Source organism: Kerstersia gyiorum (assembly GCF_048595715.1).
GTDB lineage: Bacteria > Pseudomonadota > Gammaproteobacteria > Burkholderiales > Burkholderiaceae_B > Kerstersia > Kerstersia gyiorum.
The window spans coordinates 978,244-1,034,548 of record NZ_CP169556.1 but is presented as its reverse complement, the minus strand read 5'-3'; the positions used below and the strand labels follow the sequence as shown (position 1 = coordinate 1,034,548).

General features: G+C 63.9%; 57 protein-coding genes and 1 pseudogene (2 of these 58 running past the window's edge). 21 read left to right on the top strand and 37 right to left on the bottom strand.

Features of this window, described 5'->3' with window-relative positions:
- On the top strand, positions 1–387 hold the 3' end of the coding sequence (locus ACEW7X_RS04535; RefSeq protein WP_420177670.1) for an ABC transporter ATP-binding protein. It extends 1,383 nt beyond the left edge of the window; only the last 387 of its 1,770 coding nucleotides appear in the window; the start codon falls outside the window, past its left edge; it ends in the stop codon at positions 385–387.
- A complete protein-coding gene (locus tag ACEW7X_RS04530) occupies positions 384–2,204 on the top strand; it encodes an ABC transporter ATP-binding protein (RefSeq protein ID WP_420177669.1) in 1,821 nt (606 codons plus the stop codon). Before ACEW7X_RS04535 ends, ACEW7X_RS04530 begins: the two co-directional genes overlap by 4 nt.
- Here the strand turns inward: ACEW7X_RS04530 and ACEW7X_RS04525 are convergent.
- Genes ACEW7X_RS04525 through ACEW7X_RS04500 form a run of 6 tightly spaced genes read right to left on the bottom strand, consistent with a single transcriptional unit; the run spans position 2,194 to position 8,271 of the window.
- A complete protein-coding gene (locus tag ACEW7X_RS04525) occupies positions 2,194–3,417 on the bottom strand; it encodes an MFS transporter (protein ID WP_420177668.1) in 1,224 nt (407 codons plus the stop codon). The genes ACEW7X_RS04530 and ACEW7X_RS04525 overlap by 11 nt on opposite strands.
- A gap of 9 nt (positions 3,418–3,426) precedes the next feature.
- Complete coding sequence (locus ACEW7X_RS04520) at positions 3,427–3,624, bottom strand: hypothetical protein (RefSeq protein ID WP_420177667.1); 198 nt, start codon at positions 3,622–3,624, stop codon at positions 3,427–3,429.
- The gene (locus ACEW7X_RS04515; protein ID WP_420177666.1) at positions 3,612–3,896 is read right to left on the bottom strand and encodes a hypothetical protein; all 285 of its coding nucleotides are present in this window, start codon (positions 3,894–3,896) and stop codon (positions 3,612–3,614) included. The genes ACEW7X_RS04520 and ACEW7X_RS04515 overlap by 13 nt, the downstream gene beginning before the upstream one ends.
- A gap of 10 nt (positions 3,897–3,906) precedes the next feature.
- Positions 3,907–5,184 carry an MFS transporter gene (locus ACEW7X_RS04510; protein ID WP_420177665.1) on the bottom strand — a complete coding sequence of 426 codons (1,278 nt, stop codon included), beginning with the start codon at positions 5,182–5,184 and terminating at the stop codon, positions 3,907–3,909.
- Positions 5,181–6,236: a class I SAM-dependent methyltransferase gene (locus tag ACEW7X_RS04505; protein WP_420177664.1), complete on the bottom strand. Its 1,056-nt coding sequence runs from the start codon at positions 6,234–6,236 to the stop codon at positions 5,181–5,183. The genes ACEW7X_RS04510 and ACEW7X_RS04505 overlap by 4 nt, the downstream gene beginning before the upstream one ends.
- Positions 6,237–6,246: 10 nt before the next feature.
- Entirely contained in the window at positions 6,247–8,271 is a 2,025-nt protein-coding gene (locus ACEW7X_RS04500) for a TonB-dependent receptor (protein WP_420177663.1), read from the bottom strand.
- 177 nt (positions 8,272–8,448) lie between these two features.
- On the opposite strand from ACEW7X_RS04500, the gene ACEW7X_RS04495 reads away from it, so the two are divergent.
- Positions 8,449–9,396: a helix-turn-helix transcriptional regulator gene (locus ACEW7X_RS04495; protein WP_420177662.1), complete on the top strand. Its 948-nt coding sequence runs from the start codon at positions 8,449–8,451 to the stop codon at positions 9,394–9,396.
- A gap of 28 nt (positions 9,397–9,424) precedes the next feature.
- Here the strand turns inward: ACEW7X_RS04495 and ACEW7X_RS04490 are convergent, their stop codons facing one another.
- Both ACEW7X_RS04490 and fliE read right to left on the bottom strand, forming a co-directional pair.
- A complete protein-coding gene (locus ACEW7X_RS04490; RefSeq protein WP_257740721.1) occupies positions 9,425–10,165 on the bottom strand; it encodes an RNA polymerase sigma factor FliA in 741 nt (246 codons plus the stop codon).
- A gap of 80 nt (positions 10,166–10,245) precedes the next feature.
- Complete coding sequence (gene fliE, locus ACEW7X_RS04485) at positions 10,246–10,584, bottom strand: flagellar hook-basal body complex protein FliE (protein WP_420177661.1); 339 nt, start codon at positions 10,582–10,584, stop codon at positions 10,246–10,248.
- 137 nt (positions 10,585–10,721) lie between these two features.
- Between fliE and ACEW7X_RS04480 the strand changes: the two genes are divergently transcribed.
- The 14 genes from ACEW7X_RS04480 (at position 10,722) to fliR (ending at position 22,349) form a co-directional block, all read left to right on the top strand.
- The gene (locus ACEW7X_RS04480) at positions 10,722–10,979 is read left to right on the top strand and encodes a hypothetical protein (RefSeq protein ID WP_420177660.1); all 258 of its coding nucleotides are present in this window, start codon (positions 10,722–10,724) and stop codon (positions 10,977–10,979) included.
- Complete coding sequence (gene fliF / locus ACEW7X_RS04475) at positions 10,976–12,655, top strand: flagellar basal-body MS-ring/collar protein FliF (RefSeq protein ID WP_420177659.1); 1,680 nt, start codon at positions 10,976–10,978, stop codon at positions 12,653–12,655. Before ACEW7X_RS04480 ends, fliF begins: the two co-directional genes overlap by 4 nt.
- Positions 12,648–13,670, top strand: coding sequence for a flagellar motor switch protein FliG (fliG, locus tag ACEW7X_RS04470; protein ID WP_420177658.1), 1,023 nt, complete (start codon positions 12,648–12,650; stop codon positions 13,668–13,670). Before fliF ends, fliG begins: the two co-directional genes overlap by 8 nt.
- Positions 13,663–14,469, top strand: coding sequence for a flagellar assembly protein FliH (locus ACEW7X_RS04465; protein ID WP_420177657.1), 807 nt, complete (start codon positions 13,663–13,665; stop codon positions 14,467–14,469). Before fliG ends, ACEW7X_RS04465 begins: the two co-directional genes overlap by 8 nt.
- Entirely contained in the window at positions 14,453–15,892 is a 1,440-nt protein-coding gene (gene fliI / locus ACEW7X_RS04460) for a flagellar protein export ATPase FliI (RefSeq protein ID WP_420177656.1), read from the top strand. Before ACEW7X_RS04465 ends, fliI begins: the two co-directional genes overlap by 17 nt.
- Complete coding sequence (gene fliJ / locus ACEW7X_RS04455) at positions 15,885–16,337, top strand: flagellar export protein FliJ (protein ID WP_130487213.1); 453 nt, start codon at positions 15,885–15,887, stop codon at positions 16,335–16,337. Before fliI ends, fliJ begins: the two co-directional genes overlap by 8 nt.
- 33 nt (positions 16,338–16,370) lie before the next feature.
- The gene (locus ACEW7X_RS04450) at positions 16,371–17,801 is read left to right on the top strand and encodes a flagellar hook-length control protein FliK (protein ID WP_415358805.1); all 1,431 of its coding nucleotides are present in this window, start codon (positions 16,371–16,373) and stop codon (positions 17,799–17,801) included.
- Positions 17,802–17,954: 153 nt separating this feature from the next.
- A complete protein-coding gene (locus ACEW7X_RS04445) occupies positions 17,955–18,497 on the top strand; it encodes a flagellar basal body-associated FliL family protein (RefSeq protein ID WP_127773363.1) in 543 nt (180 codons plus the stop codon).
- Between the two features lie 6 nt (positions 18,498–18,503).
- Entirely contained in the window at positions 18,504–19,514 is a 1,011-nt protein-coding gene (gene fliM / locus ACEW7X_RS04440) for a flagellar motor switch protein FliM (protein ID WP_253596089.1), read from the top strand.
- A complete protein-coding gene (gene fliN / locus ACEW7X_RS04435; protein ID WP_415358806.1) occupies positions 19,511–20,059 on the top strand; it encodes a flagellar motor switch protein FliN in 549 nt (182 codons plus the stop codon). Before fliM ends, fliN begins: the two co-directional genes overlap by 4 nt.
- Positions 20,060–20,061: 2 nt before the next feature.
- Complete coding sequence (locus ACEW7X_RS04430) at positions 20,062–20,430, top strand: FliO/MopB family protein (RefSeq protein WP_253104383.1); 369 nt, start codon at positions 20,062–20,064, stop codon at positions 20,428–20,430.
- An 11-nt stretch (positions 20,431–20,441) separates the two neighbouring features.
- Positions 20,442–21,218, top strand: a complete 777-nt coding sequence (fliP, locus tag ACEW7X_RS04425) for a flagellar type III secretion system pore protein FliP (RefSeq protein WP_253596088.1) — start codon at positions 20,442–20,444, stop codon at positions 21,216–21,218.
- Positions 21,219–21,274: 56 nt separating this feature from the next.
- Positions 21,275–21,544, top strand: a complete 270-nt coding sequence (gene fliQ / locus ACEW7X_RS04420; RefSeq protein ID WP_068371961.1) for a flagellar biosynthesis protein FliQ — start codon at positions 21,275–21,277, stop codon at positions 21,542–21,544.
- Between the two features lie 19 nt (positions 21,545–21,563).
- Positions 21,564–22,349, top strand: a complete 786-nt coding sequence (gene fliR / locus ACEW7X_RS04415; protein ID WP_420177655.1) for a flagellar biosynthetic protein FliR — start codon at positions 21,564–21,566, stop codon at positions 22,347–22,349.
- A 43-nt stretch (positions 22,350–22,392) separates the two neighbouring features.
- On the opposite strand, the gene ACEW7X_RS04410 is transcribed toward fliR, so the two are convergent.
- From ACEW7X_RS04410 to flgB, 13 genes are all read right to left on the bottom strand, one after another.
- On the bottom strand, positions 22,393–24,042 hold the full coding sequence (locus tag ACEW7X_RS04410; RefSeq protein ID WP_127773357.1) for a methyl-accepting chemotaxis protein: 1,650 nt from the start codon (positions 24,040–24,042) through the stop codon (positions 22,393–22,395).
- A 67-nt stretch (positions 24,043–24,109) separates the two neighbouring features.
- Positions 24,110–25,879 carry a methyl-accepting chemotaxis protein gene (locus tag ACEW7X_RS04405; RefSeq protein WP_134838152.1) on the bottom strand — a complete coding sequence of 590 codons (1,770 nt, stop codon included), beginning with the start codon at positions 25,877–25,879 and terminating at the stop codon, positions 24,110–24,112.
- A 38-nt stretch (positions 25,880–25,917) separates the two neighbouring features.
- Positions 25,918–27,156: a flagellar hook-associated protein FlgL gene (gene flgL, locus ACEW7X_RS04400; RefSeq protein ID WP_253596085.1), complete on the bottom strand. Its 1,239-nt coding sequence runs from the start codon at positions 27,154–27,156 to the stop codon at positions 25,918–25,920.
- A 30-nt stretch (positions 27,157–27,186) separates the two neighbouring features.
- Positions 27,187–28,872, bottom strand: coding sequence for a flagellar hook-associated protein FlgK (gene flgK, locus ACEW7X_RS04395; RefSeq protein WP_420177654.1), 1,686 nt, complete (start codon positions 28,870–28,872; stop codon positions 27,187–27,189).
- Positions 28,873–28,984: 112 nt separating this feature from the next.
- Positions 28,985–29,995, bottom strand: coding sequence for a flagellar assembly peptidoglycan hydrolase FlgJ (gene flgJ / locus ACEW7X_RS04390; RefSeq protein ID WP_130487339.1), 1,011 nt, complete (start codon positions 29,993–29,995; stop codon positions 28,985–28,987).
- Positions 29,996–30,004: 9 nt separating this feature from the next.
- Entirely contained in the window at positions 30,005–31,057 is a 1,053-nt protein-coding gene (locus ACEW7X_RS04385) for a flagellar basal body P-ring protein FlgI (protein WP_238591394.1), read from the bottom strand.
- Between the two features lie 86 nt (positions 31,058–31,143).
- A complete protein-coding gene (locus tag ACEW7X_RS04380) occupies positions 31,144–31,860 on the bottom strand; it encodes a flagellar basal body L-ring protein FlgH (protein ID WP_083969642.1) in 717 nt (238 codons plus the stop codon).
- Positions 31,861–31,862: 2 nt separating this feature from the next.
- Positions 31,863–32,648: a flagellar basal-body rod protein FlgG gene (gene flgG, locus ACEW7X_RS04375; RefSeq protein ID WP_068371945.1), complete on the bottom strand. Its 786-nt coding sequence runs from the start codon at positions 32,646–32,648 to the stop codon at positions 31,863–31,865.
- Positions 32,649–32,732: 84 nt separating this feature from the next.
- The gene (locus ACEW7X_RS04370; protein ID WP_420177653.1) at positions 32,733–33,491 is read right to left on the bottom strand and encodes a flagellar basal body rod protein FlgF; all 759 of its coding nucleotides are present in this window, start codon (positions 33,489–33,491) and stop codon (positions 32,733–32,735) included.
- Between the two features lie 12 nt (positions 33,492–33,503).
- On the bottom strand, positions 33,504–34,718 hold the full coding sequence (gene flgE / locus ACEW7X_RS04365) for a flagellar hook protein FlgE (RefSeq protein ID WP_068371937.1): 1,215 nt from the start codon (positions 34,716–34,718) through the stop codon (positions 33,504–33,506).
- 62 nt (positions 34,719–34,780) lie between these two features.
- Positions 34,781–35,488: a flagellar hook capping FlgD N-terminal domain-containing protein gene (locus tag ACEW7X_RS04360; protein ID WP_068371934.1), complete on the bottom strand. Its 708-nt coding sequence runs from the start codon at positions 35,486–35,488 to the stop codon at positions 34,781–34,783.
- A 43-nt stretch (positions 35,489–35,531) separates the two neighbouring features.
- The gene (gene flgC, locus ACEW7X_RS04355) at positions 35,532–35,951 is read right to left on the bottom strand and encodes a flagellar basal body rod protein FlgC (protein ID WP_068371930.1); all 420 of its coding nucleotides are present in this window, start codon (positions 35,949–35,951) and stop codon (positions 35,532–35,534) included.
- Between the two features lie 17 nt (positions 35,952–35,968).
- Positions 35,969–36,370: a flagellar basal body rod protein FlgB gene (flgB, locus tag ACEW7X_RS04350; protein ID WP_068372106.1), complete on the bottom strand. Its 402-nt coding sequence runs from the start codon at positions 36,368–36,370 to the stop codon at positions 35,969–35,971.
- Between the two features lie 372 nt (positions 36,371–36,742).
- On the opposite strand from flgB, the gene flgA reads away from it, so the two are divergent.
- The 3 genes from flgA (at position 36,743) to ACEW7X_RS04335 (ending at position 38,575) form a co-directional block, all read left to right on the top strand.
- The gene (gene flgA / locus ACEW7X_RS04345; RefSeq protein WP_068371927.1) at positions 36,743–37,489 is read left to right on the top strand and encodes a flagellar basal body P-ring formation chaperone FlgA; all 747 of its coding nucleotides are present in this window, start codon (positions 36,743–36,745) and stop codon (positions 37,487–37,489) included.
- 155 nt (positions 37,490–37,644) lie between these two features.
- Positions 37,645–37,974 carry a flagellar biosynthesis anti-sigma factor FlgM gene (gene flgM / locus ACEW7X_RS04340; protein ID WP_238591392.1) on the top strand — a complete coding sequence of 110 codons (330 nt, stop codon included), beginning with the start codon at positions 37,645–37,647 and terminating at the stop codon, positions 37,972–37,974.
- A 97-nt stretch (positions 37,975–38,071) separates the two neighbouring features.
- Positions 38,072–38,575, top strand: a complete 504-nt coding sequence (locus tag ACEW7X_RS04335) for a flagella synthesis protein FlgN (protein WP_165390036.1) — start codon at positions 38,072–38,074, stop codon at positions 38,573–38,575.
- A 72-nt stretch (positions 38,576–38,647) separates the two neighbouring features.
- On the opposite strand, the gene flhF is transcribed toward ACEW7X_RS04335, so the two are convergent.
- From flhF to flhD, 16 genes and pseudogenes are all read right to left on the bottom strand, one after another.
- Positions 38,648–41,416 (bottom strand): flagellar biosynthesis protein FlhF, encoded by a 2,769-nt coding sequence (gene flhF / locus ACEW7X_RS04330; RefSeq protein ID WP_420177652.1) that lies wholly within the window; start codon positions 41,414–41,416, stop codon positions 38,648–38,650.
- Complete coding sequence (gene flhA / locus ACEW7X_RS04325; RefSeq protein WP_420177651.1) at positions 41,413–43,521, bottom strand: flagellar biosynthesis protein FlhA; 2,109 nt, start codon at positions 43,519–43,521, stop codon at positions 41,413–41,415. The genes flhF and flhA overlap by 4 nt, the downstream gene beginning before the upstream one ends.
- Positions 43,518–44,669: a flagellar biosynthesis protein FlhB gene (gene flhB / locus ACEW7X_RS04320; protein WP_420177650.1), complete on the bottom strand. Its 1,152-nt coding sequence runs from the start codon at positions 44,667–44,669 to the stop codon at positions 43,518–43,520. The genes flhA and flhB overlap by 4 nt, the downstream gene beginning before the upstream one ends.
- A 62-nt stretch (positions 44,670–44,731) precedes the next feature.
- Positions 44,732–45,367 carry a protein phosphatase CheZ gene (cheZ, locus tag ACEW7X_RS04315; RefSeq protein ID WP_134838148.1) on the bottom strand — a complete coding sequence of 212 codons (636 nt, stop codon included), beginning with the start codon at positions 45,365–45,367 and terminating at the stop codon, positions 44,732–44,734.
- A gap of 19 nt (positions 45,368–45,386) precedes the next feature.
- The gene (gene cheY, locus ACEW7X_RS04310; RefSeq protein ID WP_068371907.1) at positions 45,387–45,773 is read right to left on the bottom strand and encodes a chemotaxis response regulator CheY; all 387 of its coding nucleotides are present in this window, start codon (positions 45,771–45,773) and stop codon (positions 45,387–45,389) included.
- Positions 45,774–45,828: 55 nt separating this feature from the next.
- Positions 45,829–46,992, bottom strand: coding sequence for a protein-glutamate methylesterase/protein-glutamine glutaminase (locus tag ACEW7X_RS04305; RefSeq protein WP_420177649.1), 1,164 nt, complete (start codon positions 46,990–46,992; stop codon positions 45,829–45,831).
- Entirely contained in the window at positions 46,989–47,681 is a 693-nt protein-coding gene (locus ACEW7X_RS04300) for a chemoreceptor glutamine deamidase CheD (protein ID WP_339137883.1), read from the bottom strand. The genes ACEW7X_RS04305 and ACEW7X_RS04300 overlap by 4 nt, the downstream gene beginning before the upstream one ends.
- Positions 47,678–48,544, bottom strand: coding sequence for a CheR family methyltransferase (locus ACEW7X_RS04295; RefSeq protein ID WP_420177648.1), 867 nt, complete (start codon positions 48,542–48,544; stop codon positions 47,678–47,680). Before ACEW7X_RS04295 ends, ACEW7X_RS04300 begins: the two co-directional genes overlap by 4 nt.
- A 47-nt stretch (positions 48,545–48,591) precedes the next feature.
- Positions 48,592–49,164: a methyl-accepting chemotaxis protein gene (locus ACEW7X_RS04290; protein WP_420177909.1), complete on the bottom strand. Its 573-nt coding sequence runs from the start codon at positions 49,162–49,164 to the stop codon at positions 48,592–48,594.
- A gap of 297 nt (positions 49,165–49,461) precedes the next feature.
- A pseudogene (locus tag ACEW7X_RS04285) lies at positions 49,462–49,824 on the bottom strand (hypothetical protein); the annotation flags it as partial.
- A 115-nt stretch (positions 49,825–49,939) separates the two neighbouring features.
- On the bottom strand, positions 49,940–50,446 hold the full coding sequence (locus ACEW7X_RS04280; RefSeq protein WP_068371893.1) for a chemotaxis protein CheW: 507 nt from the start codon (positions 50,444–50,446) through the stop codon (positions 49,940–49,942).
- 38 nt (positions 50,447–50,484) lie between these two features.
- Positions 50,485–52,677: a chemotaxis protein CheA gene (gene cheA, locus ACEW7X_RS04275; RefSeq protein ID WP_420177647.1), complete on the bottom strand. Its 2,193-nt coding sequence runs from the start codon at positions 52,675–52,677 to the stop codon at positions 50,485–50,487.
- 34 nt (positions 52,678–52,711) lie between these two features.
- The gene (motB, locus tag ACEW7X_RS04270; RefSeq protein WP_130487231.1) at positions 52,712–53,677 is read right to left on the bottom strand and encodes a flagellar motor protein MotB; all 966 of its coding nucleotides are present in this window, start codon (positions 53,675–53,677) and stop codon (positions 52,712–52,714) included.
- Between the two features lie 14 nt (positions 53,678–53,691).
- The gene (gene motA, locus ACEW7X_RS04265; RefSeq protein WP_130487232.1) at positions 53,692–54,570 is read right to left on the bottom strand and encodes a flagellar motor stator protein MotA; all 879 of its coding nucleotides are present in this window, start codon (positions 54,568–54,570) and stop codon (positions 53,692–53,694) included.
- Positions 54,571–54,720: 150 nt separating this feature from the next.
- On the bottom strand, positions 54,721–55,278 hold the full coding sequence (gene flhC, locus ACEW7X_RS04260) for a flagellar transcriptional regulator FlhC (RefSeq protein WP_130487340.1): 558 nt from the start codon (positions 55,276–55,278) through the stop codon (positions 54,721–54,723).
- 89 nt (positions 55,279–55,367) lie between these two features.
- Positions 55,368–55,688 carry a flagellar transcriptional regulator FlhD gene (flhD, locus tag ACEW7X_RS04255; RefSeq protein WP_068371880.1) on the bottom strand — a complete coding sequence of 107 codons (321 nt, stop codon included), beginning with the start codon at positions 55,686–55,688 and terminating at the stop codon, positions 55,368–55,370.
- 616 nt (positions 55,689–56,304) lie between these two features.
- Here flhD and ACEW7X_RS04250 point away from each other — a divergent pair.
- Position 56,305: a 1-nt sliver of a flagellar protein FlaG gene (locus tag ACEW7X_RS04250; protein WP_420177646.1), read on the top strand. The gene runs 392 nt beyond the window's last position; a 1-nt sliver of its 393-nt coding sequence is all that appears in the window; only part of the start codon is in view: it crosses the right edge, with 1 base visible at position 56,305; its stop codon lies beyond the right edge, outside the window.

Sequence of the window (56,305 nt, the reverse complement as noted above, 5' to 3'; positions counted from 1 at the left end):
GCGCTGCCGCAGGGCTATGACACCCCCGCAGGGGAGCGTGGCGTCTTTCTGTCCGGCGGACAGCGCCAACGCATCACCATTGCCCGGGCCATTCTGCAAAACCGGCCAATCCTCATCCTGGACGAAGCCACTGCCTTTGCCGACCCTGAAAACGAAGCCGCCCTGGTGACTGCGCTCTCCCACCTGATGCGGGGAAAAACCGTGTTGATGATCGCGCACAGGCTATCGACCATCCGCGATGCAGACCAGATATTGGTTTTCGACCAAGGCCGCCTGGCCGAAAGCGGGCGGCACGAAACCCTGTTGCAGCAGGCAGGGGTATACGCCAGGCTATGGCGCGGCTACGAAGCCGCCCAGAACTGGTCGCTGACAGGAACACTGGCATGAAAAAACCGGCCTCCGGCCCACGCATTACCTCGCTGCGCGAGACCTGGCAACTATTGCTGCGCAATGCCCGCAGCCGTGCCCCCCGGCTGCGGGCCAGCCTGATCGGGTTGGGCGTGGCCGCCGCCATGCAAGGCCTGGCACTGGCCTGTCTGATGCCGGCTTTCCAGGCACTGATCCCTGTGCCGGACTGGCAGGCCGCCTTGCCCTGGCTGCTGGCCATGACAATCCTGCTGTTGGCCAGCAGCGCCATCCGCTGGCATGCGCAAGGCTTCGACTACGACGGCGACATGGTATGCAATACGCACGAACTGCGCACGGAGCTGGGCGCACAGTTGCGCCGCATTCCGCTTGAATTGCTGCAGGACAAGCGTACTGGCGGCGTCAACGCAGCCTTGCTGGGCAACGTGGACGAAACCCTGAGCTACGTCCTGACCATCGCCAATATGATGGCCAGCGCCTTGATCACGCCCGCCGTGGTTGCCCTCGCCGCCCTCTGGTTCGACTGGCGCATGGGCCTGGTCCTGCTGCTGGTGTTTCCTTTGCTGGTCCCGCTCTACCGCTGGCGTCGCCCTGCTTTCGGCCGTGGCATGCGCCTGCTCGCGGACGCCAACGAACGCACCAGCAGCGACATACTGGAATATCTCCAGGGCCTGCCCATACTGCGGGCAGCCTGTTGCGCCGGCGCGCGCGCCGAGACTCTGCAGGACAGCTTCCGTCATCTGGAAACGGTGCAAACCATCGGCCATAAAAAAGGGGCGAAGCCCAACCTGATCCTGACCACCGTCATGGAGCTGGCCGTGCTGCTCGTGGTGTTCGTCGGCACGCTGCTGGCCGCCCAGGGCACGCTGAACATTGCCATCCTGGCAGCCCTGATGGTCGTGGCCGTTCGTTTCGGGGAACCCTTGGCCACCTTTGTGCTGTACGCCAAGATACTGGACCTGATCGAGGCCGCACTGGGGAAAATCAACGCACTGCTGTCTCTGGCGCCACTGCCGCAGCAACAACCGGTGCAAATGCCGCAGACCTTCGATGTGGCATTCGAAGCCGTGGAATTTTCTTATGCCGCAGCAAGTACGCCGTGCCTGCGCCACCTGGACGCCAGGATTGCAGCCCGCAGCCTGACTGCGCTGGTCGGCCCTTCCGGCAGCGGCAAGACAACCGTGACACGCCTGCTGATGCGGCATGCCGATCCACAGGCCGGGCGCATCCTGATCGGCGGGGTGGATATTCGCGCCATCGCCCCGGAACAGCTGAACTCACTGATTTCCGTGGTATTCCAGGACGTTTACCTGTTCGACGACACCATCCTGGCCAATATCCGCATGGCCCGTCCCGAGGCAACGACCGCCGAGGTGGAAGCTGCGGCGCGGGCCGCGCATTGCCACGATTTCATCTGCCGCCTGCCCTCAGGCTATGACACCTGCGTGGGCGACATCGGTGGCAGGCTGTCCGGCGGAGAACGCCAGCGCATCAGCATCGCCCGCGCCATGCTGAAGAACGCTCCCATCGTCATTCTGGACGAGCCGACCGCCGCGCTGGATACGGAAAGCGAAGTAGCCGTCCAATCCGCCATTGATGCCCTGGTACGCGAACGCACGGTAATCGTGATCGCCCACCGTCTTTCCACTATCGCCGGCGCCGACCAGATCCTTGTGATCGACGCTGGCGAGATCGTAGAGCAAGGCCGCCATGCCGAATTGCTGGCCCGGCCTGGCCGCTATGCCAGGATGTGGCAGGCCCAGCAAAGCGCGAAAAACTGGCATGCCGGGCGCCACGCACAAGACCGTGATTCACGCGCGGACGCACTCATATCCTGACATTCCGGCCGGCCGGCAGGGAAACAATCAATTCGATGACCAGAATGCCGGCCAGCAGCAGGATGGGCAGGTTCCAGTCGCCGGTGCGGTAGTAAATCGCCCCCACCAGCAACGGCCCCGCCACGGCGATCAGGTAGCCCACGGTCTGCGCCATCGCGGAAAGCCGAGTGGCAACCTCTATGCTCGAAGCCTTGGCCACGAACAGGAAGGCCCCCAGCGAAGGCCCCGCCCCCTGGCCGAAGCCCAACAACAGCGCCCACAGCCAGGCTGAACCCAGCGGGGCATACATCAGGCCCAGGGTGCCCGCCAGGCAGGTCAACACCGTCGCGGCAATCCACGGGCGCTGATCAGCCCGGCGCGATGCCAGCAGCGGCGTGATAAAGCTGCCTGCCATCAGGCTCAGCTGCGATGCCGAGAAAATACCTGCGGCCCCGGCCTGCGCCATGCCGCGATCGGTGAGAATCGTCGGCATCCAGGGCAGGAATACGTACAAATTGAGGGCTTGCAGGCCGAAGAACAGGGTAATGGACCAGGCCATGCGGCTGCGGTAGACCTGCACCCTGGGCGTCTCGCCGTGGCCCGCCGGGCCAGCGGGCGCGGCCGCGCCGTGCTTGAGCTGCGGCAGCCAGACCAGCATCGCCAGCATGGCGGGAATCGCCCATAGGCCCAGCGAATGATAGGCGGCGGCCGTATCGCCCCCCATCCACTGAAACAGCGGAAACGAACCGCTGGCGCCCAGGACGGCCCCAACACCCAGCATCAATGCATAGATCCCCATCACCAGGCCCATGCGCTGAGGCCCGAAGCGCTTGCGCGCCAGCGCAGGCATGATGACGTTCATCACGGCAATACCGGCGCTGCCCAGGACCGTGCCCGCGATCAGCGCGCTTGCGCCAAACCAGCGCAGGCCGCACCCGGCAACCAGCAGCGCCAGCGCCAGGAACAATGAGCGCTCTTCGCCCAGCCATTGCCGCAGGCGCACGCCTGGAATCGAAAACAGGCCCAGCAAGGCCAGCGGCAAGGTGGTGACGAGCAAGGTGGAAGCCACCCCCAGCTCCAGGTTTTTCAGCAAGGGGCCTACCGTTGCGAAGATCAGCCGCAAATTGAGCGACACCAGGATGAATCCGGCCCACAACAGGCCAGCAGCCAGCAATGATTCGCCGGGTTTCCCGACGGCTGTGGCCGCACGGGTTGCTGCAGAGGCGTTTTGCATGTTTTTTCCTTATCGGGCGCCAGCCGCCGGCATGCCGACGCACTGTTGCCATGCCTGCACCCGCTGCCGCACTGCCGCGCCATCGTGGCCGGGAATCGCCTGTTCCAGCAGGGGCAACAACCATGCCAGCGCCACATCCAGGCTGTCGAAGGCTTGCGCCGGAACGCCGAACAGACGTTCCGTCTTGACCCGATTCATCTGTGCCACGACGTCCGCCGGTGCGAGACCGTCGCCATCCCGATGACTTGCGCCCGCAGCCGTGCGCCATTGGCCGCCAGCCAGTCTTTGCGTTCCCTGGCCCCGCCTGGCGGATGAACATGCGCGGCGCTGTCGAGCAGCACGCGCAATGTCGCAAAGCGTTGCTGGCGATCCAGCCACGCGTTCCAGGCGGCCGAATAGCCACGCAAGTCGTCCAGGCTCGGTGCGCCCTGCGAAACCGACAGGGCCAGCGGCCAGCATGAAATTTCATGTTCCATCATGGAGTTACCTTCAATGCAATGATTTGATTGCTGATGCTGAACGACGCTGCACCACACCGGTAGAGTCCTCGCCATAGACGAAGATCCGGCGGCGCAGCGACACCGCCAGCCAGGTCACCAGGCACAGGCCCGCCATCAAGCCGAGCAGCATGCCGGGATAGCCGCAGGCATCCAGCAGGACGCCGGCCAGCATGGGTACGGTGGTGCGGCCGATCACGAACAGGCTGGACTGCAGGCCGTAATCGAGTGCCGCCAGGCCGGTGCGGGCGTGATACATCATCAGGCCGAATACCAGGCCGGCCGATGCGCCCATCATCAGTGCCACAGCCATGGCCGCGCCGACCAGCATGCCGGGCCCCGCCTGGAACCACACCGCGCCACCCAGCAAGCCCAGGGCCAGCACATTGCCCGCAGCAAACCAGACCAGCGCCTGGCGCGCCCCGCTGCGCCGCGATACCCAGCTGCCAGCCATGCTGGCAATGGCCGCCACCAGGCCGCCAGCGACACCGATGGTCAGGGCGATATGCTCGGGCGCGAAGCCCATGTCCAGCATCAGGGGCTTGAGATAGACCCACACGGCGCCAATCAGCGGGTAATAAAGCACCAGCAATACGGCCCAGGCACGGTGCTGCGGCAGCGCAAACCAGGACAGCCATTCCCGCAGGCAGGCCGGGGCTGGCGGCGGGCCCGCCGTCACGCCCTCGCCTGCCCTGGGCCGCAGCCAGGGCAGCAGCAGCAACGCTGCCAGCATGCCCGCCGCCAACACGAAGAAAGGCCAGCCCCAGCCAGCGCGCGCCTGCAGCATCAGCATCAGGCCGCCGCCCACGATGGCGCCCAGCGATGTCGCCGCCGACCGTATCGCGCCTGCACGCATGCGCTCGGATTCCGGCAGGATGCGTATCGCCAGCGCGTTGACGGGTACATCCGCCCAGGTGCCGCACAGGCTGACCAGCATGGCCAGCGCGAACAGCGCCCGGTAGGAGGTATGCGGCAAGTCGTTCAGGCCAAGCAGCAACAGGGCGGCAGCGTAGGCCAGGCCCAGCAGGACGGCCCAGTTGCGGTAGCTGGCGGTGCCCTGCCCCAGCCGCCAGCGATCGACCGGCGTGGCCAGCACGAACTTGAGCATCGCCGGCAAGCCAGCCATCTGTATCATGCCGATTTCCGTGCCGCTCCAGCCATGCTGGCGCATCACCAGCGGCAAACCGACGAACAGGTAGATCATCGGTGCGGTCAGCATCAGGTTGAGCCAACCCAGCAGCAATTGCTGCGGCCACCAGGAACGACTCATGCCTTGCGCCCCAGATGCAGCCACACCGGCGCCATGGGGAAATCCGTCCGGCCCAGCGTATGGATGTCTGTGCATCCAGCCTGCGCCAGCCAGTGCGGGATGTCACCCGCCTGTGGCAACCGGTTGCCGCGCAGCATCACCGTGCCGTAGAACGGCAACACCTGCGCCGCCGCCTGTGCGTCGTCCGGCAGTTCCGCGTGCGCCAGCACCAGCCAGCCGCCCGGCGCCAGTGCACCGAACATTTTGCACACCGCCTGCTGCGGATCGCGCAGGAAATGCAGTACGGCAGAGCACCAGATCAGACCATAAGCGCTGCCGATCGCATCGGTATCCAGGTCGCAACCCAAGGCAGTCATCCGGTCGCCCAGCCCGGCCTGGGCGATATTTTCGCGGGCAACTTCGGCCGTGCCGGGCTGGTCGCAAACAGTGCCTTGCCAGCCAGGCAGGTGCTGCGCCAGCGCGATGCCGACATGGCCCGGCCCGCCACCGAAATCCAGCAGATGCCCGCTGGGCGGCAAGGCGGGCAAGGCGTGCAACAGGCGCTGCACGGCGGGCACGGTAACGGCCAGCTGTTCCTGCCCGATCTGTTCGCGCGCCGCCTGCGCCCAGCTGGCGCCGGCCTGGTCAGGCTGGGCAGGCGCTGCTTGCTCCTGAAGGCCGTCACGCAGCAAAGACGCCCATTGACTGGCAAAACGCGCCAGGAAACGGCTGCGGTAGCGCCAGGCCTGCGCACAATTTTCTGACGATGCATCGCTGAAGAAACGCCGCGCCATTGCCGACGTCACATAGGCCGGTACAGACGCAGCGCCAGGTGTTGCTGCTGCGGCAGGCCGCAAGCGTTCCAGCAATTCCATGCTCCACAGCAGGTCCAGCCACACTGCCGCCGCGGCAGGGTCCAGGCCTAGCTGCCCGGCCAGGGCATCGGCTGTGAGCGGCTGCCGCAGGCGCATGAACAGATCGTGTGCGATGGCCTGTTCCAGCGCCTGGGCCTGCATGGGCGCTGCGGCGATGTTCCAGAACGGTTGCAAGGGGTGTGGGGTATGAAAACTCATGACCAACCCCTCACATGCGCCAGGTCAGGCGCGCGCCGATTTCGCGCGGCGGGCTGTAGATGGTGACGTAACCCCCCTGGTAGCCCGCAGCATCGTAGGTTTTGTCGGCCAGGTTGTTGACGTAGGCGGCAATTTCCCAGTCGCCACGCTGGTAGCCCGCCACCAGGTTGACCAGGCCATAGCCATTGCGCCGGTACTGGTTGGCAGCATCCAGGTAGATCTTGCTGCTGCCCACCAGGCTGGCCTGGGCGTACCAGCCCTGCGGCGCGTCGTAGCGAACGCCGACATGCCCGGTCATCCGGGGTGCGAAGTTGTTGTCATTGCCCGCGTAATTCGCCGCGCCATCCTCGAAGCTGTCGAACGTGGTGCGGTTCCAGGCCAGGCCTCCGGTCAGGCGCCAGTTGCTGCCCAGCAGGTAGTCCATGTCCAGTTCCAGGCCCTTGGAGGTCGCCCTGGCAGCGCTGGCGGTGTAGATCACGCCGGGCGCCGGCTGCATCTGCACCTGCATGTTGTCGACCTTCATGATGTACGCAGCCATCGAGTAGCGCAGGCGTTTTTCCAGCGCCCAGCCCTTGATACCGGTTTCATAGGACCAGTTTTCCTCAGGGTCGTAGGACGGGTAATCCAGCGCAGAAACAAAGATGTTGTAGCCGCCGGCGCGGATGCCGCGGCTGACACTGGCATACCACTGGTGCTCAGGATTGATCTGGTACTGCAAGGCCAGCTTGGGAGAAAAGTGGGTCCAATCCTCTTTTTTCCGCACGCCACTATCGGGGCGCACCTCTGCCGAATTCCGTTCGATCCGCCCGCCTGCCGACACGCTCCAGGCATCGTCCAGCGCTACGTTCCAGTTCGTGAACAGCGCCAGGGATTGCGTTTTCAGCTTGGCGCGGTAGTTGAGAAACATCGGGCCACGCTTGGTGAAATTGCGCAAGTTGTTGTCGCTCTGGTCGCCATACACGCCGACCAGCCAATCGGCACGGCCCAGATTGCCTTCCAGGCGGAATTCCTGCGACCAGGTTCCCAGCTTGTTGTCGCGGCCGATATATAGCGTTTCTACCGGCATGAAGTCGGTATCCTGCTGGATCTTGTCACGGAAATGGTTGTAGGCCGTGATGGAACGCAGGCGCAGCCCGGACGCCAACACATGCGAGGCATTGAGCGAAACCGTCTGCCCCAACGACCGGTTCCAGCTGGGCGTGCCGGATTCGACCTCCGCCCGGGGCGTACCAACATTGCCCCACAGGGCCGCGCCGTCGTCATAATCCTGCCTGACATAGCGCAGCACCACGTCCGTGGCGGCCGAGGGCGTCCAGCGCAGGCCGAGATTCAAATCCTTGTGGTCGCGCTTGTCTTCCTTGCCGCCGCTGTAGGTATTGCGAATGAAGCCGCCCTGCTTCAGCCAAGAACCCGACAGGCTGGCATACAGCGTGTCTTCGACCAGCGGCTGGCTGAGCGAAAAGCGCATGGCGCGCCTGTCATGGTTACCCAGGTCAGCCGTCACGCTGACGCGCGGCGTATTGTCCATAGGCTGCGTGTAAAAGGAAATCACGCCGGATTCGGCATTGCGGCCATACAGCGTGGATTTGGGGCCGCGCAACACTTCGATGCGGTCCAGGTCCAGGAAGCTATTTTCATAGCCCTGCGCAGTCAGCGTCGGCACGCCATCGACCAGCATCAGCACCGAGGTGGAGAACGAGTGAATGCTGGCGGTCAGGCCGCGCATGACCGGCGCCTTCATGCCGGGTTGCCCGAAAGGCTGGAACGACAGGCCCGCCACCCTGCCTTCGAGCTGCTCCATGCTGGTAATGCCGGATTGCTCCAGTTCGACGCCATCTATGACGGCGACACTGGCCGGCACTTGTTCTATCGGCCGCTCGATTTTGTCCGAGCTGACGGTAATGGCAGGCAACGCCGCTACGCCGGCCTCCGTATTTTCCGCAGCGGTGCCTGCCGCCACCGCCATGGCGGGCAGGGTGAGTACAGGCAGGGCAAGCCGGATGGCGCGCGCTAGTGCACGGGATTCTGATTTCATGTCATAACCTGGAAAGAGAGCCGGGCAGGAAGCGCCCAATGACCGTCCAGGCCACTATAATTCGCACTCGAGAATGGATTTCATTCAATATTTTGGCGAACTGGATTCTTTCTTAGTGATTCAGGAGCCAGGCCCAGGCCGCCAGCAAGGCGCCGGCCGGATCAACAGGGGTCATGCATGATCTACCGTCTGAACGCCGCGGATATTTCCGGGCCAGTACGCTTGCGACAAGGCGCCTGGCTGCGCTCCCGACTGCCGGGTGAATTGGGCGAATGCATCAACGATATCTGCCAGCTCGACGATGGCCTGGCCCTGGCCTATACCCACTATCACCCCCGGCTCGACCTGCTGGAGACCAGCGCCATCGAGCGTGAAAACCGGGTGCTGACCATTGTGGTGGCACTGGAAGGCGAATCCAGCATCCTGGGCGGCGACGGCCAGCGCTTCGACTTCGTGGCCGGCCACAGCACGCTGGCCGCGCTGTCCAGCGGCCGCGGGGAACGCCGCTTTTCGGCCAACCAGCCGGTCCGCCAGTTGCGCCTGATCGCCAATGAAGCCCTGCTGCAACGCTTTCAACTGGAGCATCTGCTTGAAGGCGTCGGCGCACAGCACCGTTTCCGCCATATTTCCTTCAGCAAGGACAACGGTGCGACCCAGCGGCTGGCGCATACGCTGCTGCATCTCCACCGCCGCAATGCCGGCAGGCTGGAACTGCAGATCGCGGCGCTAGGCCTGTTGGCGGAGCAGACGCGAGCATTCCTGCCGGCCTGCGCGCAAACGTCGAAACTAAGCCCCGACGACCAGGAAAAAATCCTGCGCGCGCGTGAAATCCTGCTCAATGAGTACGCTCAGCCGCTTACCATTGCCTATTTGAGCGCTGCCGTCGGCACCAATGATTTCAAGCTCAAGCAGGGTTTCAGGGAGTTGTTCGATACCAGTCCGTACCGCCTGCTGACTTCGGTACGGATGGAAAAAGCCCGGGAGTTGCTGGAAATGGGCGCCCGCGTCTCGACCGCCGCCTATCAAGTCGGCTATCAGCATCTATCGAGTTTCAGTACGGCCTTCGAACGTTATTACGGTCATGTTCCCAAGAGCGTGGCCCATGCTGGCAGGGAACGCGATTAGCCAGCCCCCCCCTGCTGCCCGCCAGGTATCAGCCCAACAGGCGTTCGTCCGCCATCGCCTCGTCCCGGCGGTCCCAGTCACGACTGGCCATGCACGCACGTATGCGAGCCATGGCCTGCGTGCGCAACTGGCAAACCCGCCCTTCGGTCACCCCCAGAACCAACGCTACCTCCTTGAGGTTCATGTCTTCCTGGTAGAGCAGGGACAGCAACAGTTTTTCTCGTTCCGGCAGTTTTTCCAGCGCTTCGATCAGGACCGAGCGGAAATCCGCCTGCATGATGGCATTGAGGGGATTGGCACGGCCCTGGTCGGAAAAAATCCAGTCGTGGCCAGATTCGTCCTGGCCGTGGGACAGGTCTTCGGCATAAAGCAGTTGTGCCCCGTGCGCATCCTGCAACATTTCATGGTACTGCGACAGGCTGACCCCGAGCTCTTCGGCCATGGCCGCCTCGGTCGCCGCCTGGCCGGTGCGGGCTTCGACGCTGCGCATGGCATCTTCGATGCGACGCGCTTTTTCGCGCACGCCACGCGACAGCCAATCCATGCCGCGCAATTCGTCCATCATGGCCCCACGGATGCGTTGGGTCGCATAGGTGGCAAATTGGGCATGCGGCATTTTCCGATATTTGCGCACGGCATCGAGCAGGCCCATGCTGCCTGCCTGTATCAGGTCATCCAGCTCCACCGACGCCGGCAGGCGCGCCAGCAGGCGCAGCGCGATCCGCCGGATCAGGGGCAAATACTGTTCGATGAGTTCCGATTCTTTCAATGACACGCCTAGCGACCATGAACGCCGGCTCCGCCTGGGCGCCGGGGGAGCATCAGAAATTTAGCGGGCAGCCAGCCGCCTCAGACCGGCATGCTGGAGATTTCCTGGTAGGCAGCAACGAAGCGGTTGCGTACCTGTACGGTCATCTGAAAAGCGATACCAGCCTTTTGCATATCCAGCATGACATCGTTGAGCGCAATGCCAGGCTGACCGGCCTCGTAGGCTTGCGCCTGCTGGTTGGCGGATTCCTGCATGGAGGATACCCGCGCCAGCGAGCGTTGCAGCTCCTGGGCAAAGCCGCTTTCCCTGGCTGCGCCCGACGCCCGCATTTCGGCCGCGGGCGCAGCGCCTGCCGCACGGGCAAGCTCGCGCATGCTGGACAACAATTGCTCGATTCCGGACATTTGCACCATGGCCATTCAGACTACCTTTTGAACCCTGGCACAAGACGTGCGCGCAGGTATTGGCGCCAGGCAGCAGCACTGCCCACCGCGGGAAATTGCCAAAACACAATAGCAGATAAAACTGGCAGACGCAGCCGCACCAGCGCCTCCTGATGTTCACCAAAAGACAGGCCATCACCGCTGCAAAAACAAGCCGGCATGCGGCTTTCAGCTTCGTTTCCTGCTACCTGCAAAAATTGATTAGCGCCAAAAATGGCGGCTTTTCAGCGTTTATTCCCCTACTGCCGACAGCGATAATCCCCAGCTCGAATATAGAGGTCCGCCTCGTGCCGCAACCCGTATTTCTGCTGAGAATCGCGCTACTGCCATCACTGGCCTGCGCCGCCCTCCTCCAAGGACTGTCCGCATGAGTCAAGACACAGTCCCGGGCCGCCTGTCCGGTTTCTTCACCCGCTTTCCGCAGTTGGCCTTCCTGGCCCGCGTGCCCAAGCCGGCGCTGCTGGGCGCGGGCGCCCTGGCCATTGCCTTGCTGGCGGTCGCCCTGCTGTGGTCGCGCGGCCCTGAATACCGTGTCCTGTTCTCCAATATCGAAGAACGCGACGGCGGTGCGATCGTGACCGCGCTCACCCAGATGAATGTGCCCTACCGTTTCAGCGATAGCGGCACGGCCCTGCTTGTTCCCGCCGAGAAAGTCCATGAAACCCGCCTGGCCCTGGCGGCCCAGGGGCTGCCCAAGGGTGGCTCGGTCGGTTTCGAACTGCTAGACAACCCCCGTTTCGGCGCCAGCCAGTTCAGCGAGCAGGTCAGCTACCAGCGCGGCCTGGAAGGCGAGTTGGCACGTTCCATCGAATCCCTGCATGCCGTGGAACGCGCCCGCGTGCATCTGGCGCTGCCGCGCCAGTCATTGTTTGTACGCGAGCGCCAGAAGCCCACCGCGTCGGTACTGCTGACGCTCTACCCCGGCCGCCAGATCGACCACGCCCAGGTTACCGCCATCAGCTGGCTGCTGGCTTCCAGCGTGCCGAACCTGCACGCGGATGACATTTCCGTGGTGGACCAGAGCGGCCGCCTGCTATCCACGCCCCAGGGCGAGGAATTCGGCTTCGATGCCGACCAGCAACGCCGCGCGCGCCAGATCGAACAGCGCGCCGAAGAACGCATCCTTGCGCTGCTGAACCCCTTGCTGGGCAGCGGCAATGTGCATGCGCGCGTGACCGCCGACCTGGACGTTTCCCGTCGCGAACAGACTTCCGAAAGCTATCGTCCCAATCAGTCGCCCAATGAAGCAGCGGTACGCAGCCGGCAAAGCAACCGCCGCGAGCAGACCGGCCTGGCTCCCGCAGGCGGCCCGCCGGGCGCACTCAGCAACCAGCCCGCCCCGGCTGCCGTCGCACCGATAGATGCCCCCGCCACCGGCAATGCCGCAACCCAGGCAGAAGCAGGCAAACCCGCCGCCCCGGCCGCACCGACGCAATCCAGCGCCGATGAAACCATCAACTACGAAGTGGACCGCACCATCGAACATGTGCGCACGCCGGCCGGAGAAGTACGGCGGCTGTCGGTGGCCGTGGTGCTGAACTACCTGCCTGACGCGCAAGGCGTCCCCCAGCCCTTGTCCCCCGAGGACATGGCCAAGATCGAAGGCATCGTCCGCGATGCCGTGGGCTACAGCGAAGCGCGTGGCGACAGCGTCAGCCTGGCCAACAGCCCCTTCACCGAAAACCTGGCGCAAACAGACGAACCGCCTTTCTGGCGCGACCCGTTCTACCTGGACCTGGGCCAATCCATGCTGCAATACCTGCTCTATCTGTTGCTGGCGCTGTTTGCCTGGCGCGCCGTCATCCGTCCCATCCTGAACCAGCGCAATGCCCCGGCAGCCGCGCCGGCGGCGACAGCGACGGCGCAGTCCGAAGCGCAGCTGCAGCAGATTCGCGAGGCGCAGAGTGCCGCGCTGCGTGAACAGCAATTACAGGCCGAAAAGCACAGCCACGAAAAGAACCTGGCCGCCGCCCGCGAACTGGCGCAGAAGGACCCACGCGCCGTGGCCATGATTATCCGCGCCTGGATGGAGGGCAAAAATGGCTAAGTCCCCCTCTGTCACCGAAACGGAACTGAACGGCCTGCAGAAAAGCGCCATCCTGATGCTTTCCCTGGGCGAAGATTCCGCTGCTGCGGTATTTCGCCACCTGCAGGGCACGGAAGTCCAGGAACTGGGTGCGGCCATTGCCAACCTGAAGCAAATCTCGCGGCAGGACGTCAACAGCACGCTGAGCAGCTTCCGTGACGATGCAGAACAGTTCCTGGCCGTTTCCATCGGCTCGGACGACTACATCCGCGCCGTGCTGACCAAGGCGCTGGGCAGCGAAAGAGCCGCCGGAATCATTGACGACATCCTGGAAGTCAGCAGCACCAGCAGCGGCATTGATACGCTGAACTGGATGGATGCCTCGGTTGTGGCCGAACTGATCGGCGGCGAACACCCCCAGATCATCGCCACAATCCTGGTGCACCTGAAGCGCGACCGCTCCGCAGCCATCCTGAATTTCCTGCCGGCCCGCCTGCGCACCGATGTCATGCTGCGCATCGCCACCTTCGGCGGTGTGCAACCCGCCGCGCTGGCCGAACTCACCACGACGCTCAGCACCATACTGAGCGGCCAGGGCGCCAAGCGCAGCAACATGGGCGGCGTGAGGACAGCGGCGGAAATCCTCAACATGATGAGCACCAGCGACGAAAAATCCATCGTCGATGCACTGCGCGAACGCGACAACGACCTGACCCAGCGCATTGTCGACGAGATGTTCGTGTTCGAGAACCTGCTGGAAATGGACGACCGCAGCATCCAGACGCTGCTCAAGGAAATCGAGGGCGAAGTGCTGACCATTGCGCTCAAGGGCGCGCCGGAAGACCTGCGCGAGAAATTCCTGGGCAATATGTCGGTACGCGCCGCGCAGATCCTGCGCGAGGACATCGAAATGCAGGGCCCGGTGCGCATGTCCCAGGTCGAGACCGAACAGAAGAAGATCCTGGCGATCGCCAAGCGCCTGGCCGAAGACGGCCAGATTGCCCTGGGCACCCAGGGCAACGACGCCTATGTCTGAACAAGAAACGCCGCTGCCGCCCAAGCCGCGCAACCGTGCATGGCAACGCTGGCAAATGGCCTCGCTGGAAGCGGAAACCGGCGCGCCTGATTCACCTGACGCACCTGACGCGCCTGTGGCGCCCCCGAAACCGGAAGAAGTCGATCCGCGCGCGCTCATCGCCCAATGGCGCGAGCAGGCCGAGCAACAGGGCTATGAACTGGGCTACGCCCAGGGCCTGGAAGCTGGCCGGCGCGACGGACTGGCCAGTGGCCGCGAGGCAGGCGAAAAGCAGGGTCATGCCGAGGCACTGGCCCAACGCCAGGAAGAGAACGCCGCACTGCACGCCCGCCTGCACGACATTGTTCGGCAGGCCGACACGGCCGCCAAGCGGTTGGACCGCGAAGTGGGCGACGCGCTGGTCCGGCTGGCCCTCGATATCGCCCAGGATGTCGTGCGCGCCGAACTGCGCCAGCGCACGGATGCCATCGTCCCGCTGGTGCGCGAAGTCCTGGCGCTGCATTACCAGCAGCCCATCCTGGCGATGCGCCTGCACCCTGACGACTGCGCCGTGGTGCAAAGCCAGTTGCCTGCTGAACTGGCCGCCACCGGCTGCCGGTTGAGCGCCGATGCCAGCCTGCAAGTCGGCGACTGCCTGGCGGAAACCACGCTGGGCGACATAGATGCCACCTTGCGCGCGCGCTGGCGCCAGCACGCGGAGGCGCTGGGCGTTGAACATGAATGGACTGCGGCCGCGCCGCCAGCCAGCCCTTCTGAACCTGGCACGGGCCAGGCGCAAGCCGATGAGCACTCCGCTTGAACAGCGCTGGCTGAGCCAGCTGCAACTGGCCCGGCAGCGCATCGCGCATTGCCCGCCCTGGCAGCCGCTCGGGCGCATCACGCGAGCGGTCGGCCTGGTACTGCAAGCTACCGGACTGAGACTACCGGTGGGCGCCGCCGTCACCATCGCCCATGGCCAGGGCGATGATGGCGGCATCGAAGCCGAAGTCGTCGGCTTCGACGGCCAGACCTTGTACCTGATGCCCCTGCAGGACATTGCCGGCATCATGCCTGGCGCCCGCGTGGTGCCCCAGTCCCTGCCTCGGCGCCGCGTCACGGCCTTGCCGCCGGGCGAAGCCGATGCCACCCCCGCCAGCCATGCCGCACGCCAGCTGCCGGTCGGTGACATGCTGCTGGGTCGGGTGCTGGACGGCGCCGGCGTCCCCCTGGACGGCAAGGGTTCACTGCAGGATGCGCCGCGCAGCACGCTCGCCCACACCTTCATCAATCCGCTGGACCGCGCGCCCATCCATGACGTGCTGGATACCGGCATCCGCTGCATCAATGGCTTGCTGACGGTGGGCCGGGGACAGCGCATGGGCCTGTTTGCCGGGTCCGGCGTCGGCAAGAGCGTGCTGCTGGGCATGATGGCGCGCTATACCCAGGCCGATGTGATTGTCGTCGGCCTGATCGGCGAGCGCGGCCGCGAAGTGCAGGAGTTCATCGAAACCAATCTCGGCCCGGCAGGCCTGGCCCGTTCCGTGGTGGTGGCGGCCCCGGCTGACGTCTCTCCCGTCTTGCGCCTGCAAGGCGCGGCCTATGCCACGCGTGTGGCCGAATACTTCCGGGACCAGGGCAAGCATGTCCTGCTCATCATGGACTCCCTGACCCGCTACGCCATGGCGCAACGGGAAATCGCGTTGGCCGTGGGCGAACCGCCAGCCACCAAGGGCTATCCGCCTTCGGTGTTCGCCCGCCTGCCAGCCTTGGTGGAACGCGCCGGCAATGGCGCGGCTGGCGCCGACGGCGCCAGCCATGGCTCCATCACCGGTTTCTATACCGTGCTGGCCGAGGGTGACGACCAGCAGGACCCGATCGCCGATGCGGCACGCGCCATTCTGGACGGCCATATCGTCCTGTCGCGCCAGCTGGCGGAATCCGGACATTACCCCGCGATAGACATCGAAGCCTCCATCTCGCGCGTCATGACTGCGATCACCGATGCCGGCCAGCAGGCCGACGCACGCCGCTTCAAGCAATTGTTTTCCCGCTATCAACGCAGCCGCGACCTGATCGCGGTAGGCGCATATGTGCCCGGCAACGATGCACAGCTCGATGATGCCGTGGCCCGCTTTCCTGCCCTGGAACGCTATTTGCAGCAGGGCCTGAACGAAAACATTTCCTACCCGCAGGCCACCCAGGCTCTGGGCGGCCTCTTCACCCAGGCAGGACGCCATGTCTGAAGCCACGCCGCTGGACACCCTGATCGACCTGGCGCGCCAGCGCACCGACGACGCCCTGCAAGCGTTCGGCCAGGCCCAGGGCAAGTGCAACCAGGCCCGCCAGCAGTTGCAGGCGCTGCATGAATACAGCGATGACTACCGGCATAACCTGCAACACGGCATGGGGCAAGGCATGCAAACGGCGACTTACCGCAATTATTCGTCGTTTCTCGACAGTCTGGATCAGGCCATCGCGCAGCAAAATGGGATATTGCAATCTCAGCAGCGGCAATTGGAAGCATTGCGCCAACGCTGGCTGGATGAGAAACGCAAGCTGGACGCCTATGTGACACTGGCCACGCGGCGCACGCACGCAGCCGACCTCGTCGCCCAGCGTCGCGAACAGCGCGCCATGGACGAGGTTTCCGCACGCCTGGCGCGCCAGCCCCTGGCTTACGCCCCCTGATTCCACGCCTGTCCATTTTCCTGCCCGCCCATCATGACGAGTCTCCCCCCCCTGGTACAAGCCAACCAAGCGCTGGAATCCGTGCGAGATCAGGCCGCCGCCCAGCGCCGCGGCGAGGCCCGGCACCTGGAAAACCGAGGCCTGCGGGACACCTTAGAATTTTCGGCGCTTATGGCGCGCCAACAGTTGCGGCCGCACGAAGCGCAAGGCAATGCCTCGCGCCCCGCCGGAGACTCTGACACGGCAGAAGAAACGGATGCCCTTGCGCAGGCGCAAGCGGCAACCGAGGCCAGAACGCACCCGGATGCCACAGCCGCCATGACCCTGGCCGCCACCACGCCGCCGGCAGCGACCGGCGCCAGAGACGCAGCCGCCACGCTGGCGCCGGATGCCGCCGGCCATGGCGATGCCAATGACCCGGACGGCCTGCGCAACACCATGCTGTTCCTGGCCCAGACGCAACGCCCGGCCGCTGCCGGCGGCGCGCAGGCACGGACGGCCAGCATGAGCGGACCTGCCCCGGCGGAGCGCCACACGGATGCCACGTGGCCTGAAACCGGACCAGAAGAAACGCAGGACAGCCTGCGCGCCAGCTTCCTGACCAACGGATTGGCGCCAAGTGCAAGGGCTCAGGTCGGCCGTAGCCGCAGCGGCGCCAGCATGGTCACCGCGGGCCGGGAACCCCGTGCCATTGCGGGGAAAACGGCGGCTGAACCTGCCCTGCCAAGCCGGCCCGGCCTCCGCCACGCAGGTGCGGCCACCGGCGCGCGCCTCGCGCCAGCCGCAGAAGCCGGCTCTGCAGACGCGGCCCAAGCCAGGCTCGTGGCAGACACATTCAGCACGGGCATCGCGGCAGAAACCCGCGGCACGGAGGAAGCGTCTCCGGGCCTATCAATGCAGGTTGCGCCAGCCCCTACCGGCTTGCCGGCCGCCAGCCCGACGGGCGGGCTTCTGCATGGTGCGCCCGGCACCGCACCGGCGCCGCATGCCGGCGCGCTGCCGCAACACCTGGACAGCCCCGCCTGGCAATCCGCACTGAGCCAGCAATTCCTGCGCCTGGGGCAATTTGCCGCCGGCCAGCAATCGGTCGTTCAGCAAATGGACCTGAGCCTCAATCCGGCCTCGCTGGGCCCATTGCGCATCATGATGACCGTACAGGACGGCGTTGCCCATGCCTGGATCAACACGGCCCACTCACATGTCCGCCAAAGCATAGAATCCGCCCTGCCGCAGTTGCAGGACGCCCTGGCCGATACCGGCCTGACCCTGGCGGATACCCAGGTCAGCGACCAGCCCGGGGCGGGCCATGAACAGGCTCAGGCATTTTTCCAGGCTGCGCTGCGCCAGGCCCGCAGTGGCCCATCCGCCAACGTCACCGATAGCGGTGCGGCCTCGCTGGCAAGCGCCGGCAGGGCACCGGCCCGGGTATTGCGCCCCGATGCGCTGCTGGACACTTTCGCCTGAAGCCATAGCTACGAATACCTGCTGAAACCAGGCTTTGTTCTCTGGGCAGGATTCCAGGCCGGTCGGGCACAATCTGGAATCGGGCGCACGCGGCAAGCGTCGCTTTCCGAACAGTCTTATCCCAGGCCCCAGGCGTTTTACTCCGTATTCCTCATGCCAGATATCGACGCCAGCACGTCCCCTCCGCGCAAACGCAATCTCTTCCTGAAATTTGTCGGCGCAGTACTGCTCATCGTACTGTTTGCCTTCGCAGGCATTGGCGGTGCGTGGTTCTACGTCAACCGCGAACACCCGGTGGCTACCGATGCCACCCAGGCAAGCGAACCCGCTGACGCCACGTCCGCCGTCTCGAACGGCAGGGACCCGGACGCCAACGCACCCATGCCGATTTTCGTGGATCTCACGCCTTTCACCGTCACGCTGTCCGACAATGTCATGGAACGGCTGGTGCACATGGCCATCACCGTCCGCCTCAGTGATGAAGAATCCAAGGAAAGGCTGCAACGCTACCTGCCGGAAGTGCGCAACCGCGTGCTGATGATCCTGACCGACCAATCCCCCGAAACCATTGCCAGCACACGCACCCGCGCACGGCTGTCACAGGATATCTCCGAGGCCTTGAGCCGGCCTTTCAAACCGCTGGTGCGGGGCCAGCAGATCATCGACGTGCTCTTCACCGATTTCGTGGTGCAGTAGCGAACCATGGGCTACGAAGCATTCCTTTCTCAGGACGAGGTCGATGCGCTGGTCGCCGAGGTTTCCGGCGACACTTCCGCGCAGGATGCCGCCGGGCAGGCTGATGCGGGCGCGGTAAGGGCCTACGACCTGGGCTCGCCGGACCGCATCGTGCGCCGGCGCATGCAGACGCTGGAACTCATCAACGAACGCTTCGGCCGCAATATCCGCAGCGCGCTGCTGCAATTCATGCGGCGCAGCGCCGACGTTTCCGTCAGCAGCCTGCGCATCATGAAATACATAGATTTCGAGCGCAACCTGCCCGTGCCCAGCAACCTGAACATGGTTGCCATGCGCCCGCTGCGAGGCTCCGCGCTGTTCGTCTTCGACCCCAGCCTGGTCTTCCTGGTGGTGGACAGCCTCTTTGGCGGCAGCGGCCGCTATCACACGCGAGTCGAAGGACGCGAGTTCACCCTGACCGAACAGCGCGTCATCCAGCGCCTGCTGCGGCTGACCCTGGATTGCTACGGCAAGTCGTGGGAGCCGGTCTACCCGATAGACTTCGAATACATCCGTTCCGAGATGCACACGAAGTTCGCCAGCATCACCGACAGCAATGAAGCCGTGGTGGTCAGCGCCTTTCGCATCGAGTTCGGCACGGTAGGCGGCACCCTGCATATCTGCCTGCCGTATTCCATGATCGAACCGATCCGCGACCTGCTGACCCGCCCGCTGCAGGACGCGTCGCTGGACGCCGCCGATCGCCGCTGGACCTCGCTGCTGGCACGCGAAGTACGCCAGGCCGAAGTCACGCTGGCAGCGCAGTTCGGGCACATCCCCCTGAAACTGCAGGATTTGCTGAAGTTGAAGATCGGCGACGTTCTGCCGCTGGAAAGGCCGGAAACCGTTCAGGCCAACGTGAACAACGTGCCGGTAATGGAATGCGAATATGGCCGGCACAACGGCAGTTATGCGCTGCGCGTGCGGCAGATCCTTGCGCACCCGGACCTTGATTCGAATGAGATTGACGCACTATGACGACTGATTCCTCGTCCCCGAACCCACCGCCCCTATCCGCCGATACGCTCGCGCAAGACCTGGGCGGCACGCAGGCTGACGGCCTGGCGCAAGCCGGCGAAAACGCCAGCGGCATGGACCTCTGGGAACAGGCGCTGGCCGAGCAGGCTGCCGCCACGGCGGCCAGCACCCAGCCGGCGCCGGCCCAGGCTGACGCCACTTCCGCCCCTGCAAGTGCAGCAGCCGCCCCGAAACGCGTGGACTTCCCGCCCCTGAGCGATACTGCCGGGACGTCGGTCAATGACCTGGATATCATCAAGGATATTCCGGTCCAGCTGACGGTCGAACTGGGGCGCACGCGCATCACCATCAAGAATCTGTTGCAGCTAGGCCAGGGTTCCGTCATCGAGCTCGATGGCCTGGCCGGCGAGCCCATGGATATTTTCGTCAATGGCTTCCTTATCGCCCAGGGCGAAGTGGTCGTCGTCGAAGACAAATATGGCATCCGCCTGACGGATATCGTGACGCCATCGGACCGTCTGAACCGCCTGAACAAAACCCGCTGACCATGGATTCCGGCTCGATATTGCGCATCATTGCCGCCCTGCTGGGCGTCATCAGCGCGATCCTGCTGGGCGCCTGGCTGATCCGCCGCAGCGGCGTGCTGGGCCAGCAGGTACGACGCCACGATTTACGCGTGCAGGCCAGCCTGGCGCTGGGGCCCCGGCACCGCATCGTACTGGTTTCCGTGGAAGGCGAACGCATGCTGCTGGGCCTGTCGCCGCAGAACATCCAGCATCTGGCAACCCTGCCCCCCGGCGCCGCAGAGGCCGAGGCTGGCGACATCCCGGCTGCCAGCCTGCCAAACGGCGACGCCGCACCTGTGGCCGGCGCCTTCCAGCGGGCGTTGAACCAGTGGCGTGCCGCCCAGCCCTGAACCTGCCCATCATGCATTTGCCTCGCCTGTCCAACGCCCGCTTCGCCGCCGCCTGCCTGGCGCCGCTGCTGTTCCTGGCCTGGCCCCTGCCGGCCGCGCTGGCGCAATCGCTGGCCATGCCCGCACTGACTGCCACGCCCGCCGCCGACGGCGGCCAGATCTATTCGCTCAGCGTGCAAACGCTGCTGATGCTGACGCTCATCGGGCTGCTGCCAGCCATGCTGCTGGCCATGACCGGTTTCACCCGCGTCATCATCGTGCTGGGCCTGTTGCGCAATGCCATGGGGACCGGCTCCTCGCCGCCCAATCAGGTGTTGATCGGGCTGGCGCTATTCCTGACCTTTTTCACGATGTCGCCGGTGTTCGACCGCATCTATGAAGACGCCTATACCCCGCTGTCGCAAGGCAGCATTTCCTTCGAGGCTGCCGTCGAGCGCGGCGCCCAGCCCTTGCGCGAATTCATGCTGGCCCAGACCAGGGCAAACGATCTGAGCCTGTTCGCCGGCATGGCGGGGCTGCCCGAACTGGAAGGTCCGGAACAGGTGCCCATGCGCGTGCTGATCCCGGCCTTCATGACCAGTGAACTGAAAACGGCATTCCAGATCGGCTTCACCATTTTCATTCCCTTCCTGATCATCGACCTGGTCGTTGCCAGCGTGCTGATGGCGCTGGGGATGATGATGGTGCCGCCCGTCACCATTGCCCTGCCTTTCAAGTTGATGCTGTTCGTTCTGGCGGACGGCTGGACCTTGCTGCTGGGATCGCTGGCCCAGAGCTTCAATACCTGACCTGCAACCGGCAAATGCGCCGCCACAGGCGCACCGCCCCATGCACCGGAGAAATCATGACGCCCGAAGCGGTAATGACGCTGGCCTATGAAACCATCAAGATCGCGTTGTCCATTGCCGGACCGCTGCTGCTGGTCATCCTGCTGGTCGGCCTGGCCATCAGCATTTTCCAGGCAGCCACCCAGATCAACGAAATGACGCTGTCGTTCATCCCCAAGCTGCTGGCCATGTGCGGCACGCTGGTATTGCTCGGCCCTCTGCTGATCGAACAATTGGTGGACTACATGCGCCAGCTGTTCAGCGCCATTCCCCAGTTCGCCCAGTAGGCGCAAGGCCAGGACGGCCATGATTGCCCTGACGCTGGACCAGCTTTACGGCTGGATCCACGCTTTCATTCTTCCCTTCGCCCGCATCGGCGCGCTGATGCTGACCGCACCCGTGCTGGGCGACGCGGCCATCCCGAAGAAAATCAAGCTGGCCATCGCGCTGGCGCTCACCCTGGCCCTGGCGCCTGCTGCCGGGCCAATTCCGGATATTCAACCAGGCTCCTGGCCCAGCCTGGCCATCATCGCCAGGCAGCTCCTGATCGGGTTGGCGATGGGCCTGTGCATGCGCGTGGTCTTTGCCGCCGTGCATACGGCGGGCGAATTTGTCGGCCTGCAAATGGGCCTGTCCTTCGCCACGTTTTTCGACCCTGGCGCGGGTGCCAGCACCACCGTGCTGTCACGCCTGTTCAATGCGATTGCTGTCCTGCTGTTCCTGGCGCTGGATGGCCATCTGCTGATGATCGCCGGCCTGCAGCGTTCCTTCGAAAGCCTGCCGCTGGCGGCGCCGCTGGATTTCAGCGGCTGGGGCGTGCTGCTGGAATGGAGCAGCGCCATCATCGTCTCCGGCCTGCTGATGGCATTGCCGCTGATCACCGCTTTATTGACCATCAACCTGGCGCTGGGCATTCTCAACCGGACAGCGCCGCAGATGTCTGTGTTTGCCGTCGGTTTTCCCGTGTCGCTGATTGCCGGCCTGCTGGCCCTGCTGGTCGTACTGCCCAACAGCAGCGGTTTTCTCGGCAATCTGATCCAGGATGGCCTGGAAAACATGCTGCGCCTGGTACAGGCGCTGGCGGGAGGTTGAGCGGCCGCCTTGGGCAGCTCGCCCGCCGGGCCCGCCCACCACGCTAGTCGTCGCCCATCCCCTCGCCCGAGCCGCGCGTACCTGCAGCCTGGCGCTGGCTGGCCGGCGCCAGGCGGAAAACATGTTGCGCCACACGCAGGCCATCGACCCGCTCCATCAAGGTCTGCATGGCTTCGGCCAGACTGTCCACCAGCGCAGAATTCTGCTGCGTCTGGCCGTCGATCTGGTTCATCGCCAGGCTGACCTGTTCAACACCGATATGCTGCTCGTTCGAGGCCAGCGAAATTTCGCTCATGGTCTGATCCACACGCTCGATGGCGGCCATGACCTGGTCCACCATGGAACCCGCCGCCTTGACCTTGCTGGCGCCAGCGTCCACCCTGCCAGTCGACTCCTGGATCAGGTCACGCACTTCGCGTGCCGCCTCCGCGCTCTTCTGCGCCAAAGAACGCACTTCGCCAGCCACGACGGCGAAACCCTTGCCAGCTTCCCCTGCCCGCGCCGCTTCCACTGCCGCGTTGAGTGCCAGGATGTTGGTCTGGAAGGCGATACCGTCGATCAAGCGGATGATTTCCGATATTTTCGCTGAACCGGCTTCGATCTCTTTCATGGTTGCAGCCACGTCGCTGACGCTCGCCCCCGCCTGACCGGCAAGCTGGCGGCAGTCATGCGTCCACTGAGACACCTGCTTGACGTTGTCGACGTTGTGCTTGACGGTTGCACTCAACTCGTCAACGCTGGTGGCGGTCATTTCCAGCGAGGCCGCAGATTCCTCAGTGCGTTGCTGCAGGTCTTTGTTGGCCGAACTGATGGTTTCCAGTACTGTCACCACACCACGGGTATTGCTGCGCATATCCAGCGCCACGCTGTTCATGCCGCAACGCGTCATTTCCAGCGCAAAAGCCAGGCGTCCGACTGGATCATCATCATGGTATTGCAGCGCTGTCCCGAGATCCCCTGCCGCGAGCCGGAATGCGCGGTCCACCACCGCTTCGATGGATTTGCCCGTGCGCGCCGTGAGCCGCCAGCCATACAGGAAGATCAGCAAGGATGCCAGCAGGGAGCCGCCCAGCAGCCACCACATCCCGGTGTCACCGATGTCTGCCGCACGCAGGTGCCACAGCGAGGTCAACGCCGCCAGCAGCACCATCAACGAAGAAAAGAACGCATAGCGCAACATGCTGGGCGCCAGCCAGGGCTTGGTCAGCTTGCGCAGTGCGCCTGCCAGTCCGCGCCAGCCGGTCGGGACAATACGGCCACGCACCAGGCGGGCTGCCACCCGATGGCCGGCGCGCCAGCGTTCGTAATAATGCCGAGCGCGGGTTACATGTTGTTCACTGGGCTTGACGCGCACCGACGAAAACGCCACCACCTTGCCAGCTTCGCGTACCGGCGTGACATTGGCCAGCACCCAGTAAAAACCGCCGTCCTTGCGTCGGTTCTTCACGACGCCCAGCCACGAATTGCCGCTTTCCAGGGTTTGCCACAGATCGGCGAAGGCTTCCGGCGGCATGTCCGGATGGCGCACGATATTATGCGGCTGCCCCATCAATTCTTCCCGTGTAAAACCGCTGGCAATCACGAACGCCTCATTGGCGTAGGTAATGCGGCCTTCCAGATCCGTGCGCGAAATCAGGTAATCCGATTCGCTCAGATGATATTCATGGTCATTGACCGGTTGGTTATTTCGCATGCGGTATCTCGCAGTTCATAGCTGGCATCATCGTGGGCAAGGCGTGCCTTGCCTGCGGCGTGAACACTCAGAAGGATTCCCAGTCGTCCTCTGACGCGGTGCGGGTCGGCCGGCGCGGCGCCGTACCGGGTTCCAGCCTGGGAGTGGCGGCAGGCCTGGCGGCTTTGCGCGGCCCGGCAGCAGCGGCTACCGCCGGCTTTGAGGGTGCCGCGGGCCTGGGCCTGCTGGCGGCGCCGTTCAGGCGGGCCGACGCCAGTGCAGCGCCAGCTTGCGTGCGGGCCGCACCGGAAGCAGAAACCTTGAACTCAGCCACGGCATGGGCCAGGCTGGACGCCTGTTCTTCCAGCGAACCGGCCGCCGCCGCCGCCTGCTCGACCAGCGCAGCATTCTGCTGGGTGACCTGATCCATCTGCGCCACCGCGCGGTTGATCTGGTCTATGCCCAACGACTGTTCCTGCGAGGCAGAGGAAATTTCGCCCATGATGTCCGCCACACGCTGCACCGACTCCATGATTTCGCGCATGGTGTCGCCGGCGCGGCCCACCTGGTCGGAGCCGGCATTGACCTTATTGACCGAATCGTCGATCAGTTGCTTGATTTCCTTGGCGGCCTGGGCGCTGCGCTGGGCCAGGGTACGCACCTCGCTGGCCACCACGGAAAAGCCCTTGCCCTGGTCGCCCGCCCGCGATGCCTCGACGGCCGCGTTCAGGGCCAGGATATTGGTCTGGAACGCGATACCGTCGATCACACTGACAATTTCTGCAATTTTTGCCGAACTGCTTGAAATTTCAGTCATCGTGGCAATAACTTCGGACACGGCCTGGCCGCCTCGACGTGCGACGTCCATGCTGCCGGCCGCCAGATGATCCGCCTGACGCGCATTATCGGCATTCTGCTGCACCGTAGAGGCCAGTTGCTCCATGCTGGCCGCGGTTTCCTGCAATGACGCGGCCTGCTGCTCGGTACGGCTGCTGAGATCAGTATTGCCCAGCGCGATTTCCTTGCTGCCATGGGAAATTTCCTCCACCCCACGGCGCACTTGCAACACCATGCGCGACAGGTTTTCCTGCATCTTGCGCAGACCGGCCATCAACAAGCCGATTTCGTTGCCATCCCGGACATCCACCCGCGACGTGAGGTCGCCCTGGGCCACACGGTCCAGCAACTGCCCGGCCTCGCCCAGCGGCCGCAGAACGCGGCGCCGCATGACCTGCCAGGCCACCACAGAGATCAGCAACCCGGCAATCATCAACACCAGTACCGCCAGTTGCGCCCAGTGCTGGCGTCGCACTTCCTGTGTCTGCAATTGCGCAATGTGCGCCTGGGCGGCATCGGTGAATTCGCGCAGCAATTGTCCGCCCTGCGCCAGCAACGCTTCCAGTTCGGCCTGGGACACCGGTTCATCACTGCCGCCCGACGACAGCGGCAGCAAATTGCGGGCATTCTGGCGCATCAGGGCATGATGGCGCTCCAGCACCTGGCCCAGCGCTTGAGCGGTACCGACCTGCCCGGCCTCGCCGGCAAACAGCGCATAGCGCTCGTCAGCCTGCGACAGTGCAGTCTCGGCCTGATCCAGGGCCTGGCGGATATCCGCCAACGCGCCATCCTCGCTTTCGATGCGCCGCGCACGCTCCATCCAATAATGGCTATTGCTGACCGACGCCGCCACTTCCTTGAGCGGCAACACCTGCCGGGTGGTCAGGCTGTAGAGCGTTTCGAAGGCGTTGCCGGACACCCGCATCCCGTTCCAGCCCAGCGCCACTGCCACCAGCAGCAAGGCCATGAACAGGCCCAGCACCAGCATCATATTGATTTTTATGGACGTATTCCGAAACATGATCATCAATCCCTTTTCACTGCGGCGCGCCGCTACGCCTAGTTATTGCCGTTGAACAGTCCCAGGCTCTGGATCCGCTGGAATGCCAACATGGAGGCTTCCAGCGCATTCTGGTAATAGATCTGCTGGCTATAGGCGGCGAACTCATTCAAACCCACCAGGTTGTCGAGTTGCTTGGCATAGCTCAGGCCCCTGGCGCTTCCCACGGTGTCCAGCGCGGACAGCTCATTCATGCGCGCCCCCAGCGAGGCCTGCACAGTCAGTACGTTGTCATACACGCTGCCCAGCTTGCGCTGCGCCTCACCAACCACGTTCCGGAAGTTGGCAACAGACACGGGGTCGTTTTTGTCCAGCGACTCCAGGGCGTCTATGGTCCGGCGCAAGGTGGAAAACACATCCATATCGGCTTGCGCCATGGGTTCCAGCGTGAAGCTGTCGCCCTCGGCCGGCTGTCCCTGGATCGCCAGCGACAAACCGCCGACGGACAGGTTGAGCCCGGTTTCCGCGTCGTAGGGGCCGCTGTCCAGCACCGTCTGGTTCGCATCGGTCACGACATAACGCACACCGCCTGCTGCGGGATCGGCCTCGAAAGCGATACGCAACATCTTGCCGACATGCTCGCCGTCCTGGCTGGTGACCGCCGGCGAACTGAAGGTCGCGGTGCCCTGGTTGCCCGGCGCGGATGAAGCGGCATAAGAGCGATCACCAGGATTGGCGCGGGCAAAGATATTCACCGCGGATTCCGCCGTTGGCATCTGGCGGGTCTGGTCGATCTGGATCAGGCGCTTGCCTTCGTCCCCCTGATAGGCGCCGCTGACCCAGCCGTCGCTATCGGTCTGGAACGGCGCGACATCGCCACGATGGCCCGAAAACATGTAAACGCCATTGCCGTCCCTGGCGTTGGCCTGGTTCAGCAGGCGGTCATAGGATTCCTTGAGCACCTTGGCCAGCGCACGCTGGTCAGTTTCCGAGTAAATGCCATTGCCGACTTCCACCAGGCGCGTGGTCACGTCCTGCAAGGTATTCACGGTGGCGTCCAGCATCTGGCTGGTTTCGCCCATGTTGTGCTTGGCCACCTGCCGATTGGCGGCGAAGCGCTCGTTCAGTTCCAGGTTCTGGCTGGTACGCACCGCCTGGGCGGCCGCCAACGGGTCGTCCCCGGGGCGCACCACGCGCAGGCCGGTGGAAATCTGCTCGAACAGCTGAACCTGCTGCGCTTCCTTGCGCGAGAACTGGCCGAGGGCAATCTGGTACATCAAAGACGAGCTGATACGCATGGCGATATCCTGTAGACGCGGCGCTGGCGGTTACTTCATGGACAGCAGGGTGTCGAACATCTGGCTGGCAACGTCGATCAGACGTGCCGACGCCTGGTACTGCTCGGCGTATTGCATCAGCGCGACCTGCTCTTCACGCAGACTGACGCCCGAGACCTCCTGCTGCGCCGTCAGGCGCTGCGTCACGAGATTGTCCTGAGCCTTGCTGGCCGTGGTAACCTCCCCGGTCTTTACCCCGACCTTATTGACGATTTGCAGATAGGTATCGCTGATGCTCAGCGACCCCTGCCCCATCACCTTGTCGGTCTGCAGCTGGGCCAGCTTCAGCGCGTTGGCATTGTTGATGGCGCCGCCGCTGGCATCCGCAGCAGCGATTTCCGCCGGGTTTTCCACGGCCACAGCCAGGCTGGCAGCCGCATTCATGGTGGGTTGCAGCAACCAGCTGTCTCCATGCTCGACGGCCCCCGGCTGCGTGGCGTCGGGCAGGTTCAGGCTCAAGCCGTCGATTTCCACCTGTCCGGCATCGCCGTCGAAGCTCCGTTTCACGCCATCGGACAGGCGCTGAATTTCATACTTGCCGCTGGCGGCGTGATAACTGATGCGGTAATCGCTGGCCTGCAATGCCTGGATATCCTTGACCTCCGCAGTCAGGCCCGCATTGCCGCCCGCACTGGCGCTGCCCTGGTTGGACAGGCTGGCGTGAGCAACCGGCGCCGCGATCGTGAAGAAGTCGCCGCCCGGCTGCCCAGCCTGATCCAGACCCTGGCGGTGCTGCGTATTGAAGGCATGCGCCAGGCCCAGCGCCAGGCGCCCCAGGTCGTTCTGCACGCTGTCCAGCGATTCGCGCCTGAAGGCCAGCAGGCCTCCCAGGCGTCCACCACTCAGGCGGGTGTCATCCAGTTCCACCCAAGTGCTCTCGCCGTTTTCGGCGGGCAGTTCATAGGCAATGACGGTACGGCTGGGGTCATTGGCCGAAGTCATGGCGCGCAGCGGGTAGCTCTGATTGCCGGACAGCAGCACCTGGCCATTGCCGACGGTCAGGTTGATGGAGGACCCCTGCTCGACCACCCGCACGCCAACCAGCTGGTTCAGTTCGGACACCAGCTGGTCGCGCTGGTCGAGCAGGTCATTGGGCGCCTGACCTGGCGTCGCCGACGCCTTGGCCAGGGTGATCTGCTCGTTCAGCCCGGCGATACGGTCCACATAGCTGTTGATCTGCTCGACCGTCGTGCCGACCTGGATATTGATTTCATCGCGCTGGCGATTGAGCATCTCCTGGGTTTCATTGATCTGCGTGACCAGGCTGTTGGCCTGGCCGATCATTTCCTGGCGCGCCGCCGCGTCGCCCGACTCGGAGGCGACGGCCTGGACGCTGGAGAAAAATGCCTTGAGCGCGGGAGAAATACCGGTTTCGCTATTACCGATCAGATTATTGATCTGGCCGATCTCGTTCAGGTAGCTGTTGTACGAGGACTGCGTGGAACGCGCGGAAACCAGCTGGTTGTACAGATAGGAGCTGTATTGCCGGGTCACCCCGTCAACCGCCACGCCACGGCCATAGAAGCCGGCGCTGGTAGCGCTGCCGCCGACCGAAGACACCAGCACCTGTTGGCGGTTGTAGCCTTGCGTATCGACGTTATTGATGTTGTGGCCGGTCGTATTCAGGCGCGCAGTCGCGGCGTTGATACCCGTCAGTCCCAGGTTGTACAGATTCATGGTCAGGAGACTCTCATAATGGTTGCCTGTCGCCCTGGGCCTGACTTGCCCCGGACACCCCGGCATTCCCATGGAATAACGGTTGCGCGGCGCGGAAATTTAGGGTGATTGGCTAGCGTTCCAGCATCGCCATCACATTGATCAGCTTGTCGGCATAGCCTGGGTCGGTGGCATAGCCGGCTTCCTGGATGCGACGCGCGGCCTCGGCCGGGTCGGAAGCCTGCAGCACCCCCTGATAACGCTCATTGCGCTGCAGCAAACCGGCATAGTCGCGCAAGGCGTCTTCATAGGACGAATAGGCGCGGAATGGCTGCGTCAGCTTGCGCGCCTTGCCGTCCTCGTATTCGGTGGTCATGGTTTCCACCACCGCGCCACGCCAGGCTGGCGTAGCCTTGATACCGAACAGGTTGTAGCTGGGGCTGCCATCCTCATGGCGAATTTCACGCCGCCCCCAGCCGGATTCCAGCGCAGCCTGCCCCAGGATCAACTGGGCCGGGATACCGCTTTCCTGGGCGATACGCTGCGCCATGGGCGCCAGCTTTTCGACGAAACTGGCGACGAAGTCCGGCGCCTGCGCGGCCGCCTTCAGCATTGGCGCCTGGCCAGCAAAGGCCGCGCCAGCGCGTACTGCTGCAACGCCTGCACGTGCGCCACGCCAGAGATTCTGCTGCAACGTCGGACTGGTTGGCGCAAGGCTGCCATCAACGCGCAGCTCACGCGTCAGTTCGCCGGTGCCGCCAGGCCCCCTGCCACTCACGCTGCCCGCTGCACCCGAAACACCCGCCATGGCACTGCCCGGCTGGCGGATCTGCCGCAGCAGCGCCTCGGCCAGCCCCAGGCCGGACTGTTTGCTTGCCAGGTCAGAGGCAATCTGTTGGTCCGCCAACGACTGCATCATGCGCGTCTGTTCGTTGTCGAACAGTCCCTCACTGGGCGTCGCGTCCCGCATGCGCTGGATCAGCATATTGATGAACAGGGCCTCGAACTGCTGCGCCACCTCGCGCTGCGCCGCCTCGCCATCGGGCGACTGCTGCACTTTGGCCCGCAGCCTGTCCATTTCCCGCGTATCGAAAACAAAACCCTGCGCCAGAGAGGCGGCGGTGGAACCGGAAGCAATCGTCATCATGCAGCCTCAGATGATTTCCAGCTCGGCGCGCAAGGCGCCGGCGCGCTGCATGGCCTGCAGGATGGACAACAGGTCCTGTGGCGTGGCGCCCAGCGCATTGAGCGCATTGACCACATCCTGCAGATTGGCGCTGGTCTGCATGTACTTGAGGCCGCCACCGTCCTGCAACAGGCGTATTTCGGTATTGGGCGCTACCACCGTCTGCCCTCCCGCGAAGGGGGCATTGGGCTGGCTGACATCCAGGCTGCGGTTGATCACCACGGAAATATTGCCGTGCGCCACGGCGGATTCCTCGATGACCACGGTGCGGTTCATCACCACCGAACCGGTGCGGGCATTGATGATGACTTTGGCGGCCACCGGCGCCCGTTCGATGGGCAGGTTTTCCAGGCGCGACAGGAACTGGCTCAGCGCCGCATCGGCAGCCGGCGCGGCCACGGCGATGACCCGGCCGTCCAGGGCGTTGGCCGTGCCGGGGCCGAACGCCGCATTCACCACGTCGACGACGTTCTGCGCCGTGCCAAAGTCATTTTCTTTCAGTTCCAGGTGCACCTGCCCTTGCATGGCGATCACGGTCGGCACGGCGCGCTCCACAATGGCGCCATTGGTAATCATGCCGCTGTTGAGCTGGTTCACCTGCACGCTGTTGCCGCCGGACGAGGCGCCCGCGCCGCCAACCAGCAGGTTACCCTGGGCAATCGCATAGACCTGGCCATCGGCGCCCTTGAGCGGCGTCATCAGCAAGGTGCCGCCGCGCAGGCTTTTGGCGTTGCCCATGGACGACACCACGACATCGAGATTCTGGCCAGGACGGGAAAACGGTGGCAGTGTCGCCGTCACGATCACCGCCGCCACGTTTTTCAGCTGCATATTGGTTCCGGGCGGCACCGTCACACCCAGCTGCGCCAGCATGTTCGCCACGCTCTGCTGCGTGAAAGGCGCCTGCCGCACCTGGTCGCCACTGCCGTCCAGGCCCACGACCACGCCATAGCCGATCAGCGGATTGTCACGCACGCCCTGCACGCTGGAGACATCCTTGATGCGCTGGGTGACATTCATGGCCTGTGCCGCAGGCACCAGCCCCAGACACAGCAAGACCTGACAAACAATCAGAAAAACGCGACGCACCGTGACTCCCACTGTCTTCAAAATGGCATTACGTTCAGGAAAAAGCGTTGCAGCCAGCCCATGCTCTGCACTTCGTCCATGACTCCCTGGCTGCGGTACTCCAGGCGTACGTCGGCCACCTGGGTGGACGACACCGAATGCGTGTTGCCGGTCATGCTGCGCGGGTCCACCGTGCCGGAGAAACGCACGTATTCGCTGCCCCGGTTGATGGCAATCTGCTTTTCACCCGCCACGCGCAGGTTGCCGTTGGGCAGCACTTCGATGACAGTGGTGGTAATGGTGCCGGAAAAGGTATTGTTGGCCTTGCTGTCACCAGTGCCCGACGCATTGTTGCTGCCGGTGGCATCCATGTTCTGCTGCGGCCCGAACGCGCCCGGCAGGGCGCTGGGCATGGTATTCATGCCCAGCCCGGCCGACCCATTGCGCTTGGTATTGGTCGCCACGCTTTTGGCCGCATTGGTGTTTTCGTTGAGCACAATGGTGACGATATCCCCCACCTGGCGCGGCCGCCTGTCCTCGAATAGCGGATAGCTGCCATAGGCCGTCGGCTGGTAGATCGCGCCATTAGGCACAGCCAGCGGCTGGGCTGGCGCTGGCGGCGGCGCGCTGACGGGACCAACCACGATAGGCTCGGGCGGTATCAGGGCGCAGCCCCCCGCCGCCAGCAGCGGCGCAAGCATCAACAAGCGGGCCAGCGGCCGGCAGGACGAGCGGAGCGAAAACCGACGGTGCATCATCAGAGCTGCGTCAGGCGCGCCAGCATCTGGTCTGACGTGGAAACGGCCTTGCTATTGATTTCATAGGCGCGCTGGGTCGTGATCATGTTGACCAGCTCCTCGGCCACATTGACGTTCGAAGTTTCCAGGTATTCGTGCGCCAGCGAACCTGCGCCGTCCAGGCCGGGCTGCAGGACATTCGCCGGGCCGGAAGCGCTGCTTTCCAGGTACATATTCTGGCCTATGCTTTGCAGCCCGGTCGGGTTCACGAAGGTGGCCAGCTGGATCTGGCCGATCTGCACGCTGATACCCGCTGCCCCCGGCTGGGTCACCGACACCACGCCGCCCTTGCTGATGCTCAGACTCAGGGCATTATCGGGCACGTTGATGGGCGGTTGCAGCACGTAGCCGCCGGCAGTGACCAGTTGGCCATCCTGATCCACCTGCAAGGCGCCATCACGCGTATAGGCCAGAGAACCGTCGGGCAGTTCCACTTCAAAGAACCCGCGTCCTTCGATCGCGACGTGCCAGGGGTTGCCAGTATTGTTCAGGCTGCCTTCGGTATGCACCCTGGCCGTGGCCACGGTGCGTGCGCCGGTACCCAACTGCAAGCCGGAGGGCAACTGATTGGCGTCGCCCACCTGCGCGCCGGGCTGACGCACCACCTGATACATCAGGTCCTCGAATACCGCGCGCTGGCGCTTGTAGCCATTGGTACTGACGTTGGCCAGGTTGTTGGCGATGACATCCATGCCGGTCTGCTGGGTTTCCAGGCCGGTCTTGGCTATCCATAGTGAACGTATCATCCGGGCATTCCTTGCGCCTGATGGTCAGGCATAGACTGCATAACGATCCGCCGCCGGCAACGGCACGCGGACCCGTACTGGGTATTACTGCGACACTGCCAGCAACTCATTGGCCCGCTGCGCGTTGCCATCGGCGTGCTGGATCACCTTCATCTGCATTTCGAAGCGGCGCGCGTTATTGATCATGCCGACCATGGCCTGCGCGGCACTCACATTGCTGCTTTCCAGGGCGCTGGTCACGACACCCACCGCCGGGTCCGCCAGCGCCGGCCCGGACGGGCCATCGGGGCCATCTGCCAGCCTGAACAGGCCATCATCACCGCGCAGCAGTTGTCCAGACGGAGGATTCACGCGCTTGAGCTGCCCCAGCGCGGCGACGTCATTGGGCGCATCGCCCGCGCCCAGCGTGTTCACGTTGCCATCGGCGGAAATCGTGATGGAGGCGCTCTGGGGTATATCGAAAACCCCGCCTTCGGCCGACAGCACGGCCAGGCCACGCTCGGTGCGCAGCACGCCGTCACTGCCGACCTGCAAGCTGGCGGTGCGCAGGTAGGCTTCGCCGTCTGGCGCCTGAACAGCCAGCCAGCCTTCGCCGGCCAGCGCGACATCCAGTTCGCGGCCCGTGCTCTGCAGCGGCCCTGGCGAGAAATCCGACCCTGGCGTGGACGCCACGGTATAGACCCGCGTCGGCGCACCAGGGCCGACCACCGGCACCGAACGGTAGGCGGCCAGCTGTTCGCGGAAACCCGGCGTATTGATATTCGCCATGTTGTTGCTGATCGCCGCCTGGTGTTCCAGCGTCCTGGCGGCGCCGCCCATGGCGGTATAAAGCAGCTTGTCCATGCGCCGCAGCCCTTAGCGCATGGTGACCAGGGTCTGCATGATGCCGTCCTGGGTCTTGATGGTCTGGGCGTTGGCCTGATAGGTGCGCTGGGCGATGATCATGTTGACCAGTTCCTGGCCCATGTCCACATTGGACGCCTCCACCGCCTGGCCCACCAGCAGCGACAGGCCATTGCTGCCCGGCTGGCCCAGCACGGCCGGGCCGGAACTCACGGTTTCCATCCAGGCATTGCCCCCGGCCGCCTGCAGGCCCTGCAAGTTATTGAAGTCCGCCAGCACTACCGTGCCGATTTCCTGGCTCTTGTCGTTCGAATACTGCGCCATCAAGCGGCCATCCGCAGCCAGCGACACGCGGACATACTCGCCAGACTGGTAGCCGTTCTGCAGCATGTCATAGCGGAATTTGCCGCCATACTGCGACGAACCGCCATAGTTGAAGGAAATATTCAGGTCCGCTGCAGGCGAATCGTCCCCGCCAGGGTCCGCAAAACCTTTGGATACTTGGGCAATGGGGCTGGTCATACGACCGCTGGTGTCGAAAGTAAGCGCCTGCGCGTTGCCTGGCACATGCTTGCCGTCGAGCGCATACTGCACTTCCCAATTGCTCGCCGTGCCCTGCGAACCGGAACGCTTGATGAAATACTGGGTCAGCACATGAGAGTTGCCCAGCGAGTCGTACACCGTCATCGGCGTGGAATCGCTGAACGTGCTGCTGTCGGTTGGATCGAAGGGCTTGAGCGCCGGGTCGATCACGGGTTCATTGGCATCCAGGTTCAGGTTCGCCGCCAGCGAATCGGTCGCCTGAGGCGCAATGTTGCTGGACGGAATGCTCAGGGGCACAGGGTCGGCGCCCACCGCGCCGGCAGGGTAGCCGGTCAACACGTGGCCCTGGATATTGACGATCTGGTGGTTCTCATTTTCGAAGAACTGCCCGTTGCGGGAATACAGGATGGAACCATCGGTATCCTGCAGGCGGAAGAAACCGTTCTGGCCGTCAATGGCCATATCCAGCTCGTTGTTCGTGCTCGAGATGGTGCCGGCGGAAAAACGCTGGCTGATGCCGGAAACCTGCACCCCCATGCCAATGCGCGAACTGGCGAATACATCGGAAAACACCGCGCTGCCCGCCTTGAAACCGACAGTCGCCGAGTTGGCGATATTGTTGCCGATCACATCCAGGCCCGCAGATGCCGCGTTCAGGCCGCTCAAACCTTGACTGAAACCCATTTTTCACACTCCCAGAACGCCACCGGGCGCGCCATGCCGCGCGCGCCGGGGCTGGTCCGCAATTACATGATTTGTCGAATATCGAACAGGCTGACCTGCCCGGCCAGGCCCAGATCCAGGCGCAGGCCTTCGGTGGTGTAGACCACGCTCTTGACCTGCCCGTAGCTCAGTGTTTCGGCCGCTACGGCACTGCCGTCCGCCGCCGTGGCCGATACGCGCACGAAATACGCGCCTTCCGGCAAGGTGGCTCCGGCATCGTCCTTGCCATCCCAGGACAAGGGCACCACGCCCACTGCCTGGGTGCCCAATTCCATGCGCCGCACCGGCGTGCCGTTCTTGTCCAGCACTTCGACCACCACCCCAGCCGCCGGCGCCTGCATATCCACACCGAACGGCGTGGACTGCACTTCCCCGCCATCGCCGTCCGCGCCGCCCAGCAGCACTTTGCTGCCAGGCACAAGAACATCCTTGCCCACCAACGCCGCCGCCTGCATGGACTGGCCAACATCCAACTGGCCCGAAAGCGCCAGCAAAGTGCTGTTCAGCTGGTTCACGCCAGCCACCGTGGACAGCTGCGCGATCTGCGAGGTGACCTGAGCGTTGTCCATGGGGTTGAGCGGATCCTGATTCTGCATCTGCGTGACCAGCAATGTCAGAAAACGATCCTGGGTATCCGCCATCAGGTTATCGGTACTGGCCTGCGCCGTGGAAACCGCCAGCGAGCGGCTGTCCACGCTGGCCGCGTTGCTGCCATCTACTATCGTGCCCATTCTTTCCTCGTGTCCGTGTTAGCTGCCACCAGCGGCACCTGGGCTACTGCCCCAGCGTCAGCGTGCGCTGCATCAGGTTCTTGGCCGTGTTCAGCACTTCGACATTGGCCTGGTAGGAGCGCGAGGCCGCGATCATATTGACGGTTTCGGCCACGACATCCACATTGGGCATGGCGACATAGCCCTGGGCATCCGCCATGGGATGGGCCGGGTCATAGACCATGCGCAACGGGGCGCTGTCCTGTACGACCTCGGCCACCTGGACGCCACCGATCTGCTCGTTGCCGTAGGTCTGCCCCGGCACCGGCGCAACCTGGAAAATCACCTGCCGCGCCCGGTAGGGTTGGCCATCCGGCCCGGCCACGCTGTCGGCATTGGCCATATTGCTGGCCGAAACGTTCATCCGCTGCGACTGTGCCGTCAACGCCGAACCGGCAATCCCGAAAATATTCGTCAGTGACATGACTGCCTTTCCTGTTCCTATTGCTGCATGGCTGCGAGCAGCCCCTTGATACGGCTGGACAGCACTGTCAGGCTGGCCTGATAGCGCATCGCGTTATCGGCGAAATCAACACGCTCGACATCCATGTCCACGGTATTGCCATCCAGACTGGGTTGCAGTGGCTGCCGGTACAGCAGGCTGGCATCACCGGATTCCGGTGCGGCCGAACGCAGATGGCCGGGAGCCGTCACGGCCAGCGGCAAGCCGCCTTGCTGGCCTGCCTCTGCAGCCGCGAGCGCCTGGCTGAAATCGAAGTCGCGCGCCTGGTAGCCAGGGGTGTCGGCATTGGCGATATTGGCCGCCAGCACTTCCTGGCGCTGCGCCCGCAAGGCCAGGGCTTTCTGGTGGAAACTGAAATGGTCGTCGATACGGTCGAGCATGGAAGAATATGAGCCCTGGTTCTCGTTGACACTGAAACTGCAATCGGCCGGAACCTGCCAGCCCAGGACGAGTGACACGCCCCGCAAACCCGGCAGCCGGTCATGCAGTCATGCGGCCCGTACCGGCCTACCCGCTTCCGATACGGACGGGCGCCCCTCGCGCCATCCTGACAAGGATGTTACGCAAGGAAACGGACAGACAATGCCAGGAAAAAGAATGTAAATATTTGCCTATTCCCCCTTCCATCATCCCGGTTTTTCCGGACCGGCCCGCCACCCGGGCCGCAGCTCGCCCGACGCCCGAGCCCGCCAGTTTTTAAGGCCGTCGCACCAGCACACCAGGCCAGCGCCCAGGCCCCTTAAAATACGGCCATGTTCCGTTCCCTCACCCGCTCAGGCGAGCGCCCGTCCGCGCCCTCTGCCCGCCCTGCCGCCAGCGCCGCAGCCATGCTGGCGGCCAGCGTTTTCGCCCTGGTGCCCCTGCCGGCAGCCCAGGCGCAAAGCCAGGCCGAATTTCAGCAACTGGCCACCGAGCTCATCGCCACCCACAGCAGCCAGCTAGAGGGCCAGCTCAGCGTTACGCTTGCGGCGCCGCGCCTGGAACAGCGCCGCCCCTGCACCAACGGTCTCAGCGCTTTTCTGCCGGGCGGCGCCAGGCTACGCCCGCGCATGAATATCGGCTTCCGTTGCGAAGGGCCGCAACACTGGAGCCTCTACGCCCAGGCAGAGATTGCCGTGAACGGCAGCTACCTGGTGGCTTCAGCACCCATAAAAAACGGCGAAAACCTGGACCGCAGCAAAGTCCAGCAAAGAGAAGGCAACCTGCTGCAACAACCCGCCGATGTGCTCACGCAATGGGAACAACTGGCCCGCCAGCAGGCCAGGCAACGCATCGCTGCCGGCCAGCCCATACGCGCCGGCGCACTGCGCGATACCGAAACCGTGCTGCGCGGCAGCACCGTCAAACTGGTGATCGAGGGCCAGGGCTTCAGCGTCAGCACTGAAGGCGTGGCCATGGAAGACGCCGCACCTGGCCAGGCCATTCAGGTACGCAATCCGGCAGGTGCGCTGCTCTCGGGCCGGGTGCGCAACGCCGGCACCGTGGAAATCCTGTACTGAATGGCGCCTGTATACCGGCGCCCAAAACCAATGCTGAAAAATGCCACGCGCAGCAGGCTAAACTTTTGCCGGCATCTGCCGTTAACCTGGGCAAGCCCCCGAAACCTACCGCCCATGCCGGCAGCCCGGCCTGTCATGCCCGTCCGGAGAACACTTTGATCATTCCGACCAACCCGCTTTCCAATGCCCCCGCCAGCGCTGCAGACAGCGCTCGCGAACGTACGCCCGCCGCATCCGGCCGGCAGGAAAAAACGGGTGCCGCCTCTGCTGCGGTTTCGATCTCCCCAAGTGCGGCCTCCCTGAGTGCCGCCTCCCTGGATGCTGCACGCGCACCCACCGAAACCCCCGCTGCCGCCACTGGCGACGTAGATACTGCCAAGGTCGAACGCATCATCCTCGCCCTGCGCCAGGGCGAATACCAGATGGATACCGCCCGCATCGCCGATGGCCTGCTGGCCAGCGCCAAGGATCTGCTCAAGCCCTGACACCAACGGCTGCAGCCTCCGCCCTGCGCAACCCCATGGCCGCACCCAGGCCAGGCAATCCAGCCCCCACACGACAGCCCGTTACACCATGTCCGCCATGCCCGCTCCCCTCCCTGCCCAGGCCTGTACCGACTTCTGCCTGGCATTGGCCCAGGAAACCGAGTACTTCCAGGCGTTCAGCCGCCTGCTGGATGAAGAAGCCGCGCTGCTGGCAGCGCCGCACGATGCTGAAGCCGTGCGCGCCATGGCGGAGCAAAAGCAGGCCTATGCCGAACGACTGCATGCCTGCGAACAGCGACGCCTGCAACTGGCGGCCGAACTCCTGCCCGACATGGCGGACGCGCCGGCCCGCCTGCAACAGCTCAGGCTGACTCCTGCGGTGGAAGCCGCCTGGCTGCCGCTGGCAGACGCGGCGCAGGCCGCTCATGACCGGAATCGCCGCAACGGCATCGTCCTGGGCGTACATCTCAAGCATGTAGACCAGGCCATCCAGGCCATGCGCCAAACTAACCAGCAGACCGAGCTTTATGATGCCCAGGGCCGCACGGCCCGGGGTAGAAGCAAGGCCTCAGGTGCAGGCCGCTACCACCGTGCCGGCTGACCCGTCCCACCGACAGGCCTCCCACGGACCGGCCGGCGCCTGCGGCGTCGTGTGGATGATGCCTCGCCAGGCCTAGGCCTGAAGGCCGGGGCTTGCACTCAGACTTGCACTTAGGCCCGTGTTCATGGCCTGCAACGCAAACAACCGCCAGAGCGCATCCATGGTCCGCCATGCCGAATCCTCTCGATCCCAGCCGGCAGCAGCTTCCAGGGCCCGTCGCAATGGCTCCGCATGCCCGGCATGAATGGCCTGCCAGCCCAGCGCACCCATCTGTCCTGCCAGCAAGGCCCGCATACGCATGGTTTCCGTCAGCCGGGATTGCTGGCCAGCGGCGGATGCCTCGTCTCCGACGGCCATGTTCACGGCGCGGCCCAACCCTTTCCAGGCCTGCGACATCAGGCCGAAGGCCCGCCGCATGCGCTGCGCGTACAGCCACCAGGCGGCCAGCCGGGCGTTATCGGCCAGGCTGGCCGGTACGTTACTGAGCATCATCTGGACGCCAGGCCGGCCTTCGGCCTCGCCATCGACATGGCGCAGCACCAGCAAGCGCAATCCTGACAGGCTACCCGCGGCCATGCCGGCCGGCGGTGCTTCCCTGGCGCTTTCCAAGCACCTCCTATCCGAAGCCTCCCTATCCAATCCCGCCAGCGCTACGCCTGCGCCCCACCAGCCGGCCGCCATCTCATCCCAACCGGGGCTCATGGCAAGCGGCAGCGGCAGGCTGGCAAGGCTGTCCGCCAAGGCTGTGGCCATCACCGGCTGTTCCTCCCCGGCGGCTATCAGGCGGACATCCGGTGGGCAAGCCGCCATCCAGAAGCTGCCTGCCGGCAAGCCATGCGCCGGCGCTTGCCCCGGCGTCCATGGCGCGCCATCGAACGGGTCCAGCATATGCACGGCCCGTGCCTGCGACAGCTCGCCATCGAGCCACGCCATGCCTTGCGCCCGGCTTGCCATGGATTCCGCGGGAGATAGCGCCGCCTGCCGGTTTTCCTGTGCCGCACCTGCCGACGTTTGTGGCACGCCCAGGCGACCGAATGGTCCGGCCAGCACTGGCGCAGGCGCGGCCAGCATATGGCCACGGTCGCTGGCCAGCAGCACGCCTTCCAGTATCGTGCGCGGCAATTCGGGGTCCAACGCCGCCTGGCCGTGCACGGCCAGCAACACGCGGTCACACGCCGTAACCACGGCATCCCCTGCCGCCCGCGCCCAGGCGCTTGCCAGGGCATGCGCTGGCAGGCATGCCTTGCCCGCGCTTGCCTGGCCGGCCGCTACCCAGGTTTTCCAGGCATCGAACGCCAGGCGGCTCGCCGGATCGGCACGCATCCAGGCAGCACCCGAAACAAACGCCGCTGCCGCACTGCCTTCCTCTCCTGCCTGCTGACTATGCAGCAGCCAGGGCAGCCACTGGCCCAGCGCGGCTTCACCTTGTCCGGTACGTTCCCTGGCCTGGACATCGGCATGGTGCAGCAACGCCGCCAAGCCCGCCGCATCCGGCGCATACAGGCCGCTGCTGCCGCCAGCCGGATGCAAGGCGCCATCCACCAGGCTTTCGGCTGAAGGCAAGGACAGGTCTTCCGGCACTTTCTGCCCGTGAGCGACATAATGCACCGCCAGACCATGACGAATGGCGGCATCCAGCACCGTCCCGCTGCGCGAGGCCTCATCGAGCTTGGTAATGATGCAACCTGCCATGGCCGCCCCTGCCGCATAGGCCTGCACGACTTCTTCCAGCGTATCGCCCTGGCCTGCGGCATTGAGCACCAGCAGGCGCCGCACCCGCATGCCCTCCTGGTGCAGCAAGGCAAGCTGGCTGGCTACCTTGCGGTCACGCTGGCTCAGGCCCATGTTATCCACGAGGACAATGCGCTTGTCCGACAACCGGGCCAGCAGACTCTTGAGATCGGCATCGGCGCGCAAAGGGTAGACCGGCACGCCCATCATGCGCCCGAATGCCTGCAATTGCTCCTGCGCCGCGATGCGATAGCTGTCTGCCGTTACCAGCGCCAGGCTGCCACGCCCATGCAGGGCCACGCAACGGGCGGCGAGTTTGGCGATGGTAGTGGTTTTGCCCACACCCGTAGGACCGACCAGCGCATAGATGCCAGCACCGGCCAGCAATTCCTGCCCGGCAGGCACGGTGACCAGGCGGCTGATGAGAGCGGTGCGCAGCCTCAGGCGCAATGCATGCGCATCCTCGCCATCCGGCGCCTGCTCGAGCAGCTCGCGCGCCAGCGTGGCGCTGAAGCCCGCCGCCAGCAGCTCCCGGAACAGGCCTGCCTTGGCCGAGGATTCCTGCAACGCCTTGCCCCAGATCAGGCCATCCAAGCGTTGCGACATCTCTCCCTGGAGATTCGCGAGCAGTTCACTAACCGGCGCATTGCCCGGCATCGCGGCAGCGTCCCTCTGCGGCTGGCTGGCGGCCTCCGACGGCTGGCCGTCATGGCCGGGCCGTCCTGCCGTCGGCACCGGTATGCGTGGCAATCTGTCTGCGCCGGGCGGGCTGTCGGACTGATGCTGCGTACTGCGCTCCGCGCCTCGGCGTACCTCCGGCTGGGCGAAATCGGGCGCAGCCGGCACCGGTGCGGCCGTCAGGGGGGCCGCCGATGCCGGGGTTTGCACCTGGGCCTGTGTCTGGGCGGATGTCGGGGCCGTCACCGACGGCTTGGGAACTGCGACTGGATCGAAATCCGCCGAAATGCTGCGTGGGTCCGCCGCCATCACTTCGATCTGAGCATCTTCCAGGCGGCGGTTGGAGATGATCAGTGCATCCGGCCCGAGCAACTGACGCACCTGATCCAGCACCTCACGGTTGCTGGCGCCGACGAACTTCAGGATTTTCATGCTGCATTACCTATCAGGCTGGTCACCTGTACGCGATGGTCACCAGGAATTTCATTGTTGGCCAGAACCACGATCTGGGGAATATGGCTGCGCAGGAAGCGCGACAGGCTGGCCCGCAAGGCCGACGACACCAGCAGGACCGGCGCGTCGCCGTTATCCTCTTGCCGCACCACGGCTTGCTGCGCTTCACGCAGCAAGGTATCTGCCAACCCTGGCTCCAGCGCGCCGCTGGTGGAAAGCGCCTGGGTCAACACACGCTCCAGCCGGCTTTCCAGGCCAATCACGCGCAGGTCCGTGGTGTTGCCAAACCATTGCTGCACCAGCATCCGCCCCAGCGCCTGGCGCACGTGGGCCAGCAAGGTGCCAGCGTCCGCGCCGCCAGGTTGCGCCGCCAACCGCGGCACCCACTCGGCCAGCGTATCCAGGATGGTCCGCATATCGCGTATGGGCACTTCTTCTTCCAGCAAGCCTTGCAATACCTGGCGCAACAGGTTCAGCGACACGACCTTGGGCACCAGGTCGCCCGCCAGCTTGGGCGCTTCGCGGTTGATGCGATCCAGCAGTTCCTGCACTTCCTGGCTGCCCAGCAAGGCCGCACCATGGCGATGCAGCAAGTGGTTGATATGCGTGGCGATCACGGTGCCAGGATCGACCACGGTATAGCCTGCCGCCTGCGCCCGTTCGCGCTGTGCCAGGTCTATCCAGAACGCCGGCAGCCCGAACGCCGGGTCGGTGGTCGGAATGCCTTCGATGGCTGCACTGTCCAGCCCACCGGGGTCTATGGCCAGCCAGCGGTCCGGCATCGCCGAGCCACGGCCGATCTCCACGCCGGAAAGCAGGATACGGTACTCTCCCGGCTGCAGTTCCAGGTTGTCACGGATATGCACCACCGGCGGCAGGAAGCCGACCTCCTGAGCGAACTTCTTGCGCAGGCTGCGGATGCGCAACAGCAATTCCCCGCCCTGCACGTGATCGACCAACGGGATCAGGCGATACCCGACTTCCAGCCCCAGCGGGTCGACCAAGGAGACGTCGTCCCAACTGGCCTCCATATCAGCCTCCTGCGCGGCAGCCGCTGCTGGCGCGCGCGCCGCCTGTTCCTGCTGGGCGGCACGCGATTGGCGCTGCATCTGCGCCCAGCCGCTGGCGCCCATGACGGCAGCCAGCGACAGGAAAACCAGGTGCGGCATGTTCGGAATCAGCCCGATGAGCGTCAGTACGCCAGCCGCGAGAAACATCACATTGGGATTGGCGAACAGCTGGCTGGTTACCTGCTGGCCGATATCCTCGCCCGTCACCACCCGCGACACCACCACGCCTGAGGCCGTGGAAATGACCAGCGCAGGAATCTGTGACACCAGGCCGTCGCCCACCGTCAGCAAGGTGTAGACCCGGCCGGCGTCGCCAAACGACATATCGTGCTGGGCAACCCCGACGATCAGGCCGCCGACGATACTGATGACCATGATCAGCAGGCCGGCCACCGCATCGCCACGGACAAACTTGCTGGCGCCATCCATGGCCCCATAGAACTCCGCTTCCTGCGCCACGGCGCCACGGCGACGGCGCGCTTCTTCCTCGCCAATCAGGCCGGCATTCAGGTCGGCGTCGATCGCCATCTGCTTGCCTGGCATGGCATCCAGCGTGAAACGCGCCCCGACCTCGGCAATGCGCCCGGCGCCCTTGGTGATCACCATGAAGTTGATGATGACCAGGATGATGAACACGACCAGCCCGACGGCGAAATTGCCGCCGACCAGGAATTGGCCAAAGGCTTCGATGACCTTGCCAGCGGCATCCTGCCCGGTATGACCATGCAGCAACACCACGCGCGTCGAGGCCACGTTGAGTGACAGCCGGAACAGCGTGGCGAATAGCAGCACGGCGGGAAACGCCGCGAAATCCAGCGGCTTCTCCGTGAACATCACCACCAGCATGATGATGATTGCCAATGCAATATTGAAGGTAAACAGCAAGTCCAGCAGCAGTGGCGGCAGTGGCAACACCAGCATGCCCAGCACAAACATGATGAGGATGGGCCCGACCAGCAACCGTGGGTTGCCTCCGGTCAGGCGCCGCAGATGATTCAACAGGCCGGCATTCATGCGGCACTCTCCTTGCCATCGGGGTCCAGGCCAGCGGGCACGGCCAGGCCGTCCGGCGCAGCCGGTTCAAGGCCCAGTCCGGACTCCTTCCAGGCACGCAGCCGGAATACCCAGGCCAGCACCTCGGCCACGACGGCATACAATTCCACAGGAATTTCCTGCTCCAGTTCTACGTGATGATGCAAGGCCCGCGCCAGCGGCGGCGCCTGCAGCAAAGGCACACCATGTTCCTGCGCCAGGGTGCGTATCCGGGCCGCAACCAGGCCGCTGCCCTTAGCCACCACCTTGGGCGCGCCACCCCGGCCTTCCTCGTAGCGCAAGGCCACGGCATAGTGCGTGGGGTTGGTCACCACGACATCCGCCTGGGGTACGTTGGCCATCATGCGCCGACGCGCCATATTGCGCTGTTGCTGGCGCAGCCGCCCCTTGACGTGCGGGTCACCCTCGCTCTCCTTGTGCTCCTGCCGCACGTCCTGGCGTGACATCCTGAGCTTTTTCAAATGGCTGAAGATCTGCCAGGGTACGTCCAGCAACACGATGAACAGCAAGGCGGCAATGATGGTGGTGCAAATCCGCGCCACCGTGCCCAGCGCTTCTGCCAGGGCTGCCGCCGTCGGCGCATTGAGCAGCGCCAGGATCGTGTCGCGCCGCGTCCAGATCGCCCAGGCTGCCACGCCCCCCACCAGCAGGGACTTGGCAAACGCCTTGACCAGTTCAATGAGCGCCTGCATGGAAAACATGCGCTTGACGCCCTTGAGCGCATTGAGCCGTTCCAGTTTGGGCGCCAGGCTTTTCGATGACAGCAACAGGCCGCCCAGCAGCACGGAGCCCGCCAGCGCCGCCACCAGCAGCACGGCAAACAAGGGCAGCAGGCCTTGCAGCACTTCCCAGGATGACGCGGCGCTTTGCGCCAGCATCTGGGTTGTGTCCATGGCCACCGTACGGCTGAAGCCCAGGCTCTGGCGCAGCATGCCGCCGATTTTCTCGTACAGCAGCGTAGCACTCAGCCACAGCCCCGCCATGCCTCCGGCCAGAATCAGGAAGGTGGACAGCTCGCGCGAACGAGCCACCTGCCCTTCTTCCCTGGCCTGTTCAAGCCGCCGGGGCGAGGCCGCTTCGGTTTTTTCGAGATCGCTGTCGTCAGCCACGCCAGCCCCTCACGCGCACGGCCGGGCCAGCCAAGGCTGCTGCGACGGCTTGCAACAAACGATCACAAGCCCAGTTCCGACAAGAGGTCATCAACCTGATCCTGGCTGGAGACGATATCCGTCCGGCCTTCGACACGGACCTGCGGTCCGTTGAGCAGGCCTTCGGCTTCGTCGCGCTTTTCCTGGGGCACGTGATCCAACAGCACCTGCAGCAGCTCTTTTTCCAGGGTACCGATCAGATCGGTCAGCTTCATGATGACCTGCCCGGTCAAATCCTGGAAATCCTGGGCCATCATGATGTCCAATAAATGCCCGTGCGTGGCCTCGGCATTGCGGGCGGCCGTCTGCAGATAGGCGCAGGTATCAGCCGGCAGATCCGCGTCCGCCACGCCACCGGCGCGGCTGCCCGCCTGCCAGCGGGCCAGCAGCGCCTGCGCGCCCTGGTCGATTTCACCTTGCAGCGGCTGGGCCTGCTCGATGGCGCCCAGCACCCGCGTGGCGGCCTGTTCCGTCAGGTTGGCGACATAGCGCAGTCGGTCGCGCGCATCCGGTATCACCTCTGCCGCATCGCGGACCTTCTGGTCCAGGCCCAGCTCCCGCATACTGTTCTGCAACAGGCGGGTCAGGCGCGCCACGCGGATGAACAGGTCTTCCTTGCCCGTAGCTGCAGGCTGGTCCTGACTGTCTCGTGCGTCCATCAGATAGGCTCCATGGCGCTCACTGCGCCATTTTTTCGAAGATCTTGTTCAGTTTTTCTTCCAGGGTGGCTGCCGTGAAGGGCTTGACCACATAGCCGCTGGCGCCGGCCTGGGCGGCCGCAATGATGTTTTCCTTCTTCGCCTCGGCCGTGACCATCAGCACCGGCAGGCTCTTCATGGCCTCGTCCGCACGGATGGTCTTGAGCAGCGTCAGGCCATCCATATTGGGCATATTCCAGTCGGAAATCACGAAGCGGAAATTGCCTTTCTTCAGCATGTCCATGGCCATGGCACCATCTTCGGCCTCTTCGACGTTCTCGAAGCCCAACTCCTTAAGCAGATTGCGCACAATGCGGCGCATGGTCGGAAAATCGTCGACCACCAGAATTCTCAGACTTTTGTCCATGAACCGAAACCTCTATCCAATCAATTGATAAATCATTGCCCGGTACCGGCCCCGCTCAAATGCGGCTGACCCTGGCACCGAGTTTTTCCTGTATCGCCGCGCCGATCTGGGCGAGCGGCACAACACTTTCCACCGCTCCCACCTGCACGGCCTCACGCGGCATGCCATAGACCACGCAGCTGTTTTCGTCCTGGGCCAGCGTCTGTGCCCCCGCTCGCCGCATCGCAAGCAGGCCCGCCGCGCCATCCTTGCCCATGCCGGTCAGGATGACGCCTATCGCATTCCTGCCCGCCACGGCGGCGGCGGAATGAAACAGCACATCCACCGACGGGCGATGCCGGTTGACCGGCACGCCGTCATCGAGTTCCACCACGTAATTTGCGCCGCTGCGCGCCAGGCGCAGGTGGCAGTCGCCGCCCGGCGCCAGGTAAACATGGCCCGGCAATACCCGTTCGCCATCCCTGGCTTCGCTGACGCTCAGCGCGCACAGGCTGTCGAGGCGCTGCGCGAAGGAACGGGTAAAGCCCGCCGGCATATGCTGAGTGATCAGCATCCCGGGCATATCAGGCGGCAGGTGCTCCAGCACCTGCCGGATGGCCTCGGTGCCGCCGGTGGATGCGCCAATGACAACGATTTTTTCCGTGCCGGTAAACGGGGTACGCAATGCCGGACGGCGGATTGCCGCTTCCTCGCGGCCGGCTGCCGTCGCGGGTGCGACGGCGGCGCCAGCGGTTGTGGCTGTGGTCGCTGTAGCGGCTGCGCCAGCGCTGACGGCTGCGGACGCGGGAGCAGCCAGGCGCGGCCTTCGGCTGATCCTGGCGCTTGCAGCGGCACGGATTTTCTCCGCAATGAGATCGCTGTATTCACGCAGGCCGTCGCGTATCCCCAGCCGGGGCTTGGTCACAAAATCCACCGCGCCCAGTTCCAGCGCCCGCAGGGTCACCTCGCCACCGCGCTCGGTCAGCGAAGACACCATCAGCACCGGCATGGGCCGCAACCGCATCAGCTTCTCCAGGAAATCCAGGCCGTCCATGCGCGGCATTTCCACGTCCAGCGTCAGCACGTCCGGCTGATGTTGCTTGATCAGCTCCCGCGCCACATAGGGATCAGGGGCGACCGCCACCACTTCCATATCGTCATGGCTATTGATGATCTCGGTCATCAGGCCGCGCACCAAGGCAGAATCATCGACGCACAGAACGCGTATTTTCTTGTTCATTGCTTTTCCTGCTTGCTATTGCCCAAGTAAAGGCGCTCATCGGGTTCGTGTTCCAGGGCACGAACCCTCGCCGCCCAGGCCAGGGCTTCTCTTTCCGCGGCGTCCGCTTGCTGGCCGCCAAACCGCCGTACCCGAGTCAGGCCGCTGGCGGGAAAGAAGTTCACCCTGCGGGCCTGTGTACCGCCCAGATCATGGGCAATGACCGGAATACCGGCACGTTCCAGATAGGCCCGCACGAACTTCGCGTTGCTGGCACCTACCGCCATCCGTGTCACGCCTGCCAACACCGCGCCGCCGCCGAATACCTTGGCCTCCAGCCGTTGGCGCTGCGCACCGGCCCGGATCAAGGCCTCAATCAGCGTGTCCATGGCGTGCTGGCCATAACGCATGCTGCCCGCCGGTGCCCGGCCCGACCCGGTCGGGGCAACGCCAGGCAGGATGAAATGATTCATGCCACCCACGCCATTGGCACCGTCACGCACGCAGGCCGCGACGCAAGACCCCAGCACCGTGGTCAACATCAGGCCATCACCAGGCGCAGCAACGTAATACTCGTTGGGCAGCACCTTGACCGCCTGGCATTGCTCGCCCTGGTCGAAATAACGGATAGACGCCCGCACGCCGGCGTGGATACTGGCTGACCACTCCTGCTGCGCATCCGTTTCCCGTCCGGCCTGGGCATGGCTCATGCCTGGCCTCGCGCGCATTCATAGACCGTCTTGCCGCGCAACACGAAATCCCGGGTGATATTGCCGAAATTCTCCGAGTGTCCCGCGAACAGCAAGCCGCCCGGCTTCATCACCGACGCCAGCCGCTGCAATACTTTGGCCTGCGTCGCCTTGTCGAAATAAATCATGACGTTGCGGCAGAAAACAACATCGAAGAGACGGCCCTGCAAGGCGTTCCAGTCGGGCGCGACCAGGTTAAGCACGGCAAACTCCACTTCTTTCGCCAGTTCCGGCTTGACCCGCGCCAGCCCGGCGTTGACGCCGCGTCCACGCTGGAAAAAACGTTTCTGGCGCTCGGCGTCCAGCCCGGCAAGGCGCTGGATTTTATAGACGCCGGTCATGGCCTGCTCTATCACCTCGGTATCTATGTCCGTCGCCAGGATACGGGGGCGTTGATGCTCTGGCCCCAGCACCTCGGCCAGGACAATGGCGATCGAATATGCCTCTTCGCCGGTCGAGGCGGCACAGCACCAGACATCCAGAGGCTCGTCGCGCCGTTGCCGGGCAAACTCGGCCAGGATGGGAAAATGGTGCGGCTCGCGAAAGAAGGCCGTGAGATTGGTCGTCAGCGAATTGATGAAGGCCGCCCACTCCTGGCTGGCGGGATCGCCAGCCAGGGCATCCAGGTACTCGCGAAAATCGGCGCATCCAAGCGCGCGCAGGCGCCGCACGACACGGCCGTACACCATCTCGCGCTTCTGCTCGCCCAGCGTGATGCCGGCCTGTTCGTAAATCATTGCGCGGATGCGGTCGAAATCCCGCTCCGACATCTCGAATTCCTGCGCGGTCCGCCTTTCAGCGTCTCCGCCAGTACGAATGGACATAAATCCCCTGATCCTGTTCCGCCTGCCCGCCCCCGGGCCGCGTACGCCTAAGCCGTGGCCGTCCCGCCCGGCGCCTTGGCAGCCATGGCGTCGCCACGCAACTTGAATACCGCCACCGAATGCGCCAGGCGTGCTGCCTGGTCCTCCAGGGACGCCGCAGCAGCCGCCGCCTGCTCGACCAGCGCGGCATTCTGCTCGGTGTGTTCGTCCAGCAGCGCCAACGCGTGGTTGACCTGGCCGATGCCGCTGGTCTGCTCCTGCGAAGCCGCGTCGATGTCCTGCATCATGTCGGTCACTTCCCCGACAGACGCCTCGATTTCCCGCATGGTCACGCGGGCCTGGTCGACCTGGCCGTTACCCTCTTCCACGCTGCGCACCGAGGCCGCGATCAGGCCGCGTATCTCGCGCGCGGCCTCGGCGCTGCGCTGCGCCAGTGACCGCACTTCACCGGCGACCACCGCAAACCCCCGGCCGGCCTCGCTGGCCCGTGCCGCCTCAACGGCGGCATTGAGCGCGAGAATGTTGGTCCGGAAGGCGATGCCGTCGATGACGCTGACGATCTCGGTAATCTGATGAGCGCTGGCGGAAATATGCCGCATGGTTTCCACCACCGCCTCCATGGCGACACCGCCACGCTGGGCCGCCGCCATGCTGTTGGCCACCATCTGGGTGGCGCGCCTGGCATTGTTGGCATTCGACTGCACCTGCAGCGAAAGCTCGCGCATGCTGGCGGCCGTTTTTTCCAGGCTGCTGGCCTGCTGTTCGGTACGCTGGCTCAGATCGGCATTGCCCAGCGCAATTTCCCCCGCCCCCAGGTGGATGGCATCCACTCCCGCACGCACTTGCCGGACGATGTCGGTCAGGCCCATCTGCATCTGCGCCAACGCGCCATGCAACTGGCCCACCTCATTACCTGCGTCCACCACGATCGCTGCAGTCAGGTCGCCGCGGGCACTGGCTTCTATGCGGCGCACCGCCTGGCGCACCGGGCTCAGTACCTGCCGGTTCAGGTAAACATAAGTCAGCACCGTCAGCAGGATGGCCGCCAGGCTTCCCAGCGCCACCCCCGCCACCACCCAATTCAGGTAGCGCTTGGCCGCATCCGCGTCCGCGCGCGCCTGCTGTGCCAGTTCCTGCAGCAAAGACGCCTGCGCCAGTCCGCCATCGGCAGCCTCTCCCAGTGTCCGGACCACCTGTACGGTGCGCACGGCATTCTCGTCTAGCGTCTGCGTCAGGGAACTCAAGGGCAACAGCCCCATGCCTGCGCCGGCCAGCAGCATCAGGCAAAACAGGCCCAGGACCGCCACGATGCTGGTCCGCAGGGATAGATTCCGGATAAACGCACGCATGCCAGTGACTCCTTGGCCCAAGCCCGTTGGTGTATGACGCGCCGGCTCAGCCGGCAGCCCGGTCGATCAGCGCCATGTCCTCGCTGCTCATCAAACGTTCGATATCCACCAGGATCAGCATGCGCTCGTCGAGCGTGCCCAGGCCGGTCAGGTACTCCGTCGACAGCACTGCACTGAACTCAGGCGCGGGGCGAATCTGCTCCGCGCCCAGCGTCAGCACATCGGAGACGCCATCAACCACGACCCCGACCACACGACCGCCGAGATTCAGGATGATGGCCACCGTCTGATCGTTGAAATCCGCCGCTGCCAGGTTGAAGCGCACACGCAGGTCCACGATGGGCACAATGACCCCGCGCAGGTTCATCACACCCTTGATAAAGGCGGGAACATTGGCGATGCGCGTCACGCTGCTCGCGTCATAGCCGCGGATTTCCTGCACCTTGAGGATGTCTATGCCATATTCCTCTTCGCCCAGCGCGAAGATCAGGAATTCCCGCGCGCCTGCCGCCTGGTCGGCCGCTTCCGTGTCCACATTCGATCCGATATTCATTTGCTTCCCTCAGTTGGCTACGACTTCTGTGCAAGGCTTCAGCTGGCGTCGGCGCTGGAAGCCAGCGCCGGCCGGGACCACGGCTCGCGATTGAAGCCGGCCAGCGCGAAGACATCGACGATCAGCGCCACGCGCCCATCGCCCAGAATGGTGGCTGCCGCGATTCCCGGCACTTTGCGGTAATTGGTTTCCAGGTTCTTCACTACCACCTGATGCTGTCCGATCAGGTGGTCCACCAGCAACGCATAGCAACGCCCCTGCGCCTGCAACACCACGGCAATGGCCTGCGACGGGTCGGCCTGCGCGCCTTCGATCGCGAAAACCTTGCTCATTTCCACCAGCGGCAGGTAGTCGTCCCGCACTTTCAGCAGGCGCTCTTCGCCTGTCAGCGAACGCAGTTGGTCCATCCGCGGCTGGATGGATTCCATGACGTTATTGAGCGGCAGGATGAAAATTTCATTGCCGACCTGCACCGACATGCCATCCAGAATCGCCAGCGTCAGCGGCAGGACGATGCGGGTGGTCGTGCCCTTGCCACGCTGCGACAGCAGCTGCACATGGCCACCCATGGCCTGGATATTGCGCCGGACAACATCCATCCCCACGCCACGCCCCGAGATGGCCGTCACCTGCTCCGCCGTCGAGAACCCGGGGGCAAAGATCAGTTGCCAGACATCTTCGTCCGGCGCGTTGTCGGCAATCAGCAGCCCGGACTTGTGCGCCTTGGCCAGAATCTTGGCGCGGTCCAGGCCCCGGCCGTCGTCGCGTACCTCGATGACGATATTGCCGCCCTGGTGCTGCGCCGCCAGCGTCAGGCAACCCTCCGGGCTTTTGCCTGCGGCAAGCCGCTCCTCGGGCATTTCAATGCCGTGGTCCAGGCTGTTGCGCACCAGGTGAGTCAGCGGGTCGATGATGCGTTCGATCAGGCTCTTGTCCAGCTCGGTGGCCTTGCCTATGGTTTCAAGCTTGATCTTCTTGCCCGTGGATGCCGACAGATCTCGAATCACACGCGGAAAACGGCTGAACACATACTCCATGGGAATCATCCGCATGGACATGATGGCTTCCTGCAGTTCGCGCACATTGCGCTCCAACTGGCCCAACCCGCCAAGCAGACCGTCATGCTCGACCGGGTCCAGCGTCGAGGCGGTCTGCGTCAGCATGGCCTGAGTAATGACCAGTTCACCAACTAGGTTAATAACCTGATCCACCTTGCCTACGTCTACCCGCAGCGAGCCAGATTCCTTATCGTGGCCAGCGTTGCCGCGTGCCGGCGAACGGCGTGCAGGTTCGGCAGTGGCAGCCGTGGCGCCCGGCACCCGGGCGGCTGCATCGTTGCCGGCTGGTGCCGCCGTCGCTGCCTGCGGTTCCCCTGCCAGCCCGGCTTCATGCGCCTGGGCAGTCGCCGGTGATGCCGCACCGGCAGTGGTATTGGCGGAAGCTGTGGTTTCAACAACCGCTGCCGCAGACTCCACCGGCTCGGCTGGGCCGGACTGCGCCTGAATGTCTATCTGGTCGGCATTGACGATGAAGCAGCTGACCGCCTCGATATCCGCTGCCGCGCAACTGGTCTGCACCATGGCCACCAGGCTGCCTGGCGACGCTTCATGCGACAGCACCTGCCCCAGGTTCCCGAGTTCTTCGAGCAGGGTTTGGGCATCTTTGTCCGAAACACGGCTGAAGGCCACACGCAGTACCGCCTCCCCTGCGGGTATTTCAGACGGCAACGCAGGGACGGCGGCTTCGGGCAGCGCTTTCACGGCCGCCCCTCCCACAGGCACAGCTACCGCAGGCGCGACCACCGCAGCGGCAGGCACCGGCGCTGGCGATGCCGCACCCTGCTGGCGCAAGGCGCGCAAGCGCTCGCCCATGGCCAGGAATTCCGCCTCGTCGGGCTCCGCATTATTGCGGTAATCGTCCAACTGATGCTTCAGGACATCCTTGGCCTGCAGGAAAACGTCGATCATGTCGGCTCGCAGGGGCAGTTGTCCCTGCCGTACGGCATCGAGCAGGTTTTCCATCAGGTGCGTGGTCTGCGCCAGTTTTTCGAAGCAGCCGAACGTCGCCGCGCCCCCCTTGATCGAGTGCGCCGCACGGAAGATGGCATTGAGTTGCTCGCTGTCGGGCTGGGCCACATCCAGCTCCAGCAGCAGGCTCTCCATATTGGCCAGCAGGTCGTCCGCTTCGTCGAAGAAAGCCTGGTAAAACTGCGTCAGATCTATTCCGCTCATTACGCTGCCTCTTTTTCAAACATCCGCCCGGCCATCAGTTCCGCTGCCCGGGACCCTGTGACTCTGCCTGCACCACATCCTCGATATCACGCAAGGCCTGTTCGGGGTGAGCCGCATCCAGCGGGACACCGCCGTCGGCAGCCAGCCCTGCACTCGCGTTCTCTGCCTCCAGGCGCCGCTGCGTCGTCGCGTTCAGCAGGACCAGGCTGATACGGCGATTCATATCGGCATAGGGGTCCTCGCGCACCAGCGGCATGCTGGCGCTCATGCCCAGCACCCGCATGATCTTGTCTTCCTGCATCCCCCCTGCCACCAACTCGCGACGCGATGCATTGGCCCGCTCCGTGGAGAGTTCCCAATTGCTGTAGCCGCGTTCGCCACCGCTGAAAGGCCGCGCATCGGTATGCCCGGACAGGCTGATGCGGTTCGGCAGTTCGTTGAAGACAGGCGCCAATTCACGCAGGATCTCGCGCATGTGGGGCAGGACTTCCGCGCTGCCAGAGGCAAACATCGGCCGGTTTTCACTATCGACGATCTGCAGCCGCAGACCCTCGGCCGTCATGTCGATACGCAGCTGCGGCTTGAATTCACGCAGTTTGCGGTTCTGTTCGATCAAATCGTTGAGGCGATGACGGAAGGTTTCCAGCCGGCGCAGGTCGCGTTTTTCGCTTTCGCTCAGGACCGCGATCGCGGACGCCGGCGCCTGCTGCAGACCCGCCTGGGTTTCATTGATCTGCCGGCCGCCGCCACGTATCGGCGACACCGGATGCGCAGGCAGCACCGAGCCGTTTTCAACGGCCGTGCGCAGCGGCATGCGGAAATATTCGGCCAACCCGGCACGGCTTTTTTCCGGCAGAATGCCCAGCAGCCACAGCACCAGGAACAGTGCCATCATTGCCGTCATGAAATCGGCATAGGCGATCTTCCAGCTGCCGCCATGATGAGCCTTGCCGTGGCGCTTTCTGGATTTGATACGAATGACAGGGCGCTGCAGATCCATGCTGTCCCCTGTGCTCAGGCTGCCTTGTCGGCCGGCGTTCCCTTGGCCTGGCGGACATGCTCTTCCAGCTCTGCAAAACTGGGACGGATATCCGCAAACAACACCTTGCGGCCGAACTCCACTGCCATCTGCGGCGGGTAGCCGTGCAGGCTGGCCATCAGCGTGACCTTCACGCACTCGAGGATCTTCACGGCCTCTTCATTGCGGCGATCGACGGCAGCCGCCAGCGGCGACACGAAACCGTAGGCCAGCAGAATGCCCAGGAAAGTCCCGACCATGGCCTTGGAAATCAGGTCGCCCAGCACAGCCGGCGGCTGGTCGATGGCAGCCAGCGCCTTGATCACGCCCAGTACGGCAGCCACGATCCCGAACGCCGGCAGGCCGTCCGCCAGATTGTGCAAGGCAGTGGATGGCAGGCTGCGTTCATGGCTGTAGGTCTCGATTTCCTCATCCATCAGGGCTTCGATCTCGAAGGCACTGGTATTGCCGCTGATCATCAGCCGCAGGTAATCCAGCAGGAACTCCTGCAGGCGTGCGTCCTTCTGCACCAACGGATACTGGGCGAACAGTTCGCTGTTGGCAGGATCTTCGATATGCGATTCGATAGCCATCCAGCCATCGCGACGCACCTTGGCCAGCAGGACATACAGGAAAGCAATCAGCTGCATGTAGACTGCCTTGTTGTAGGGCGACGGCTTCATGAGGCCGACCAACGCCTGGACCGACAGCTTAAGCGTCTTGCCGGTATTGGCCGCAATGAACGCTCCCAGGCCGGCGCCACCGATCACCACCAGTTCGAACGGCTGGTACAGCGCTCCCCAATGGCCTCCCATGGCAGCATAACCACCCAAAACCGATGCCAAGACAACAACAAAGCCAATGACGATGAGCACAATAAAAAGCCCTTAGCTCGAAAAAGCCGCAAGAAAGCCTAATCTTCAACCGGAAAGCATCCGGAGGAAGCGTGAGTCAGAACGATTTTTGCGGCATTCCTTGCCGCTTTGAGAGAGCGGGACGGCTAGACTGCCGTCCCTGCCGCGGCGCTAGGCCTGACGGCGCTTGGCGCCTCGCGTCGCGGAAAGCCGCTTGCCGGCCCGCGGCGGCAGGCGGCACAGGCCGCAGACAAAGGCTTCGGCAGGTTCGTGCGCATGGTGGACGAACTGGCCGCCACAACTATTGCAGCGACACATCTGCAGCATGTCCGCCTCGAAAAAACGCACCATCATCCAGGCCCGGGTGAAGCTCAGCACCAGCCCCTGTTCCGGCGTACCTTCTTCACCCATCAGGTCCTGATAGCCCCGGTAGGCCTCTACCAGCACCAACGGACCACGCAGCCCTGCGTCACCCGCCATGAACTGATAGATGTTGTAGAAAACCGACGAGTGGATATTCGGCAACCAGGTCATATGCCAGTCCACCGAGAACGGCAACATACCCTTGGGCGGCGACTCCTGGCGGATTTCCCGGTACAGGCGCGACAGGCGCTCACGACTCAGGCCGGTCTCCGTCAGCAGCACCTGCAGCCGGGCGCCCAGGCGAATCATTGCCGCAGCCAATTCGATTTCCCGGGCTTCCCGCACCACGCTCTTTGCGTCATCCATGCGGACACTGCCCTTGGCACTGCTTTTCGCCTTGCCTCGTTGCACTGCCATTTGCTTCAACTCCAGGATGCCGGAAGACAGCACCGCACTCACGCGATACGCTCGACCGGCTGGCCCGCCATCATGATGGCCATGCGCGCTCGCTGCAGCGCCCCGCCCATCACATCCTTGCCGCTCAACGCCGCCACGACTTCCGGGCTATCCAGCCGCAAGCGGCCCAGCGCCATGTTCAGATTGCTCAGGCGCAGCAGTTGCGGCGGCGAAAGCTTCAACAGGGCATCGGCGACATCAGCAGACAGACCCAGACGGAACAGGCCCACCGGGTAGTCCTCCCGCAGCATTCGCTGCGCCAGCATCAGATAGGAAAGGTTCAGCTCCCTCATATCATCAAGCAGGTTTTGTTGCTGCATAGCAGGCTTCATAAGCAGAGAGACAGACATCATAGGGGTGAAAAAAAAGTGCCCGGCCATCCCGTAACGCCAAAGAGACTGAACGGGATACACATGAAACAAGTCCTTCCTGCGGGCATCGGCGCCGGCATCGACTGCAAGACCGCATCCGCCGATCTCCGCGACCGGAAGGGGCTTCATTACCAGTGTTTAAAACGATACAAAACGAAACAAATATAGGACTATTCCACTTTTTAAACGTTTTTTACAAACATGTCAAAAGTTTAAATATCGTTAATTAAATACAATGATCTGTGTCAAATTTCCTAAATGAAATACCAATCCCATTAGTCAAAGATGTTTGAATATTGCGCTATGAACTAAATAAGCAAAACATATTTTTTGCGTAAATAATTCGTAAAATATAAAAATAACATCATGAAAATAAAGTGATTTTTCTTATTATTAGATTATTTTTATATTTTGATTTTCTACATAAATAGCGTGTGACCCTAAAGTTTCCGGTGCTTCTGCCGTTAATCAGCCTGTTAGGCTGGCAGCAAGACGCTGTTACGAGTTCGAGATTGTTTCTTGCTGCCTTGTCCATTGCCCGACATGCAATCTTTCAGGAATCTAGA

Coding starts and splice junctions, on each gene's coding strand:
- ACEW7X_RS04530 (WP_420177669.1), top strand. CDS start 384: ATGAAAAAACCGGCCTCCGGCCCACGCATTACCTCGCTGCGCGAGACC.
- ACEW7X_RS04525 (WP_420177668.1), bottom strand. CDS start 3,417: ATGCAAAACGCCTCTGCAGCAACCCGTGCGGCCACAGCCGTCGGGAAA.
- ACEW7X_RS04515 (WP_420177666.1), bottom strand. CDS start 3,896: ATGATGGAACATGAAATTTCATGCTGGCCGCTGGCCCTGTCGGTTTCG.
- ACEW7X_RS04510 (WP_420177665.1), bottom strand. CDS start 5,184: ATGAGTCGTTCCTGGTGGCCGCAGCAATTGCTGCTGGGTTGGCTCAAC.
- ACEW7X_RS04505 (WP_420177664.1), bottom strand. CDS start 6,236: ATGAGTTTTCATACCCCACACCCCTTGCAACCGTTCTGGAACATCGCC.
- ACEW7X_RS04500 (WP_420177663.1), bottom strand. CDS start 8,271: ATGAAATCAGAATCCCGTGCACTAGCGCGCGCCATCCGGCTTGCCCTG.
- ACEW7X_RS04495 (WP_420177662.1), top strand. CDS start 8,449: ATGATCTACCGTCTGAACGCCGCGGATATTTCCGGGCCAGTACGCTTG.
- fliE (WP_420177661.1), bottom strand. CDS start 10,584: ATGGCCATGGTGCAAATGTCCGGAATCGAGCAATTGTTGTCCAGCATG.
- ACEW7X_RS04480 (WP_420177660.1), top strand. CDS start 10,722: ATGTTCACCAAAAGACAGGCCATCACCGCTGCAAAAACAAGCCGGCAT.
- fliF (WP_420177659.1), top strand. CDS start 10,976: ATGAGTCAAGACACAGTCCCGGGCCGCCTGTCCGGTTTCTTCACCCGC.
- fliG (WP_420177658.1), top strand. CDS start 12,648: ATGGCTAAGTCCCCCTCTGTCACCGAAACGGAACTGAACGGCCTGCAG.
- ACEW7X_RS04465 (WP_420177657.1), top strand. CDS start 13,663: ATGTCTGAACAAGAAACGCCGCTGCCGCCCAAGCCGCGCAACCGTGCA.
- fliI (WP_420177656.1), top strand. CDS start 14,453: ATGAGCACTCCGCTTGAACAGCGCTGGCTGAGCCAGCTGCAACTGGCC.
- fliJ (WP_130487213.1), top strand. CDS start 15,885: ATGTCTGAAGCCACGCCGCTGGACACCCTGATCGACCTGGCGCGCCAG.
- ACEW7X_RS04450 (WP_415358805.1), top strand. CDS start 16,371: ATGACGAGTCTCCCCCCCCTGGTACAAGCCAACCAAGCGCTGGAATCC.
- ACEW7X_RS04445 (WP_127773363.1), top strand. CDS start 17,955: ATGCCAGATATCGACGCCAGCACGTCCCCTCCGCGCAAACGCAATCTC.
- fliM (WP_253596089.1), top strand. CDS start 18,504: ATGGGCTACGAAGCATTCCTTTCTCAGGACGAGGTCGATGCGCTGGTC.
- fliN (WP_415358806.1), top strand. CDS start 19,511: ATGACGACTGATTCCTCGTCCCCGAACCCACCGCCCCTATCCGCCGAT.
- ACEW7X_RS04430 (WP_253104383.1), top strand. CDS start 20,062: ATGGATTCCGGCTCGATATTGCGCATCATTGCCGCCCTGCTGGGCGTC.
- fliP (WP_253596088.1), top strand. CDS start 20,442: ATGCATTTGCCTCGCCTGTCCAACGCCCGCTTCGCCGCCGCCTGCCTG.
- fliQ (WP_068371961.1), top strand. CDS start 21,275: ATGACGCCCGAAGCGGTAATGACGCTGGCCTATGAAACCATCAAGATC.
- fliR (WP_420177655.1), top strand. CDS start 21,564: ATGATTGCCCTGACGCTGGACCAGCTTTACGGCTGGATCCACGCTTTC.
- ACEW7X_RS04410 (WP_127773357.1), bottom strand. CDS start 24,042: ATGCGAAATAACCAACCGGTCAATGACCATGAATATCATCTGAGCGAA.
- ACEW7X_RS04405 (WP_134838152.1), bottom strand. CDS start 25,879: ATGTTTCGGAATACGTCCATAAAAATCAATATGATGCTGGTGCTGGGC.
- flgL (WP_253596085.1), bottom strand. CDS start 27,156: ATGCGTATCAGCTCGTCTTTGATGTACCAGATTGCCCTCGGCCAGTTC.
- flgK (WP_420177654.1), bottom strand. CDS start 28,872: ATGAATCTGTACAACCTGGGACTGACGGGTATCAACGCCGCGACTGCG.
- flgJ (WP_130487339.1), bottom strand. CDS start 29,995: ATGACGATTGCTTCCGGTTCCACCGCCGCCTCTCTGGCGCAGGGTTTT.
- ACEW7X_RS04385 (WP_238591394.1), bottom strand. CDS start 31,057: ATGAATGTCACCCAGCGCATCAAGGATGTCTCCAGCGTGCAGGGCGTG.
- ACEW7X_RS04380 (WP_083969642.1), bottom strand. CDS start 31,860: ATGCACCGTCGGTTTTCGCTCCGCTCGTCCTGCCGGCCGCTGGCCCGC.
- flgG (WP_068371945.1), bottom strand. CDS start 32,648: ATGATACGTTCACTATGGATAGCCAAGACCGGCCTGGAAACCCAGCAG.
- ACEW7X_RS04370 (WP_420177653.1), bottom strand. CDS start 33,491: ATGGACAAGCTGCTTTATACCGCCATGGGCGGCGCCGCCAGGACGCTG.
- flgE (WP_068371937.1), bottom strand. CDS start 34,718: ATGGGTTTCAGTCAAGGTTTGAGCGGCCTGAACGCGGCATCTGCGGGC.
- ACEW7X_RS04360 (WP_068371934.1), bottom strand. CDS start 35,488: ATGGGCACGATAGTAGATGGCAGCAACGCGGCCAGCGTGGACAGCCGC.
- flgC (WP_068371930.1), bottom strand. CDS start 35,951: ATGTCACTGACGAATATTTTCGGGATTGCCGGTTCGGCGTTGACGGCA.
- flgB (WP_068372106.1), bottom strand. CDS start 36,370: ATGCTCGACCGTATCGACGACCATTTCAGTTTCCACCAGAAAGCCCTG.
- flgA (WP_068371927.1), top strand. CDS start 36,743: ATGTTCCGTTCCCTCACCCGCTCAGGCGAGCGCCCGTCCGCGCCCTCT.
- ACEW7X_RS04335 (WP_165390036.1), top strand. CDS start 38,072: ATGCCCGCTCCCCTCCCTGCCCAGGCCTGTACCGACTTCTGCCTGGCA.
- flhF (WP_420177652.1), bottom strand. CDS start 41,416: ATGAAAATCCTGAAGTTCGTCGGCGCCAGCAACCGTGAGGTGCTGGAT.
- flhA (WP_420177651.1), bottom strand. CDS start 43,521: ATGAATGCCGGCCTGTTGAATCATCTGCGGCGCCTGACCGGAGGCAAC.
- cheZ (WP_134838148.1), bottom strand. CDS start 45,367: ATGGACGCACGAGACAGTCAGGACCAGCCTGCAGCTACGGGCAAGGAA.
- cheY (WP_068371907.1), bottom strand. CDS start 45,773: ATGGACAAAAGTCTGAGAATTCTGGTGGTCGACGATTTTCCGACCATG.
- ACEW7X_RS04305 (WP_420177649.1), bottom strand. CDS start 46,992: ATGAACAAGAAAATACGCGTTCTGTGCGTCGATGATTCTGCCTTGGTG.
- ACEW7X_RS04300 (WP_339137883.1), bottom strand. CDS start 47,681: ATGAGCCATGCCCAGGCCGGACGGGAAACGGATGCGCAGCAGGAGTGG.
- ACEW7X_RS04295 (WP_420177648.1), bottom strand. CDS start 48,544: ATGTCCATTCGTACTGGCGGAGACGCTGAAAGGCGGACCGCGCAGGAA.
- ACEW7X_RS04290 (WP_420177909.1), bottom strand. CDS start 49,164: ATGGAGGCGGTGGTGGAAACCATGCGGCATATTTCCGCCAGCGCTCAT.
- ACEW7X_RS04280 (WP_068371893.1), bottom strand. CDS start 50,446: ATGAATATCGGATCGAATGTGGACACGGAAGCGGCCGACCAGGCGGCA.
- cheA (WP_420177647.1), bottom strand. CDS start 52,677: ATGAGCGGAATAGATCTGACGCAGTTTTACCAGGCTTTCTTCGACGAA.
- motB (WP_130487231.1), bottom strand. CDS start 53,677: ATGGATCTGCAGCGCCCTGTCATTCGTATCAAATCCAGAAAGCGCCAC.
- flhC (WP_130487340.1), bottom strand. CDS start 55,278: ATGGATGACGCAAAGAGCGTGGTGCGGGAAGCCCGGGAAATCGAATTG.
- flhD (WP_068371880.1), bottom strand. CDS start 55,688: ATGCAGCAACAAAACCTGCTTGATGATATGAGGGAGCTGAACCTTTCC.